At 61.4% G+C, this 56649-nt stretch carries 50 protein-coding genes and 1 tRNA gene (2 of these 51 cut by a window edge); 29 read left to right on the top strand and 22 right to left on the bottom strand.

Annotation, left to right across the window (positions count from 1 at the left end; all coding sequences use genetic code 11):
- Both AC1DYQ_RS08340 and AC1DYQ_RS08335 read left to right on the top strand, forming a co-directional pair.
- Positions 1-603, top strand: the final stretch of a protein-coding gene (locus AC1DYQ_RS08340) for a Y-family DNA polymerase (RefSeq protein WP_477686404.1). The gene continues 846 nt to the left of window position 1, outside the view; the window shows 603 of its 1449 coding nt (coding positions 847-1449); the start codon falls outside the window, past its left edge; it ends in the stop codon at positions 601-603.
- 7 nt (positions 604-610) lie between these two features.
- Positions 611-3814: an error-prone DNA polymerase gene (locus AC1DYQ_RS08335; RefSeq protein ID WP_477686403.1), complete on the top strand. Its 3204-nt coding sequence runs from the start codon at positions 611-613 to the stop codon at positions 3812-3814.
- A gap of 76 nt (positions 3815-3890) precedes the next feature.
- On the opposite strand, the gene AC1DYQ_RS08330 is transcribed toward AC1DYQ_RS08335, so the two are convergent.
- Positions 3891-4988, bottom strand: a complete 1098-nt coding sequence (locus AC1DYQ_RS08330; RefSeq protein WP_477686402.1) for an NAD(P)H-dependent flavin oxidoreductase — start codon at positions 4986-4988, stop codon at positions 3891-3893.
- The gene (gstA, locus tag AC1DYQ_RS08325) at positions 4985-5593 is read right to left on the bottom strand and encodes a glutathione transferase GstA (protein WP_477686401.1); all 609 of its coding nucleotides are present in this window, start codon (positions 5591-5593) and stop codon (positions 4985-4987) included. The genes AC1DYQ_RS08330 and gstA overlap by 4 nt, the downstream gene beginning before the upstream one ends.
- A 125-nt stretch (positions 5594-5718) precedes the next feature.
- Here gstA and AC1DYQ_RS08320 point away from each other — a divergent pair, with 125 nt between their 5' ends.
- Positions 5719-6630, top strand: coding sequence for a LysR family transcriptional regulator (locus tag AC1DYQ_RS08320; RefSeq protein WP_477686400.1), 912 nt, complete (start codon positions 5719-5721; stop codon positions 6628-6630).
- Between the two features lie 55 nt (positions 6631-6685).
- Here AC1DYQ_RS08320 and AC1DYQ_RS08315 read toward each other — a convergent pair whose 3' ends face one another.
- The 5 genes from AC1DYQ_RS08315 to argA all read right to left on the bottom strand — a co-directional run bounded on the left by AC1DYQ_RS08315 (position 6686) and on the right by argA (position 11349).
- Positions 6686-7165: a response regulator gene (locus tag AC1DYQ_RS08315; RefSeq protein ID WP_477686399.1), complete on the bottom strand. Its 480-nt coding sequence runs from the start codon at positions 7163-7165 to the stop codon at positions 6686-6688.
- The gene (locus AC1DYQ_RS08310; protein WP_477686398.1) at positions 7162-8868 is read right to left on the bottom strand and encodes a PAS domain-containing hybrid sensor histidine kinase/response regulator; all 1707 of its coding nucleotides are present in this window, start codon (positions 8866-8868) and stop codon (positions 7162-7164) included. Before AC1DYQ_RS08310 ends, AC1DYQ_RS08315 begins: the two co-directional genes overlap by 4 nt.
- Before the next feature lie 179 nt (positions 8869-9047).
- Positions 9048-9680 carry a LysE family translocator gene (locus AC1DYQ_RS08305; RefSeq protein ID WP_477686397.1) on the bottom strand — a complete coding sequence of 211 codons (633 nt, stop codon included), beginning with the start codon at positions 9678-9680 and terminating at the stop codon, positions 9048-9050.
- Entirely contained in the window at positions 9677-9925 is a 249-nt protein-coding gene (locus AC1DYQ_RS08300) for a DUF1272 domain-containing protein (protein ID WP_477686396.1), read from the bottom strand. Before AC1DYQ_RS08300 ends, AC1DYQ_RS08305 begins: the two co-directional genes overlap by 4 nt.
- A gap of 74 nt (positions 9926-9999) precedes the next feature.
- A complete protein-coding gene (argA, locus tag AC1DYQ_RS08295; protein WP_457282738.1) occupies positions 10000-11349 on the bottom strand; it encodes an amino-acid N-acetyltransferase in 1350 nt (449 codons plus the stop codon).
- Between the two features lie 237 nt (positions 11350-11586).
- Here argA and AC1DYQ_RS08290 point away from each other — a divergent pair, with 237 nt between their 5' ends.
- Together AC1DYQ_RS08290 and hrpA are read left to right on the top strand one after the other, a co-directional pair.
- Positions 11587-12807, top strand: a complete 1221-nt coding sequence (locus AC1DYQ_RS08290; protein ID WP_477686395.1) for a GGDEF domain-containing protein — start codon at positions 11587-11589, stop codon at positions 12805-12807.
- A 119-nt stretch (positions 12808-12926) separates the two neighbouring features.
- A complete protein-coding gene (gene hrpA / locus AC1DYQ_RS08285) occupies positions 12927-16826 on the top strand; it encodes an ATP-dependent RNA helicase HrpA (protein WP_477686394.1) in 3900 nt (1299 codons plus the stop codon).
- An 86-nt stretch (positions 16827-16912) separates the two neighbouring features.
- Here hrpA and AC1DYQ_RS08280 read toward each other — a convergent pair whose 3' ends face one another.
- The 6 genes from AC1DYQ_RS08280 to lptF form a co-directional block, all read right to left on the bottom strand.
- Complete coding sequence (locus tag AC1DYQ_RS08280) at positions 16913-17071, bottom strand: DUF3309 family protein (RefSeq protein ID WP_457282741.1); 159 nt, start codon at positions 17069-17071, stop codon at positions 16913-16915.
- A gap of 125 nt (positions 17072-17196) precedes the next feature.
- Positions 17197-18372, bottom strand: a complete 1176-nt coding sequence (locus tag AC1DYQ_RS08275; RefSeq protein WP_477686393.1) for a pyridoxal phosphate-dependent aminotransferase — start codon at positions 18370-18372, stop codon at positions 17197-17199.
- 119 nt (positions 18373-18491) lie between these two features.
- Positions 18492-19436, bottom strand: coding sequence for a CysB family HTH-type transcriptional regulator (locus tag AC1DYQ_RS08270; RefSeq protein ID WP_457282743.1), 945 nt, complete (start codon positions 19434-19436; stop codon positions 18492-18494).
- A 90-nt stretch (positions 19437-19526) separates the two neighbouring features.
- Positions 19527-19904: a sirohydrochlorin chelatase gene (locus tag AC1DYQ_RS08265; RefSeq protein ID WP_477686392.1), complete on the bottom strand. Its 378-nt coding sequence runs from the start codon at positions 19902-19904 to the stop codon at positions 19527-19529.
- Positions 19905-19919: 15 nt separating this feature from the next.
- Entirely contained in the window at positions 19920-21062 is a 1143-nt protein-coding gene (gene lptG, locus AC1DYQ_RS08260; protein ID WP_477686391.1) for an LPS export ABC transporter permease LptG, read from the bottom strand.
- Entirely contained in the window at positions 21059-22183 is a 1125-nt protein-coding gene (lptF, locus tag AC1DYQ_RS08255) for an LPS export ABC transporter permease LptF (RefSeq protein ID WP_477686390.1), read from the bottom strand. Before lptF ends, lptG begins: the two co-directional genes overlap by 4 nt.
- 69 nt (positions 22184-22252) lie before the next feature.
- On the opposite strand from lptF, the gene AC1DYQ_RS08250 reads away from it, so the two are divergent.
- The 4 genes from AC1DYQ_RS08250 (at position 22253) to AC1DYQ_RS08235 (ending at position 25946) form a co-directional block, all read left to right on the top strand.
- Entirely contained in the window at positions 22253-23812 is a 1560-nt protein-coding gene (locus AC1DYQ_RS08250; protein WP_477686389.1) for a leucyl aminopeptidase, read from the top strand.
- Positions 23809-24246: a DNA polymerase III subunit chi gene (locus AC1DYQ_RS08245; RefSeq protein ID WP_477686388.1), complete on the top strand. Its 438-nt coding sequence runs from the start codon at positions 23809-23811 to the stop codon at positions 24244-24246. Before AC1DYQ_RS08250 ends, AC1DYQ_RS08245 begins: the two co-directional genes overlap by 4 nt.
- Positions 24243-24593 carry a hypothetical protein gene (locus AC1DYQ_RS08240; protein WP_477686387.1) on the top strand — a complete coding sequence of 117 codons (351 nt, stop codon included), beginning with the start codon at positions 24243-24245 and terminating at the stop codon, positions 24591-24593. The genes AC1DYQ_RS08245 and AC1DYQ_RS08240 overlap by 4 nt, the downstream gene beginning before the upstream one ends.
- A 222-nt stretch (positions 24594-24815) precedes the next feature.
- Positions 24816-25946 carry a branched-chain amino acid ABC transporter substrate-binding protein gene (locus tag AC1DYQ_RS08235; RefSeq protein WP_457282750.1) on the top strand — a complete coding sequence of 377 codons (1131 nt, stop codon included), beginning with the start codon at positions 24816-24818 and terminating at the stop codon, positions 25944-25946.
- Positions 25947-26116: 170 nt separating this feature from the next.
- On the opposite strand, the gene AC1DYQ_RS08230 is transcribed toward AC1DYQ_RS08235, so the two are convergent.
- The 4 genes from AC1DYQ_RS08230 to AC1DYQ_RS08215 form a co-directional block, all read right to left on the bottom strand.
- A tRNA-Ser gene (locus AC1DYQ_RS08230) sits at positions 26117-26206 on the bottom strand.
- A 69-nt stretch (positions 26207-26275) separates the two neighbouring features.
- Entirely contained in the window at positions 26276-26650 is a 375-nt protein-coding gene (locus tag AC1DYQ_RS08225; protein ID WP_477686386.1) for a DUF2237 family protein, read from the bottom strand.
- Positions 26651-26674: 24 nt separating this feature from the next.
- Entirely contained in the window at positions 26675-27592 is a 918-nt protein-coding gene (locus tag AC1DYQ_RS08220) for an SPFH domain-containing protein (protein ID WP_477686385.1), read from the bottom strand.
- A 10-nt stretch (positions 27593-27602) separates the two neighbouring features.
- Positions 27603-28028, bottom strand: coding sequence for an NfeD family protein (locus AC1DYQ_RS08215; protein ID WP_477686384.1), 426 nt, complete (start codon positions 28026-28028; stop codon positions 27603-27605).
- Between the two features lie 199 nt (positions 28029-28227).
- On the opposite strand from AC1DYQ_RS08215, the gene AC1DYQ_RS08210 reads away from it, so the two are divergent.
- Together AC1DYQ_RS08210 and AC1DYQ_RS08205 are read left to right on the top strand one after the other, a co-directional pair.
- Positions 28228-30516: an Orn/Lys/Arg family decarboxylase gene (locus tag AC1DYQ_RS08210; RefSeq protein ID WP_477686383.1), complete on the top strand. Its 2289-nt coding sequence runs from the start codon at positions 28228-28230 to the stop codon at positions 30514-30516.
- A gap of 60 nt (positions 30517-30576) precedes the next feature.
- Positions 30577-31002, top strand: a complete 426-nt coding sequence (locus AC1DYQ_RS08205) for a DUF3592 domain-containing protein (RefSeq protein ID WP_477686382.1) — start codon at positions 30577-30579, stop codon at positions 31000-31002.
- A 148-nt stretch (positions 31003-31150) separates the two neighbouring features.
- Here AC1DYQ_RS08205 and AC1DYQ_RS08200 read toward each other — a convergent pair whose 3' ends face one another.
- Positions 31151-32080, bottom strand: coding sequence for a DNA ligase (locus AC1DYQ_RS08200; RefSeq protein WP_477686381.1), 930 nt, complete (start codon positions 32078-32080; stop codon positions 31151-31153).
- Positions 32081-32242: 162 nt separating this feature from the next.
- Between AC1DYQ_RS08200 and AC1DYQ_RS08195 the strand changes: the two genes are divergently transcribed.
- Positions 32243-32590: a GFA family protein gene (locus tag AC1DYQ_RS08195; RefSeq protein ID WP_477686617.1), complete on the top strand. Its 348-nt coding sequence runs from the start codon at positions 32243-32245 to the stop codon at positions 32588-32590.
- Between the two features lie 144 nt (positions 32591-32734).
- Positions 32735-33475, top strand: coding sequence for a GNAT family N-acetyltransferase (locus tag AC1DYQ_RS08190; protein ID WP_477686380.1), 741 nt, complete (start codon positions 32735-32737; stop codon positions 33473-33475).
- Positions 33476-33776: 301 nt separating this feature from the next.
- On the opposite strand, the gene fabI is transcribed toward AC1DYQ_RS08190, so the two are convergent.
- Positions 33777-34586, bottom strand: a complete 810-nt coding sequence (gene fabI / locus AC1DYQ_RS08185) for an enoyl-ACP reductase FabI (protein WP_477686379.1) — start codon at positions 34584-34586, stop codon at positions 33777-33779.
- Between the two features lie 96 nt (positions 34587-34682).
- Here fabI and AC1DYQ_RS08180 point away from each other — a divergent pair, with 96 nt between their 5' ends.
- The 12 genes from AC1DYQ_RS08180 to AC1DYQ_RS08125 all read left to right on the top strand — a co-directional run bounded on the left by AC1DYQ_RS08180 (position 34683) and on the right by AC1DYQ_RS08125 (position 51455).
- Positions 34683-36509: an extracellular solute-binding protein gene (locus AC1DYQ_RS08180; RefSeq protein WP_477686378.1), complete on the top strand. Its 1827-nt coding sequence runs from the start codon at positions 34683-34685 to the stop codon at positions 36507-36509.
- Positions 36510-36516: 7 nt separating this feature from the next.
- The gene (locus tag AC1DYQ_RS08175) at positions 36517-37551 is read left to right on the top strand and encodes a microcin C ABC transporter permease YejB (protein ID WP_477686377.1); all 1035 of its coding nucleotides are present in this window, start codon (positions 36517-36519) and stop codon (positions 37549-37551) included.
- Positions 37552-37553: 2 nt separating this feature from the next.
- Positions 37554-38621, top strand: a complete 1068-nt coding sequence (locus tag AC1DYQ_RS08170; RefSeq protein ID WP_477686376.1) for an ABC transporter permease — start codon at positions 37554-37556, stop codon at positions 38619-38621.
- On the top strand, positions 38618-40261 hold the full coding sequence (locus tag AC1DYQ_RS08165) for an ABC transporter ATP-binding protein (protein WP_477686375.1): 1644 nt from the start codon (positions 38618-38620) through the stop codon (positions 40259-40261). The genes AC1DYQ_RS08170 and AC1DYQ_RS08165 overlap by 4 nt, the downstream gene beginning before the upstream one ends.
- A 461-nt stretch (positions 40262-40722) precedes the next feature.
- The gene (gene rimP, locus AC1DYQ_RS08160) at positions 40723-41325 is read left to right on the top strand and encodes a ribosome maturation factor RimP (protein ID WP_457282763.1); all 603 of its coding nucleotides are present in this window, start codon (positions 40723-40725) and stop codon (positions 41323-41325) included.
- A 32-nt stretch (positions 41326-41357) separates the two neighbouring features.
- On the top strand, positions 41358-42884 hold the full coding sequence (nusA, locus tag AC1DYQ_RS08155; RefSeq protein WP_457282764.1) for a transcription termination factor NusA: 1527 nt from the start codon (positions 41358-41360) through the stop codon (positions 42882-42884).
- A gap of 27 nt (positions 42885-42911) precedes the next feature.
- Complete coding sequence (gene infB / locus AC1DYQ_RS08150; RefSeq protein WP_477686374.1) at positions 42912-45809, top strand: translation initiation factor IF-2; 2898 nt, start codon at positions 42912-42914, stop codon at positions 45807-45809.
- Positions 45810-45869: 60 nt separating this feature from the next.
- Positions 45870-46238, top strand: a complete 369-nt coding sequence (gene rbfA, locus AC1DYQ_RS08145) for a 30S ribosome-binding factor RbfA (RefSeq protein WP_457282766.1) — start codon at positions 45870-45872, stop codon at positions 46236-46238.
- 90 nt (positions 46239-46328) lie between these two features.
- The gene (truB, locus tag AC1DYQ_RS08140) at positions 46329-47384 is read left to right on the top strand and encodes a tRNA pseudouridine(55) synthase TruB (RefSeq protein WP_477686373.1); all 1056 of its coding nucleotides are present in this window, start codon (positions 46329-46331) and stop codon (positions 47382-47384) included.
- A 35-nt stretch (positions 47385-47419) separates the two neighbouring features.
- Entirely contained in the window at positions 47420-49246 is a 1827-nt protein-coding gene (gene typA, locus AC1DYQ_RS08135) for a translational GTPase TypA (protein WP_457282768.1), read from the top strand.
- Positions 49247-49467: 221 nt separating this feature from the next.
- A complete protein-coding gene (locus AC1DYQ_RS08130) occupies positions 49468-50343 on the top strand; it encodes a DMT family transporter (RefSeq protein ID WP_477686372.1) in 876 nt (291 codons plus the stop codon).
- On the top strand, positions 50340-51455 hold the full coding sequence (locus AC1DYQ_RS08125) for an enoyl-CoA hydratase/isomerase family protein (protein ID WP_477686371.1): 1116 nt from the start codon (positions 50340-50342) through the stop codon (positions 51453-51455). The genes AC1DYQ_RS08130 and AC1DYQ_RS08125 overlap by 4 nt, the downstream gene beginning before the upstream one ends.
- 9 nt (positions 51456-51464) lie before the next feature.
- Here AC1DYQ_RS08125 and AC1DYQ_RS08120 read toward each other — a convergent pair whose 3' ends face one another.
- Together AC1DYQ_RS08120 and smpB are read right to left on the bottom strand one after the other, a co-directional pair.
- Positions 51465-51839, bottom strand: coding sequence for a COG4315 family predicted lipoprotein (locus AC1DYQ_RS08120; protein WP_477686370.1), 375 nt, complete (start codon positions 51837-51839; stop codon positions 51465-51467).
- Between the two features lie 131 nt (positions 51840-51970).
- Entirely contained in the window at positions 51971-52504 is a 534-nt protein-coding gene (gene smpB, locus AC1DYQ_RS08115) for an SsrA-binding protein SmpB (RefSeq protein ID WP_477686369.1), read from the bottom strand.
- A 79-nt stretch (positions 52505-52583) separates the two neighbouring features.
- Between smpB and AC1DYQ_RS08110 the strand changes: the two genes are divergently transcribed.
- Positions 52584-53030 (top strand): type II toxin-antitoxin system RatA family toxin, encoded by a 447-nt coding sequence (locus AC1DYQ_RS08110; protein ID WP_457282773.1) that lies wholly within the window; start codon positions 52584-52586, stop codon positions 53028-53030.
- A complete protein-coding gene (locus AC1DYQ_RS08105) occupies positions 53017-53376 on the top strand; it encodes an RnfH family protein (RefSeq protein ID WP_477686368.1) in 360 nt (119 codons plus the stop codon). Before AC1DYQ_RS08110 ends, AC1DYQ_RS08105 begins: the two co-directional genes overlap by 14 nt.
- A 62-nt stretch (positions 53377-53438) precedes the next feature.
- Here AC1DYQ_RS08105 and AC1DYQ_RS08100 read toward each other — a convergent pair whose 3' ends face one another.
- Entirely contained in the window at positions 53439-53978 is a 540-nt protein-coding gene (locus AC1DYQ_RS08100; RefSeq protein WP_477686367.1) for a DUF4124 domain-containing protein, read from the bottom strand.
- Positions 53979-54144: 166 nt separating this feature from the next.
- On the opposite strand from AC1DYQ_RS08100, the gene guaB reads away from it, so the two are divergent.
- On the top strand, positions 54145-55614 hold the full coding sequence (gene guaB, locus AC1DYQ_RS08095) for an IMP dehydrogenase (RefSeq protein WP_477649390.1): 1470 nt from the start codon (positions 54145-54147) through the stop codon (positions 55612-55614).
- Between the two features lie 67 nt (positions 55615-55681).
- Positions 55682-56649, top strand: partial view of a glutamine-hydrolyzing GMP synthase gene (guaA, locus tag AC1DYQ_RS08090; RefSeq protein ID WP_477686366.1) — the 5' portion only. The gene runs 652 nt beyond the window's last position; the window shows 968 of its 1620 coding nt (coding positions 1-968); its start codon is at positions 55682-55684; its stop codon lies beyond the right edge, outside the window.

Below are 56649 nucleotides of genomic sequence, written 5' to 3'. Positions count from 1 at the left end.
GCCACCGAGCTGCTGGCCGACTCGGCAGCCGCCACCGGCAGCCTGCTGATGGAAGCGCGCCGGCAGGGCGACAGCGTGGTGGAACTGGTCGAGCGGCTCAGCGCCCGCCTGGGCGATGCCCATGTGCAAGCCTGGCAACCTTGCACTGACCACCGGCCCGAGCTGATGCAGCGCTGGGTGAGCGCCCGAAGTGCTATTAAATCAATAGCTGCTTGCGCACAGCCACCGGGCGCCAGAGGCATAAAACACTTGCAAAAAGACGCTTCCCCGGTTTTTCCGAAGGCCCGGGCTGAAGCCTTGTACCCGGCCTGGCTGCTGCCCGAGCCTTTGAGGCTGCAAGCTGCAGGCAACAGCCCGGTGTACCAGGGCAAGCTGACGCGCCTGGCCGGGCCGCAGCGGCTGGAGGCTGCCGAATGGTTGCTGGCTGACCGCGACAACCGCAGCGCTGAGCCGGGCCTGTGTGAAAAGCCGTGGGCGTTTCGCGACTACTACATCTACCGCAGCCAGCAGGGCGGCTTGCTGTGGGTTTACAGCGAAAGGCTGGGCTCCGCCGCCCAGGCCGGCCGGCAGCGCACCTGGTATTTGCACGGTTTTTTTGCCTGAGGCCCGCATGCCTGCCTACGCGCTTCCCGATTACGCCGAGCTGCACGCGCTGAGCAACTTCAGCTTCCAGCGCGGCGCCTCGCACGCGCAGGAGCTGGCCGAACGCGCTTCCGAGCTGGGCTACAAGGCGCTGGCCATCACCGACGAGTGTTCGGTGGCGGGGGTGGTCAGGGCGCATGAGGTGGCAAAGGAGATGGGCCTCAAGCTGCTGCCGGGCGCGGAATTTTTGGTGCAGGCGCCCGATGCCTTCAGGCTGGTGGTGTTGCCCCACAACGCCGTGGGCTGGGGCAACCTGTGCGAGTTCATCACCGAAGCCCGCAAAGCGGGCGACGTGGTGGAAAAAGGCAGCTACCGCGTCGCGTTGGGCGAGACGGATTTCTCCCGGCTGGGGGATTGCGAAATTTTGCTGGCGCCTTTGCATGAAGTGGGCGCGGGTGCTATCAATACAGAAGCGCTTTTCGCCCATTGCGCCTGGGCTGCAGGCCTTTTTGGCATCAATGCCTGGCTGGCGGTGGAGCTGCTGCAGGGCCTGGACGACGCGCTGCGCCTGCAGCAGCTGCAGGAAGTAGCCCGGCGCACCGGCATACGGCTGGTGGCGGCCGGCCATGTGCTGATGCACAAGCGCTCACGCAAGCCGCTGCACGATGTGATGACCGCCATCAAGCTGGGCAAACCGGTGCATGAATGCGGCTTTGCGCTGCAGCCGAATGCCGAAGCGCATTTGCGGCCGCGCATGCGCTTGGCCGAGATTTACCCCGCCAGTCTGTTGCGTGCCACGCTGGAAGTGGCTGCGCGGTGCAATTTCACTCTCGATGAGATTCGCAACCTGTACCGCTACCCGCAGGAAGACATGGTGCCGGCCGCCGAAACGCCTTCGCGGTGGCTGCGGCGGCTGACCTGGCAGGGCGCCCATACCCGCTACCCGCATCACATACCGCACAAGATCAGGCGGCAGCTGGGCTTTGAGCTGGCGCTGATCGAAGAGCTTGAATACGAGATGTTCTTCATCACCGTGCACGACATCGTGCGGTTTGCGAGAGAGAAGGAAATCCTTTGCCAGGGGCGTGGCTCGGCGGCCAATTCGGTGGTGTGTTTTTGCCTGGGCGTCACGGCCGTCAACCCGGCGGAAAGCAAGCTGTTGTTTGAGCGTTTTATCAGCCGCGAACGCAGTGAACCACCCGACATCGACGTGGACTTCGAACATGAACGGCGTGAAGAAGTCATCCAGTACATCTACGGCAAATACGGCCACGACCGCGCCGCCATTGCCGCCACCGTCATCAGCTACCGGCCGCGCAGCGCGATCCGCGATGTGGGCAAGGCGCTGGCAATGGCGCCTGAACTGATTGACCTGTTCGCCAAAGAGCATTTCTGGTTTGACGGCAGCGAGGTGCTGCAGGAGAAACTCAAGGAAGCCGGGCTGGAAGGCAGGGAAGGGCCGGTGCTGCAATGGTTTGACCTGTCGGCGCAGCTCATCGGCTTTCCGCGCCACCTGAGCCAGCACGTCGGCGGTTTTGTGCTCACCCAGGGCAAGCTCACGCGGCTGGTGCCGGTGCAGCCGGCCTCAATGGAAGACCGCCGCATCATCCAGTGGGACAAGGACGACCTGGAGGCCATGGGCCTGCTGAAAGTGGATGTGCTGGCGTTGGGCATGCTGTCAGCCATCCGGCGCTGCCTGGACCTGGTGAACCGGACACGGGGCAGTCAGCTGGAGATGCACCAGGTCGAGCCGGACGACACGCCCACCTACGACATGATTTGCGAAGCCGACACGGTGGGTGTTTTCCAGATTGAAAGCCGGGCCCAGATGTCCATGCTGCCGCGTTTGCAGCCGCGCAATTACTACGACCTGGTGGTGGAAGTCGCTATCGTGCGGCCGGGGCCCATCCAGGGCGGCATGGTGCACCCGTACCTGAAGGCACGCGATAAAAAGCGGCGGGGCGAAGACGTCGTGCCGGAATACCCGGCGCTGAACCCGGCCCTGGAACGCACGCTGGGCATCCCGATCTTCCAGGAGCAGGTGATGCAGATCGCGATGATCGCCGCTGACTTCACACCGGGGGAGGCCGACGATTTACGCCGCTCCATGGCGGCCTGGAAGCGCAAGGGCGGGGTTGACCGCTTTCATGGCCGCCTGGTCAATGCCATGGTCAAAAACGGCTACAGCGCCGAATTTTCAGAGCGCATCTTCAGTCAGATATTGGGCTTCGGCGACTACGGCTTTCCGGAAAGCCACGCCGCCAGCTTTGCCAAGCTGGTTTATGTGAGCTGTTGGCTCAAGCGCCACGAGCCGGCCTGCTTTCTGGCGGCCATGGTCAATTCGCAGCCCATGGGTTTTTACACGCCGTCCCAGCTGGTGCAAGACGCTGTCCGCCACCAGGTGGAGGTGCGCGCAGTGGACGTCATGCACAGTGAATGGGACTGCACGCTGGAGCCGCAGGGTGTGCTGCCTGCGGGGACGCAGCCGGCGGTGCGCCTGGGCCTGCGCCTGGTGGCTGGTTTGCGCGAAGAGGCCGCCATCCGTTTGGTGGAGGCGCGGGCACAAGCGCCTTTCATTTCGACGGAAGACCTGGTGTCGCGCGCCCAGCTGGGTACGCTCGAAATCAACGCGCTGGCCGCCGCCGATGCCCTGCTGCCGCTGGCGGGCCACCGGCGCCAGCAGGTCTGGGAAGCTTCAGCCATCAAACTGGCGCCGCGCCTGCTCAAATCGGTACCCACGCACGAAACGCCGCTGGCCTTGCCCGACACGCCCGAGGGCGAAAATATTTTGTTCGACTACCAGGCCACGGGCCTCACGCTGCGGCGCCACCCGGTGGCCTTGCTGCGGGAACGGCTGTCACGCAGGGGCCTGCTGAGCGCCAGCGAGCTTAATGCCTTGCCCGACGGCGAAGAGGTGGCCGGCTGCGGCATCGTCACCGTGCGCCAGCAGCCGCAAACCGCCAAGGGCACCATCTTCGTCACGCTGGAGGATGAAACCGGGCCGGTCAATGTGATCATCTGGAAATCGCTGCGCGAAGCGCAACGCGGCGAGGTGTTGCACGCCCGGCTGCTGGCGGTGTACGGTATATGGCAGCGTAGTGAAGAGCAGCGCAGTGAAGAACGCGGCAGCGCCAAAGGTTATGGCGCGGTGCGCAACCTGGTGGCGCACCGGCTGGAAGACCTCACGCCGTTGCTGGGGCGGCTGGGCACATCGAGCCGCGATTTTCATTGAGGCGACGGCACCTCAATCAGGCACCTTCAGTCAATCCATCGTCATGCGCGGTCATCAGACAAATCCTGCTTGAAGGTCAGACTGACCCGGCAACCCGCTTTAGCGCGTCGTCGGTTTGCTGCTGCAGCGCCACCATCAGCGAGCCGGCATCCCGGTGCTTGAGCAGCGGTGCGGCCTGGCCGGACCAGAGCGACATCAAGTCTGTTCTGCCTTGGGCAATAGCAGCCGGTTTCAACTGGCCGGTCAGCCAGTTCTGGACCGGGTAGGGCGCAATACCTCCCTCGTGCGCCTTCAACTCGTTCATGAAACGGTTTTCAATGCCGCGCGCCAGGCGCCCGCTGAAGGCGCGGGTGAGGGCGGTGTGCCTGGCGTCGGCGCTGAATAACTTTTCGCGGTGGATGTCGCTGGCGGATGACTCAACACACGCCAGAAAAGCCGTGCCAATCTGCACACCCTGGGCGCCCAGCGCCAGGGCTGCTGCAATGCCGCGCCCGTCGGCAATGCCGCCTGCCGCAATGACGGGGGCCTTGATCGCGTCGACCACCTGGGGGATCAGCGCCAGTGTGCCGGTGAGCGAATTTTCGGCCGGGCGCAGAAAGGACACGCGGTGCCCGCCAGCCTCAAAGCCGGTTGCCACCACCATGTCAACGCCGGCGCTGTCGAGCGCTATTGCCTCTTCAGGCGTTGTCGCGGCGCCCAGTGTCACGATATCAAGCGCCTTGCATTGGCGCAGGATCTCCGGCGACGGGATGCCGAATACAAAACTGAACACGGCGGGCCGGGCTGCCAGCAGGCCCTGCACCTGGTCTTCGTAGCGCGGACTGAAACGCTCCGGCCGGGTTGGCAGGGGTTCACCGAGCTCCTTGAAGTAGGGCGCGAGCAGCGCCAGGTGCTGCCCGAACTGTGCATCTGTGAGCGGCGGGTCCTCGCTCTTTTCATGCGGCACCCACAGGTTCAAGGCGAAAGGACGTTTTGTTTTGAGGCGTATGGCCTGCACCGTCTTTTCAATTTGGGTGCCTGTCAGGTGATGCACGCCAAATGAGCCCAGCCCACCGCTTTCGCAGACCGCCGCGGTCAGCGCCACCGAGGAAAGGCCGCCGCCGAAGGGACCTTGCACAATCGGCGCCGTCAAGCCCAGCCTTTGGGTCAGGGCTGTGGTTTTCCAGCGGATCATGCCAGCAGCCCTTCGGCCTTCAGGGCCTCGCGCACGGCGGGCCGGCCAGCCACGCGTGCCAGGAAGTCCTGCAGGTGCTTCAGGTCTGCCAGGTCCAGCGACACGTACTTGGCCCAGCCCGTCACCGCAAACAAATAAGCATCGGCCACGGTGAAGGACTGGCCGAGCAAATAGTCTTTGGATTGCAGCTGGGTGTTGACCCATTCGTATTTTTTGCGCAGAACGCTGGCCAGGGTTTTTTTGGCGCTGCTGTCCAGGTCCGGGTTGAACAATGGCGTGAAGGTTTTGTGCAGCTCCGAGGTGATGTAGTTCTGCCACTCCATCACGCGGTAGCGGTCCATGCTGCCGGCGGCCGGGAGCAGGTCGGCGCGGCCCGCCTTGTCGGCAAGGTATTGGGCAATGATGGGGCCTTCTGTCAGGCGCTCGCCGCTCTCGAGCTCCAGCAGCGGCACTGCACCCTTGGGGTTGATGGCGTAGTAGTCGGCCCCGTCTGCGGTGGTGTGGGTGCCTGTGTCAACTTTTTCAAGTTTGAACGCCTGCCGGGTTTCCTTCAGAACGATGTGGGGAGCCAGTGAGCAGGCGCCGGGAGAGAAAAACAGTTTCATGGGTTCCTTGGACTAGGTGGGTTGGGAAGGCCTCATGCTATTGATGATGTCTGGTGAGATAAATGGAGGTTGATTAACTTCATAAGTTACATGGTGTAATAGATAATCCACGGAAAATCAAAACCATGAGCCGTCAATTCGATGATCTTCAGCTGGGAAGCATTGAGCTTTTTTGCCTTGCGGCAGAGCTCAGCAGCTTCACGGCGGCGGCAACCAGTGCCGGCCTCACGCCCGCTGCCGTGAGCCGCTCGGTGTCGCGCCTGGAGGAAAGGCTGGGCGTGCGGCTCTTCACACGCACGACGCGGCATATACGGCTGACCGAAGCCGGCCGCGCTTATTTTGAGCAGGCGCGGCAGGCCCTGGGGCAGCTGGTGGAAGCCGAGCGCGAAGCCACGGGTCAGCAATTGGTGCCCGCCGGCGTGCTGCGTATCAGCCTGCCCACGCCTTACGGGCATTACCGCGTGCTGCCGCTGCTGCCGGCTTTTCGAGCCCTTTATCCAGCAGTGCAGGTCGAGGTCAACCTGAGCAACCGCAATGTCAACTTTGCCGACGAGGGCTACGACCTGGCCATACGCGGGCGCGCACAGCCCGACTCAGGCCTGGTCGCGCGCAAGCTGGAAGATGCGGCGCTGGTGGTGGTGGCTGCGCCCTCGTACCTGCAGCAGGCGGGAACCCCAACCTCGCTGGAGGCCTTGCAGCAGCATGACTGCATCCAGTTTTTGTTGCCCAGCAGCGGTCAGAAAATTCCATGGCTGTTCAGCGATGCAGGCAAGGAGCTGGAGGTGGCAACCAGCGGTGGATATTGCTGCTCAGAAGACTTGCTGGGCGGGGTGACGCTGGCCCGGCATGGCGCGGGCCTGCTGCAGACTTACCGTTTTATCGTCGAAGAAGACTTGCGCCAAGACCGGCTGCAAGAGGTGTTGCAGCCCTTTGCGGGGCGGTCACGGCCGTTTTCATTGCTATACCCGCACGGGCGGCACGTGCCCTTGCGGGTGCGCTTGTTCATCGACTTCCTGCTTGAAAAGCTCAAGCAGTAAATGCGGGCCGCAGACTAGAGGGATGGGCCTGGCCGCCTGGTCCAGCCAGACGCTATTAGCGGCTTCGCGCTTCGTCGGTTTCTGCGGTGCTCTGCTGCATGGCCAGCTCCAGCAGCTTGCTGTAGTTCTCCAGCTTTTTATACAGCAGGCGCACTTCCAGCGCATTGTGGATGCGCGTCTTGACTTCGACCAGGTCAAACGGTTTGCTGATGAAATCCTTGGCGCCGGCCTGCAAGGCGCGCAGCTTGTGGGCCGGCTCCGCTGTCAGCACGATGACAGAGAGGTATTTGTCATGCCTGTCTTCCTTGAGCGCCTCCATCACCTGGAAGCCGTCCATGCCGGGCATTTTCAGGTCGAGCAGGATCAGGTCGTAGCGGTGCTCTGCGTGCAGCGCGGCTACCTCCGGCGAATTCATGGTGGACCTGACCTGGGTATAGCCGGCGCCTGCCAGCAGCTGCTCGAGTAACTGCACATTGACGGGCTGGTCGTCCACCACCAGGATGCTGCCGTTCAGGATGTCGAATTCGGTGTTCATGCGGTTTTTTCCGGCACGGGGGCCTGCATGGACTTTGTTTTGGAAAATGCCAGCGCCAGGTCCAGGGTGTCCATGAACTCATTGATCCTGATGGGCTTGGTGAGGTAGCGAAAGAAGCCGGCTTCCATGCCTTTTTCAATGTCACGGGGTATGGCATTGGCGCTGAGCGCCACCACCGGAATGTGTGCAGTCAACGGATCGGCACACAGAATCTGTGCCGCCTTGATGCCGCTGATGCCCGGCAGGTTGATGTCCATCAGGATGATGTCCGGCTGCGAGGCTTTGGCCATCGCGATGCCGCTGATGCCGTCACGGGCCGACAGCAGCCGGATGTCGGAGCGGCGCGCGATGAGGTCTTCCACCAGCATCAGATTGGCAGGGTTGTCTTCTACGTACAGAAGTGTATGGGCACGTGGATCGGTAGCCACCTGGCTTTGCAGGATCGGTGCCAGGGCTGCCAGCGCTGTTCGCAATGCAATTTCGTCGGTCACGTCCATTTCAATCCAGAACACACTGCCTTTTCCGACAACGCTCTCGACGCCGATGACGCCACCCATCAGCTCGATCAGGCGTTTGGTCATCACCAGCCCAATGCCCGTACCTTGTTCGGTGGTGGCTTGCTGGCCCAGGCGGTTGAAGGGCTGGAAGAGCTGCTCGATCTTGGCAGGGCTCAGGCCTTCGCCCGTGTCTTCAATGCAGATGCGGATGCGCTTTTGAGGCAGATCCACGCAGTTGATCAAGACCGTTCCACTGCTGGTGTTGTACTTGATCGCGTTCGACAGCAGGTTGATCAGAACCTGTTTAAGCCGCGTGCGGTCGGCACTCACGAAGCAGGGCACAGGGAATTTCGGAAAGGTCACGGTAATGCCGCGTTTGCCGGCCTGTGACTCGATCAGGGTCTCGCATTCAAGCATGACCTCGGCCAGCGACACAGGTTCCAGCGACAGCGACAGCTTGCCGGACTCGATCAATGCCAGATCCAGGATTTCGTTGATGAGTTCCAGCAGGTACCAGCCGGCCTGGAGGATCTGGTCCACACTGCGTTTTTGCGAGGGCGTTGGCTGGGGCGTGCCGGATTCGATCAGCTGCGCAAATCCGAGGATGGCGCTGAGCGGTGTGCGCAGCTCGTGGCTCATGCTGGACAGGAAGTCCGATTTGGCGAGATTGGCCTTCTCGGCCACGGCCATCGCTTCCTTCAGGGCCACTTCGACCTGCTTGCGTACCGAGTTGTCGGTGCCGATCAGCAGGTAGCCGATGATGGTGCCGAAATCGTCGCGCAATGCGGTGATGGACACGATGGCCGGAAAGCGGCTGCCGTCTTTACAGATATAGGTCAGCTCGTAAATGTCTTCGATGCCGCGCGAGGCCTTGAATGCAAGTGCCTCGAAGCCGGGCGTGATGGTGGTGGCGAGCTCCAGGCTCAGCGCCTGGGCCCGGGCCATCACTTCCTGCGGATCATGGATGTCGCTGGGGTTGATCTTGTTGACGACTTCAGCCGCCATATAACCCAGCATGCGTTCGGCACCGACGTTGAAGAGCTGGATGATGCCTTTTTCGTCGGTTGCGATGATCGAGAAATTTTCGCTCGTCAGGATGGCCGTCTGCAATGCGCCTGTCTTGAGCAGTGCTTCCTGGCGCTTGACCTCTATGCCATCGGCTTTGGCAATGGCGTCAAGAACGCTCAGGCTGGTAATAGGTGACATGGGCCATGTTTCTGTAAAAGTAACGACGACCCTGCGAAGCGCCGGCTATGGGCGGCACTTCCAGGATCCTGGCCGGGAATGTGTGAAGTCTTTGGGAAGACTCCGGGAGTTTTGCAGGGAGGCTGTGAAAAGTCTGTTCGCCAGCGCACATAGCGGGGCCGTGCAGCCCGGGCACGTCCCTAGCTGTTCGCGCGCCGGTAGAACGCCAGCGAGCCCGCCAGCGCCAGCAGCGCGCCGCCGCAGGCGCGGTCTATCCAGCGTGTGGCCGAGGCCTTGAGCAGGCGTATGGCGCGTGCACCTATGAAGGCATAGCCGAACATGACGGAAAAATCGATGCCGGCGAATACCAGCGAAATGGCGAGGTATTGCGGTGCCTGGGCAGCAGCCGGGTCAATGAACTGCGGGAGCAGGGCTGAGCAAAAGAGATAACCCTTGGGGTTGGTCACCGCCACCAGGAAGGACTTCATGAAAATTGCGCGGCCGCCGTGCTGCGTGCCGGCATTGCCTTCGGCGGGAATCTCAAATCCGCCGCGCGAGCGCAGCAGGCGAATGCCAAGCCAGGCCAGGTAGACCGCGCCGGCCCACTTGAGCACCGAGAACCAGAACTCGGAGGCCGCCAGCAGCGCACCCAGACCCAATGCGACCGCGCCGACCAGTACAAAGTCTGACACCACGGCACCCAGCATGCCGGGCACGGAGCGGCGCACGCCGTAGCGTGAACCATTGGCCAGCGCGAGCAGGACGGTGGGGCCGGGCGTGGCGATGGCTACCAGCGCCACGATGGAAAAGAGCAGCAGGGTGGTGGTGTTCATGGTGCGGCTCCGCAACCCTGAGGTTTAAAAACACGCTCTTTCGAAGGTGGGTATTTGGCCAGCATGTGGGGCGGGCGGCGCGGCCGTGCGCTAAATTCACCGCCGCAGTTGGGGCAGACGCCTTTGAGCTTGGTGGTGACGCAGTCAACACAAAACGTGCATTCAAAGGTGCAGATGCGGGCATCGGGCGACTCGGCGGGCAGGTCGCGGTTGCAGCATTCGCAGTTGGGGCGGAGCTGGAGCATGCTGGGGTTTCCTGTGTAGATGGGATGGGAGGAGTCACCGGATGCTAAAGAAAAACCGTTCAAGGGGAAAGCCCCTAGGACAACTTCTTGACCAGCACCTGGCTCTTGCGGTCCCAGTTGTATTTGCGCTTGCGGCCTTCGGGCAACCAGTCCGGGTCTACCTGCACAAAACCGCGCTTGATGAACCAGTGCATGGTGCGGGTGGTCAGCACAAAGATGCTTTGCAGGCCGGCCGCGCGGGCGCGCTGCTCGATGCGTTTGAGGATTTTCTCACCGTCGCCCTGGCCCTGGCTTTGCGGCGAGACGGTGAGCGCCGCCATTTCTGCCGTTTTGGCTTCGGGGTAGGGGTAGAGCGCCGCGCAGGCAAAGATCACGCCGTCGTGTTCGATGATGCTGTAGTTGGCGGCGTCGCGCTCGATTTCGGTGCGGCTGCGTTTGACCAGCGTGCCGTCGTTTTCAAAAGGCTCGATCAGCTGCAGGATGCCGCCCACGTCGTCTTCCGTGGCTTCGCGAAGCTCTTCGAGCTTTTCATCGATCACCATGGTGCCGATGCCGTCGTGCACATAGATTTCCAGCAGCAGCGCACCGTCCACCGCAAAGGGTAGGATGTGGCTGCGTTCCACGCCGGCCTTGCAGGCCTTGACGCAGTGCTGCAGGTAAAACGCGGTGTCGGTGGGGCGTTCCCCGTTGGGCAGGGTGGCCAGCAGTTTTTCGGCGGCGGCCAGCGGCAGCTCGGTGTCGATGGGGTTGTCTTCGCTTTCGGGCTGGTCGTGGTGGATGCGTATGCCGGGAATTTCGCTCAGGAAAATCAGCTTGTCGGCCTGCATGGCGATGGCCACCGAAGTGGCGACTTCTTCCATGGTCAGGTTAAAGGCTTCGCCGGTGGGTGAGAAGCCAAAGGGCGAGAGCAGCACCATGGCGCCGAAATCCAGCACACGGCCGATGGCGGCGGTGTCCACCTTGCGCACCAGGCCCGAGTGCTTGAAGTCCACACCGTCGAGGATGCCGACCGGCCGCGCGGTGATGAAATTGCCCGAAATCACCCGTACCGTGGAGCCGGCCATGGGGGTGTTGGGCAGGCCCTGGCTGAAGGCGGCCTCAATCTCGTAGCGCAGCTGGCCGGCGGCTTCCTGGGCACAGTCGAGCGCGACTTCGTCCGTGATACGCATGCCGTGCGAATATTTGGCGGCGTGTCCCTTGGCCTTGAGCTGCTCGTTGACCTGCGGGCGAAAGCCGTGCACCAGCACGATCTTCACGCCCATGCTCTGGATCAGTGCCAGGTCCTGGGCGATGTGCTGGAGCTTGCCGGCCGCAATCGCTTCGCCGGCAATGCCTACGACGAACGTTTTACCGCGGTGGGTATGTATGTAGGGTGCGACCGAGCGGAACCAGGGCACAAAAGTGAAATTGAAGACGGCAGACATGGGCGCGCTTTCGGGATCGGTTGTGGCGGGTCAAGGGCAGCCGGGACGGCGCGAAAGAGGCAAGCGGTCTCCCTGGGCGCTGTTTCCCCGGTAAACGGAAAAAGTCCAGTGAGTGTAAGGGAGACACCGCCCGGCCTGAGGGATGCAAATGCCGGCTTTGGCGAGGGTGCGCTTTTTGCCGGCGTACTTCATTTGGGGGTTTGCTTAATGAGGGGCGGCGGGGTATGGTTAGGGTTCATGGACAAATACGCGATCGGGTTTTGGGGCTGCTATTTCGGGTCAGCCAGCCTGATGCTGGCCGGTTCGGCATTTGCCTATATCCGGTCCTTGCGGCGTATTGCCGTCAATGCGGCTGTCTCGGCAATCGCCTCGACTTTTTTTGTGGTGGCCTTCCTGGGCGGATTGCCCATCGAGAACGCCGATGTTCTGGACCGTTTCCTGGCCCATGTGGCCAGCGTGGTGTCTGCGCTGCTGGCTTACCTGCTGTTTTCCATCCTTGGCATCCTGCGCAATCCGGACTCGGCCAGGCGCGCCTTGACCTGGCTGGCGAGCCTGGCTCTTCTGAATATCGCGGTTGGCTGGGCATTGAGCCCGCGCCACGCCCTGGCACTGAGCCTGGCGGTGGCCTGTTTTCTGGGGCTGGTGGCAATGGCGCTCAGTCTTCGCAGTGCCGTTCGGGGGGACCTGCTTGCCTGGGTGGCTGTCTCGGGCGTCTCCTTCATGCTGGTGGCCATTGCCGGGTTGAGCTGGGTGGCGATGGACCGTGCCCACGTGCCGTGGCAGGTGCACGCGGTGACCGCTGTCGCCGGCACGTGTTACCTGGCCACCATGGCGGCTGTGCTGTGGATCCGTTATTCCTACCTGATCGAGCTGAACCGGGCCATGGCACATGGCCCCAGCTACGACCCGGTCACGCGCATGCGCTCCCACAGCGAAACCGGCAACATGCTGGAGGCAACCTTCAGGCGATACCGCGATGAGCCGGTGCCGTTGGGCGTGATTGTGGTGTCGGTCGCCAATCTTTATGTGCTGGAAAAGCTTTACGGCCACGCGGCTGTGAACCACGCGCTGTTTGTGTGCGCCGGCCGGCTGCGGCGCACCGTGCCCGCTGGTGTGGAAATGGGACGCCTCGAAGAGAACGGGTTTTTGCTGCTGATGCGCAATTGCCATGACAGCGGCCAGCTGATCCACCTGGCGCGCAGGGTTCAGTCGGCCCTGGCCAGGTCGGTAGTGCTCAACACCACGCTCGAAGGCGATCTGGTAGGGAACCAGCAGACGCGCTGGGTCGCTGAAGTCGGCCTTGGCGTGCTCAGGGTCTCCAAGTCCGACGCACGCGCCTCTTCGGCGGTGAGCACAGGGCGGGGCATGTCGCGCATAGCGCTCAGCTACCCAAGCCGCATTGCGTGGTTTGACGAGACCAGCGGGGAAGCCGTCGACCTGCCCGTGCTGGCGGCCTGATCGCGATGCCATAACCATAGCCGGTCCGCTGCGGGCTGGAACACCCGATAATTGAGCGCTCTGGCAGCGCTGCTGCCGCTTTTATCCTGCTCTGCTTGCCTTTTTCTTCGCTTCCATCCTTGTCTCCCCTCGCCATTACCTTTCCAGAGTCGCTGCCCGTTTCGGGCAAACGCGACGAAATCACCGCCGCCATGGCGGCCCATCAGGTCATCATCGTCTGTGGCGAGACCGGCTCGGGCAAGACCACGCAGTTGCCCAAGATTGCGCTGGCCATGGGGCGCGGCAAGCTCAACTACCCCGCCGGACAGGGCCGGCTCATCGGCCATACCCAGCCGCGCCGTATTGCCGCGTCCAGCGTGGCAAAGCGCATCGCGGAGGAGCTGAAGACGCCGCTGGGCGATGTGGTGGGCTACAAGGTGCGCTTCCAGGACCGGCTGAGCCGCGACGCCTCCGTCAAGCTGATGACCGACGGCATTTTGCTGGCCGAGACGCAGACCGACCCGCTGCTCAAGGCCTATGACACGATCATCATTGACGAGGCCCATGAGCGCAGCCTGAACATCGATTTTCTGCTGGGCTACCTGCGCCAGCTGCTGCCGCGCCGGCCCGATCTGAAAGTGGTGATTACCTCGGCGACGATTGATGCGCAGCGCTTCGCGGATTATTTCGCGTCCAGCAAAGGCCCTGCGCCGGTGATCATGGTGTCGGGCCGCATGTTTCCCGTCGAACAGCGCTACCGGCCGTTTGAGGAGTCGCGTGAGCATGACCTGAACGACGCGATTGCCGACGCCGTCGACGAACTCTGGCTGAGCCCGCACAGCGCGGGCGACATCCTGGTGTTTTTGCCCGGCGAGCGAGAAATTCGCGAGGCGGCCGACCACCTGCGCAAGCACCTGGCGCACCAGCCGCTGACGCGCAACGCCGAGGTGCTGCCGCTGTTTGCCCGCCTGAGCCAGGCCGAACAGGACCGCATTTTTGACGGCCACAGCGGCCGGCGCATCGTGCTGGCCACCAACGTGGCCGAAACCTCGCTGACTGTTCCGGGCATTCGCTACGTAGTTGATGCGGGCACGGCGCGCGTCAAGCGTTACAGCTTTCGCAACAAAGTTGAGCAGCTGATGGTGGAGCCGGTGTCGCAGGCTGCCGCCAACCAGCGTGCCGGCCGCTGCGGCCGCGTGGCCGACGGTATCTGCATACGACTGTATGACGAGAAGGACTTCCAGGGCCGCCAGCCTTTTACCGACCCTGAAATCCTGCGCAGTTCGCTGGCTTCGGTGATTTTGCGCATGAAGGCGCTGCACCTGGGCAATGTGGAAGAGTTTGCCTTCATCGAGCCACCGCAGCGCCGCGCGATTGCCGATGGCTACCAGTTGCTGGCCGAACTGGGCGCGGTGGACGAGGACAACGAGCTCACGCCCGTGGGGCGCACGCTGGCCAAGCTGCCGCTGGACCCGCGCGTGGGCCGCATGATTCTGGAAGCCAAGGACCGCAACGCGCTGGACGAGGTACTGGTGATTGCCAGTGCGCTCAGCGTGCAGGACGTGCGCGACCGCCCCATGGACAAACAGGCCCAGGCCGACCAGCAGCACGCCAAGTTCGATGACGAGAAGAGCGAGTTCAGCGGCTACCTGAAGCTGTGGAAATGGCTGGGCGATGCGCGGGGCGGCCACGGCACCGACCACAAACTCTCCAATCGCCAGTACGAGAACCTGCTGCGCGAGAACTACGTCAATATCCGCCGCGTGCGCGAGTGGCGCGACATCCATTCCCAGCTCCACACGGTCGTTGGAGAGCAGAAATGGGTGCTGAATGACAAGCCTGCCAGCTATGAGCAGTTGCACTTGTCCATGCTTTGCGGTCTGTTGGGCAACATCGGCTGCAAGAGCGACGAGGAAGACTGGTACCTGGGTGCGCGCGGGATCAAGTTCTACCGCCACCCGGGCGCACGCCTGAGCAAAAAGCCGGGCCGCTGGATTGTGGTGGCCGAGCTGGTGGAAACCACACGCCTTTTCGGCCGCGGCATTGCCAACATCGACCCGGCCTGGATAGAGCAGGTGGCCGGCCATTTGCTCAGCAAACAGCTGCTGGACCCGCACTGGGAGAAAAAGGCTGCGCAGGTGACAGCACTGGAGCGTGCCACGCTCTACGGCCTGGTGGTGTACAACGGCCGGCGCGTCAACTTCGGCCGTGTCGACCCGGTCACGGCGCGCGAAATTTTCATCCGCGAGGCGCTGGTGGCCGGCAACTGGGAGACCAAGCTGCCTTTCCTTGCGGCGAATCTGAAGCTGATCCAGCAGGTGCAGGACCTTGAGCACAAAGCCAGACGCCAGGACGTGCTGGTGGACGAGGAACTGATCTACGCTTTTTATGACCAGCAACTTCCGGCTGGCGTACACAGTGGTGCAAGTTGCGAACATTGGTACAAGGAGGAAGTCAAAAAGCAGCCGCAGCTCCTGCTCTTGACGCGCGAAGAATTGATGCGGCATGAGGCTGCGGGCATTACCACGCAGTCGTTTCCCAAGACACTGCGAATGGGTGGCGTGGATTGTTTGGTCACTTACCTGCACGAACCCGGCGACGCGCGCGATGGCGTGACGGTGGACGTGCCGCTGTTCGCACTGAACCAGGTCAACGAAGAGCGCTGCGAGTGGCTGGTGCCCGGCATGCTCAAGGACAAGGTGCAGGCGCTGATCAAGACACTGCATCAGCGCCCGCGCTCGCGGCTGGTGCCGTTGCCCGACACCGCTGCCCGCATGACGGAGCAGTTGCTGCAACCCGAGGTGTTCGGCAGCGGCTCGCTGACCGACGCGGTGCTCAAGCTGGTGCGCGACGCGACTTCGCTGGACGTCAAGCGCAATGACATGAAGCTGGATATGCTGCCGCCGCACCTGTTCATGAACTTCCGTGTGGTCGACGAACATGGCCGCCAGCTGGGTGCGGGCCGTAACCTGGGCGCACTCAAGGGCGAATTGGGCTCGCAGGCACGGGGTGCCTTCCAGGCGCTGGCGGGACTCAAAAACCTGGCAAAAGCACCCGAATCTGGTTCCGAAAAGCCCGTTTTTTCCGAAAATTCAGCATCAAATCGGCCTGCAGCCCAATCAGGACGAGCGCAAGCAGCTCCTGAAAAGATAGCGGCGAAAGCGCCGGAGCGCTACACCAGCTGGAGCTTTGGCGAGTTGCCGGAGCTGATGGAAATCCGCAAGGGCGCCCAGACGCTGATCGGGTTTCCGGCGCTCATTGATTTGGGCGACGCAGTGACGATCGAGGTTTTTGACGAACCCGACGTGGCGGCCGCGAAGCACCGCGCCGGCTTGCGCCGGCTGTTCTCCCTGCAAATCAAGGATGCGCTGAAGTACCTGGAAAAGAACCTGCCGGAGCTGCAGAAGATGGCCACCAGCTACATGCTGGTGGGCCGCGCCGCCGACAACTCCGGCGGCGGTACGCTGGAGGAATTGCGCGAGCAGATCATCGAAGTGGCGCTGGACCGCGCGTTTTTGCTGGACCCATTGCCGACGCACGAAGCCGAGTTCAAAAAACGCATCGACGATGGGCGAGGGCGCCTGACGCTGATTGCCAGCGAGGTGGCCCGGCTTGCAGCCGGCATCCTGACCGAATTCGCCGTGGCCCAACGCAAGATCAAGGACACCAAAAATGCCGCTGAAGCCGCGGCAGATGCCGCCCAGCAACTGCAGCGTCTGGTACCCAAACGCTTTCTGACGGCCACACCTTATGGGCAACTGCAGCACTTCTCACGCTACCTCAAGGCCATCACGTTGCGGCTGGAAAAATGGCGCGCCGACCCGGCACGTGATGCCGCGCGGATGGCCGAATTGCGGCCGCAGGAGCAGCGTTACTGGCGGCTCGTGGCTGAGCGAAAAGGCGCGGTGGATGCGCGCATGCAGGAATTCCGCTGGCTGCTGGAAGAGCTTCGTGTGAGCTTTTTTGCGCAGGAGCTGCGCACACCGCAGCCGGTCAGCGTTAAGCGACTAGACAAGGCTTGGCAGCAACTAAATAGTTGACTCAGGCTTGTGAGATGAGAGTGCAAAAAAATGGCCTTGCAACGCAAGGCCATTTTTCCTGGTGAATCACCAACGGAAGGTGCTGACTAGATGCGTCCCATCAGCAGCAGGATCACCAGGATCAGCACCACCAGGCCGACACCTCCGCTGGGCCCGTAACCCCAGCTGCGGCTGTGGCCCCAGGTAGGCAAAGCGCCGACCAGGATAAGAATAAGAACGATCAGCAGAATGAGGGATAGGGACATTTGAAGCACTCCTTGTTATGTGAAGTGATTCTTTCCCGATGCGGGGCGCAAACAAGCAGGATGAACGCCTGTCAAGCCGTCGGCAAATACTGACAGCCTTGGCTTACACGCGAGACCTGCCGCGCTTACAACTTGGCCAGGCGCTGCAGCGCCGTGTTCAATGTTTCGTCTTTTTTGGCAAAACAGAACCGCACCACACGCTGGTCAAAGCCATTGCCGTAAAACGCCGACAGGGGAATCGCCGCCACGCCGATTTCGGTGGTCAGCCACTTGCAGAACCCGGCTTCGTCCAGGTCGCTCACGCCGGAGATGTCCACGCACTGGAAGTAGCTGCCTTCGCTGGGCAACAGTTTGAAGCGGGTTTTGGCAAGGCCTTCGCGAAACAGGTCGCGCTTGCGCTGGTAGAAGGCCGGCAGGTCCAGGTAAGGCTGCGCATCGGCCATGTACGCGGCAAGCCCGTATTGCACAGGGGTATTCACGGTGAACACGTTGAACTGGTGCACCTTGCGGAACTCGGTGGTCAGTGCTGCGGGTGCGGCCACGTAGCCGACCTTCCAGCCGGTGACGTGGTAAGTCTTGCCGAAGCTGCTGACGATGAACGCACGCGCGGCAAGGCCCGGAAAACGTGCGGCGCTTTGATGGATGCGTCCCTGGGCCGCATCGAACACCATGTGCTCATAGACCTCGTCGCTGATCAGCAGGACGTCAGTGGGTGCCAGGATGTCCTGCAGCATGAGCATGTCGGCCTCGGTCCATACCGTGGCGCTCGGGTTGTGCGGCGAGTTGACGATGATCGCCCGTGTCCTGGATGTGATCGCTGCGGAAATTTTGTCGAAGTCGGGCCGGAAGGTACCGGGCGTGAGGGGAACGCGCACCACGACGCCACCGGCCAGCTCGATGTTGGGCACGTAGCTGTCGTAGCAGGGCTCCAGCACGATGACCTCGTCGCCGGGGTGAACGACAGCCAGGATGGCCGTGATGATGGCCTGCGTGGCGCCGGCGGTGATGGTGATCTCGCTGTTGGCGTCGTAGCGGTGGCCGTAAAGTTTGGCCACCTTGGCCGAAATGGCTTCGCGCAGCGCCGGAACGCCCGTCATGGGCGGGTACTGGTTCAGGCCTTTTGTCATCGCGTCGGTGACGGCATTGACCAGCTGCGGGTCACACTCAAAATCAGGAAAGCCCTGGCCCAGGTTGACAGCGCCTTTTTCAGCGGCCAGCGTGGACATCACCGTGAAGATCGTGGTGCCGACAGCGGGCAGCTTGGTTTTGAGCTTGGGGGTGCGTTCGAGGATGGTGGTCATGGCAAGGGCTAGATAAGGTGATTTTTCTTCATCAAGCAGTCAGCGCGGAACCGGCTTCGCCGGGCTGCAGCTGGCGCCCCCTTGAGGGGGAGGCGGGCGAAGCCCGCCACGGGGGGGAGTCAAACCTCATAGTCATTGACACGGCCGGCCATGGCCTTGGTGATCAGGGCGCGGTCCAGCTTGTCGCTGAGCAGTTCGGCGAATTTATAGACGAAATTGCGCAGGTAGGCGCTGCGCTTGAAGGCCACGCGGGCGACGTTGATACCGAACAGCGGGCCGGCCGCGATGGCGATCAGGTCGCTGTTGGTGCCGTCTTCCTTGATAGCCATTTCTGCGACGATGCCCACGCCCAGTCCCAGGCGCACATAAGTCTTGATGACGTCGGAGTCGATGGCTTCCAGCGCGATGCGCGGCTGCAGGCGCTTGGCGGCAAACGCCAGGTCGATCTTGGTACGGCCGGTGAAAGACGGGTGGTAAGTGATCAGCGGTTCTTGCGCCAGGTCTTCCAGCGTGATGTTGTCTTTTTTGGCCAACGGATGGTCGACAGGAATGACCAGCATGTGCTGCCATTCGTAGCAGGGCAGGGTCACCAAGTCTTCGTACTGCGTCAATGATTCGGTCGCAATGCCGATTTCGGCCACCTCATCAAGCACCATGCGCGCCACCTGGTCGGGCGAGCCCTGGTGCAGGCTGACATTGACTTTGGGAAAGGCTTCACGCAGCTTGGCGACGGGCTGCGGGAGCACATAACGGGCTTGCGTATGGGTGGTGGCAATGGAGAGGGTGCCGCTGTCCTGGGCAGAAAACTGCTCGCCAATGCGGCGCAGGTTACCGACCTCGCGCATGATGAGTTCAATGCTTTTGAGGACGTGTTCCCCGGGTTCCGTCACACGCTTGAGGCGTTTGCCGTGCCGTGCAAAGATTTCGACGCCCAGTTCCTCCTCAAGCTCGATGATGGCCTTGGATACGCCGGGCTGCGAGGTGTGCAGGGCCTTGGCGGTCTCTGTCAGGTTCAGGTTGCGCCGGATGGCCTCCTGGACGAAGCGGAATTGGTGAAGGTTCATATCGAATTGAGGCTAATTATTGATTTTATTATGCCTGTTTTATGCTAAAGAGGAGCCCAGCTGCCGTACCGATGCGCCATGCCTCCACGGCTATGACAAGGCAATGCTGGCCATAAGTGCGGTCAATTCGCGGTATTCCCCGGCTGCAGGCAAAAGCTCGACTTCTACGCCCGGATGCGCCAATCTGACGCGCTCGACCAGCAGCGGCAAGTCTTCCCGGGCGTGCTTGCCTATACCAAAGAAAAGCGGAAACACCCTTATATGGCGTGCGCCAGCAGCTATTAAATTTGTAGCAGATTCAGGCAACGAAGGAGGGCAAAGCTCCAGGTAGGCGCAACTGACAGGGGTGCCGGGCTCGCGGAGACGGACTTGCGCGGCAACCGCCTCAATGGGGTCGCGCCACTGCGGGTCGCGCGAGCCATGGGCAAGCAGGATAATGCCGCGCGGCGTATGGGCCAGGGGCGTCATGAACGGTAGCGTCCGTTAACGCCTGAGCACCAGCCAGCCAAACGCGCCCAGCGAGACGGCCATATAAAGCAGGCCTGGCGTGGCAGCCGCAAGCCAGGGCTGCCAGTTTCGCAGGTTGCCGATATAGCCGAACACGTTGTTGAGCAGGAAGAAGCTGATGCCGATCATCACACCGGCGAACACGTAGCCGGCAATGCCGCCGGAGCGAAAGTGAAGGTAGGCAAAAGGCAGCGCCAGAATCACCATCACCAGGCAGCTGAGCGGGTAAAAGACTTTTTTCCAGAACTCTATTTCATAGCGTTGCGCGGTCTGCCCATTGGCGTCCAGGTGACGGACGTAATTGAACAGGTCGATGGTGCCCATGCGCTCAGGCTTGAGCAGCGCCACCGACACCATTTCCGCGCTGATTTCGGTAGGCCAGCGAAAGCTCTTTAGCACCGCGCGGCTGACCTTGGCGCCGCCCGCGGGTTTGGCGGCGCTGCTGGCGCCGGCAGGAACATCAAACTCTGCGCGCGTGGCCTGGTTCAATTCCCAGGCATCGCCGGCGGTGAACGCTGCCAGCGGCGCCTGTGTGGTGGAGACGATCAATCCCTTGTTGTTGAACTCGAAAATCTGCACATTCTGCATTTCGTTGTCGGGGGTGAGCGCCCTCACATTGACCACAAAGGTGTTGTAGGCCTGCTTTTCCTTCAACCATGCACCGGTCTGGCCGATGGTGATCTTGTTCTGGTAGCGCGCCTTGAGCAGCTGCGCGGCCCGTTCGCTGGCAGGCGCCACATAGTCGCCCACGGCGAAACTGAACACCACGAACAGCGCCCCCAGGACCAGCAGCAACTTCAGAGCGCGCCAGGGGCCGAGTCCGCTGGTGCGCAGGATGGTGTATTCGGAGCTCTGTGCCAGCCGGGCCATCACAAAGATGGTGCCTATCAGTACGGAGATCGGCAGCAGCTCGTACAAATGATTGGGAATCAGCAGACCTACATATAGCAATGCATGCCTGATCTGGTAGACATCGGCTGCGTTGATGCCGCTGCTCTTGCCGAGATATTGCAGTTCATCGACCAGGTCAAAAAAGAAGAACAGGGCCAGAAAGCCGAGCGCCACCAGGGCGATGGCTGCGAGTACTTCACCGTAGATCAGGCGGCGTATGGTTTTCATGCGTGGCTTTCGCTGTCGCGTACAGCCAGCGGCGTACGGTTGATGCGCCGGGCGGGCCGCAGCGTCCAGTTGAACTGGCGCTTGGACAGCCAGGCCAGGGCCAGCAGCAGGACGCCGCCATGCAGCGCCAGCAGGAAGTTGCTGAAACTGATGAGGCCCACAAAAATCCAGCTTTGCCCGAGGTTGACCAGGTTGTTGTAGACCACAAACGTCAGCAGCACAAAAATCATGTTGCCGCTGCGCCCGCCGCGCGGGTTCACGCTGGCCAGGGCCACCGCCAGCACAACAAAGTTGATGGATGCCAGCGCCAGCCCCAGCCGCCATGCCAGCTCGCTGAGATTGCCGCGGGTCGGTGCCTTGACCAAGGAGCGGGTGGAAAGCAGTTTGGCTTCCGGTGCGTTTTCGGTCAGGGGGTTGTTATCACCGGTTTTGGTACCGTATTCTTCGAAGTCGCTGATTTTGAGCGCTGATTGCCCGATCACGTTTTCCAGTCGCTGGCCGTTTTCGAGCATGAGGAACTGCGCGTCACCTCTGGCCTCGATGCGGCCCGAGCGGGCCGTGGTGATGGAACTCTTGCCTTTTTCGGTCGCAGCGATAAAGACGTTGTTACTGGAGCGCTCGCCCGCCAGGTCGCGGTCGATGAAGAAAACCCGGTTGCCGCTGGAGGATTCCTGGAACTGGCCAGGGGCAATGCGGTCGAGGTCGCCGCGCTGCTCATACCGGCTTTGCATGTCTTTGGTTTGCTGGTTGGTCCAGGGCCAGACAAAAAGAGCCATCAGCGTGATGACCAGCAGGACGGGCCATGCAAAACGGAAAAGCGGCCGCAGAAAACCCGCCAGGCCCTGACCGCTGGTGAACCACACCACCATTTCGCTGTCGCGGTACATGCGCGACAAGGTACTGACCATCGCAATAAACAGCGACAGTGTGAGGATTGTCGGCAGGCGTCCCAGCGCCGAGTAGGCCATGAACAACATGACGTCCTGCGGATTGATGAAACCGCGCGATGCCTGGCCCAGGGTGCGGATCAGAACAATGGTCATCACGATGGTGACCAGGACCACCAGCGTGGCCCCAAAACTGCGCGCCAGCTCTTTGCGAATCGTGGATTGGAATAACATTGACTGAATATCTGCCTTGGCTTCGTTTTATTTTTGTTTTACTTTGGTTTATTTACCAGACCCTGAATTATGGACTTTGAACTCAAAACACTGACACCCATCCGTATTTGCAGCGAAAAAACCGATGCGCTGCTGATTCTCGTACCCCAGAATCCGGGCTCCGGCAATGACCCGCTTTCGGTGCTCGCATCGCTGGCGATCAAGTCGGGGGACTTTGAGGCCAAGCCGGGCAAGCTCCTGAGCACGTACCGCGCTCCCGGCATCACTGCCAGGCGGGTCGTACTGGCGGGCGTCGGGGATGCCAGTGCCAAAAATGTTCGTACCGCCGTCAGTGCCGGCCTGGGCGCCCTGAAGGCTGCGAACGTGCAGCACCTGACCATTTGCTTCGGTGCCGTGGGCCATCTGCGAGCTGAAGCCGTGCGCGCGGCCGTGGTCGCTTGCGGTGATGCTACCTATACCTACGCTACCACCAAGTCCAAAGCCGCCAAGACCGCAAAAGCCGGCCCCGGCAGGTTGCAGCGGGTGGTGGTTGCCGTGAATGACGCCGCAAGTGCCCAGATAGCGCGCCCCGGCATTGACAAGGGCGCAGCGCTGATCAAGGGCATTGAATTTGCCAAGGAGTGGGCGAACCGCCCGGCCAACCACGCGACACCGACGCTTCTTGCCGGCGCTGCCAGGGAACTGGGCAAGCTGCGCGGCATCAAGGTAGAAGTGCTGGGGCCCAAAGAGGTCGCCAAACTCGGCATGGGCTCCTTCATGGCCGTGGCGCAGGGTTCGGCCGAGCCGTTGCGCTTTATCGTGCTGCGCTATGAGGGGGCGGCCAAGGCCGAGGCGCCCGTCGTGCTCGTTGGCAAAGGCATCACCTTTGACACGGGCGGTATCTCCATCAAGCCCGCGGCCGAAATGGACGAGATGAAGTTCGACATGTGCGGTGCCGCCAGCGTTCTGGGCACCTTCCGGGCGCTGGCAGAGCTGCGGCCGGCGCTCAATGTGGTAGGCCTGATTCCGGCCTGCGAAAACATGCCGGGCAGCCGCGCCATCAAGCCCGGCGATGTGGTGACCAGCATGAGCGGGCAGACCATTGAGATTCTGAACACCGACGCCGAAGGGCGGCTGGTGCTCTGCGACGCATTGACCTACGCTGAGCGCTTCAAACCCCGGGCTGTGGTGGATATCGCGACGCTGACTGGTGCCTGCGTGATTGCCCTGGGCGGCGTGCGCAGCGGGCTTTTCTCCAGCGATGACACCTTGGCAGGGGCCTTGTCGGCGGCAGGCGAATCATCCCTGGACCTGTGCTGGAGGATGCCGCTGGATGACGAGTATGCGGAAGGGCTCAAGACCAATTTTGCAGATGTCGCCAATGTGGCGGGACGTGCCGCAGGTGCGGTGACCGCGGCCAAGTTCCTGCAGCGGTTTACGGCCAGTTTCCCGTGGGCGCACCTGGACATTGCCGGTACGGCCTGGAAAGGCGGAGCCGCCAAAGGTGCGACCGGCAGGCCGGTGCCGCTGCTGCTGGACTACCTGCTGGACCAGGTGGTGCCTGCCAGGGCAGGGACTTCGGCTCAAGCATCGGGCAAAAAAACCAAAACAGTCTCCAGGCGCAAACCCGCATCCAAAACCCGGGCATGACCGAAATCGCCTTTCACTTCAATGTGCCGGACAAGCTGGCCTATAGCTGCCGGTTACTTCGCAAGGCCTACCTGAGCGGCGCCAGCGTTGTGGTGACGGGGGACGCGGCGGTGCTGGCGGAACTGGACCAGTTGATCTGGAGTTTTTCACCTGCGGAATTTGTGCCGCATTGCCGTGCAGGCGCCCCCGAAAGTACATTGGCGGCAACGCCGGTGGTGCTGGCCGAGTCGCTCAAGGCTTGCCCGCATTACGGCGTGCTGGTCAATCTGGGACATGGCATCCCCGCCGACTTTGAACGCTTCGAACGTTTTATCGAAGTCGTGGCGCAGGCCGACGATGACCGTCTTGCAGCGCGAAGCCGGTGGAAGCACTACACCGACAGGGGCTATGCCATGAAACGCCATGACCTTGCGACGGCCGGGGAGGGCGCATGAGCCGTCCGCCCGCACCGCCGCGGTTTGTGCCGACGCTGACGGAAGTCGTGCGGCCCATGCCTGCGCCAATGCCGATGCCGGCTGCGCCGCCAGAAACGGCCAGGACTGGTTTGCCTGTGGCCCCACCCATCGCTTCTGCAGAGCTTCAGGAGCAGATGGTGCAACGCGTGCTGCAGCGGGTGAACCTGGTCCTTGAGCGGCGTTTGCGGGAGGTCGTAGGGCAACTTATCCTGGAGCACACGCAAACCCTGGTCCCACGTCTGCGCGAAGAAATTGAGGATGTTGTCCGTCAATCTGTGAGCCAGGCTTTGAAGCCCGAAGCGGCACCGCCAAACAGGGATGCATAGGATGCGCGAGCGGCTGTCTGCACAGATGCTTTTTCGCTGTGCCCAACCCTTGAAACACAAGTTCACATAAGGCAATCTGCTCCCCGGGTAAACCCCCTTATCGGAATTTAACCTAGGGACGTTGCTATGGTGCGGGCCCGGAAATTGCGTTATGTTCGGCCCCGTTGAGTAAAAAAATTGTTCTCAACCTTTAACGGTAATTTCCTAATCGGAGTGTTTTTTATGCAAATGAAATTAAAACTGACAGTAGTGGCTGCTCTCGCTGCAGTAGCGGGTTTTGCCTCTGCCCAAGACGCAGTGATCAAGATCGGTCACGTGGCGCCGCTGTCCGGCTCGCAAGCCCATTACGGCAAAGACAATGAAAACGGCGTGCGCATGGCCATCGAAGACCTGAACGCACAAAACGTGGTCATCGGCGGCAAGAAGGTCAAGTTTGAAATTGTTGCTGAAGATGACGCCGCTGATCCAAAACAGGGCACGGCTGCCGCACAAAAGCTGTGCGACTCCAAAGTCGCTGGCGTGGTCGGCCACCTGAATTCCGGAACCACCATTCCTGCCTCCAAGGTCTACAACGATTGCGGTATCCCCCACGTCACGGGCGCTGCAACCAACCCCAACCTGACCAAGCCAGGCTACAAAACCACCTACCGCATCATTGCCAATGACAACGCCCTGGGCGCTGGCCTGGCTTTCTATGCTGCCGACACGCTGAAGCTGAAGAAAGTCGCCATCATTGACGACCGTACCGCTTACGGCCAAGGCGTTGCTGAAGTGTTCAAGAAAACGGCCCTGGCAAAAGGCATGACCGTGGTTGACGAGCAGTTCACCACCGACAAGGCCACCGACTTCATGGCCATCCTGACCGCCATCAAGGCCAAAGCACCTGACGCGATCTTCTTCGGAGGCATGGACCCACAAGGCGGCCCAATGCTGCGCCAGATGGAACAACTCGGCATGGGTAACGTCAAGTACTTCGGCGGCGACGGCATCTGCACCGCAGAACTTGCCAAGCTGACCGCAGGCGCCAAGACCATCGGCAACGTGGTTTGTGCTGAAGGCGGCGCATCGCTGGCCAAAATGCCAGGCGGCGAAGCCTGGATGAAGCGCTACGAAGCCAAGTATCCGAAGCAGTTCCAGGTCTACAGCCCGTACACCTACGACGCTACCTTCGTTCTGGTCGACGCCATGAAACGCGCTGGATCCTGGGATCCAAAGGTTTACACCCCTGAGCTGATTAAAACCAACTTCAAGGGCGTGACCACCACGATCGCTTTTGAACCCAATGGCGAACTGAAGAACCCCGCCATCACCCTGTACGTCTACAAAGACGGCAAGAAGTCTGCCCTGAACTAATCGTTCACCGCAAGAAAAAAGCCACCGTAAGGTGGCTTTTTTTTGCCCGGAAAAACCCGGGAAGACCGGAAGTGAGGCGCCGAAAAGTGGAGTGGGCACAAAAAAGCCCAGCAAGCTGGGCTTTTAGGAGTTTTTGCCACCGTGTGGAAACTCACGGCGACGAGACTGTTTGGCGGAAGAGGCGGGATTCGAACCCGCGGTAGGTTTAACCCTACGCACGCTTTCCAGGCGTGTGACTTAAACCGCTCATCCACCCTTCCGCGAAGCCTTCGATTATAGCAGTGCTGCGAACAGACGGAGGCAGAAATTGCACCCGACGCGCAACAGGCTCAGTGGAGTGCGCCCTGGAACCGGTGCTTTTCCAGCTGGGCCAGGGAGACGAATTCCAGCGCCTTGCTGTGCGTCGACTCCAGCAAGACAGGCGGCGCAAAGCCGGCCTCCAGCGCTTCACGCCACCGGTTGGCACACAGGCACCAGCGGTCATTCGGCTGAAGGCCCGCAAAGCGGTACGCAGGCTGCGGTGTGGAAAGATCGTTGCCGCGGCTGGCGGAAAAAGCCAGAAATTCACGCGTGACGCGAACGCATATCAGGTGGGACCCTGCATCCGACTCATCCGTGTTGCAGCAACCGTCGCGAAAGTAGCCGGTCAGCGGGTCATAGGAGCAGGGCACCAAATCCGTGCCCAGTACGTTTTTTGCGCTCATGGTCTTGCCTGCGAAAACCTGTCGTTACGCCTTGTTGGCCTGCACCATTTTCATGGCCGAGCTGATGAGCGCACCGACTTCAGTCATGTTGCTGGGCACGACCAATGTCGTTTTGGCGTCCTTCGCCACCTTCGAGTAGGCCTCTACCGCCTGTTGCGCGACCTTGAGCTGCACGGCTTGTTCACCGCCAGGTTGGCGGATGGCGGCAGCCACCAGTTCAATGGCTTTGGCGTTGGCATCGGCCACAGCCATGATGGCGGCGGCTTCGCCCTGGGCGTTGTTGATGGCGGCCAGCTTTTCCCCTTCGGAGCGGGCAATGAATGCCTCGCGCTCACCGGTGGCAATATTGATCTGCTCCTGGCGGCGGCCTTCAGAGGCGGCGATCAGCGCGCGTTTTTCCCGCTCGGCGGTGATTTGCGACTGCATGGCGTGCAGGATTTCCTTGGGCGGCGTCAAGTCCTTGATCTCATAGCGCAGCACCTTCACACCCCAGTTCAGGGCGGCCTCGTCAATGGCGGCAACCACCTGCGCATTGATGATGTCGCGTTCTTCAAAGGTCTTGTCGAGTTCGAGCTTGCCGATCACGGAACGCAGGGAGGTCTGCGCCAGCTGCGTGACAGCCACGATGTAGTTGGATGAGCCGTAGCTGGCCCGCATCGGGTCGGTGACCTGGAAGTACAGGATGCCGTCGACCTGCAGCTGCGTGTTGTCGCGGGTAATACAAACCTGGCTGGGGACGTCGAGCGGGATTTCTTTCAGGCTGTGCTTGTAGGCGACGCGATCGACAAAGGGAATCAGCCAGTTCAGGCCGGGGGTCAATGTTCCCGCATATTTCCCCAGGCGCTCCTTCACCCAGGCGTTCTGCTGGGGTACGACCTTGATGGCGCGGATGACGAAGATCATCGCGACGATAAAAATGATCAGTGCTACATAAGACGACATGCTGACTCCCTCAGGTTTTTTCTACGATTAGTTTGCTGCCAATGACTTCCCGGATGCGGTGGGTTCCAGCGGAGGGCGTTCCGCCTTCCGCCTGAACCACAGCCCATTGCGCGCCGCGGTAGCGGACCTGCGCCGTGCCGTCCGCCTGCCAGGCGTCCACCTGCACGGTTTCGCCGACGTCCATGTTGACGTCCGGGTTGGTGCCTGCCGGCAATTCCCTGGGCCCGCGGCTGCGGACAAAATGGCAAATGCTCACGGTGGCCGAGCCCACGACGGCCGCTGCAATGAGCTGCATGGACGTCGAGGCGCCCATATGCGCGGCAATGGCAGCCGCTGCAATGCCCAAAGCCACCATCAGCAGGTAAAACGTTCCCGTGGCCAGCTCCACCGCCACTGCGGCCCCCGCCAGCAGCCACCAGATAGTCGATTCACTCATGCATCCTCCTTTTGTCGGTCATCCGCTACATTTTGGGGCAATTAGACCCCAAGACAAGCGTAGCGCAACAATATGTCCTTACACTTCGCTGCTTGGAAAAAGCTTCCTCTCACCGCCCGGGCTCAACCTGTCTATGCCCTTTGAGCGTTTCCCATGCCCTCCGACAGGTTCAGGGCGACCATGAACTCCAGCCCAAGCCATGAAATTCCGCTTTCCCATCGTCATCATTGACGAAGACTTCCGCTCCGAGAACACCTCCGGTCTGGGTATCCGTGCGCTGGCGCAAGCCATTGAAACTGAAGGCTTCGAAGTCCTGGGTGTGACCAGTTACGGCGACCTCTCGCAGTTCGCCCAGCAGCAAAGCCGGGCCAGCGCCTTCATTTTGTCGATTGATGACGAAGAGTTTTCACCAGGCCCCGACCTCGACCCGGCCGTGCTCAACCTGCGCACCTTTATTGAGGAAGTACGCCGCAAGAACCTGGATGTGCCGATTTACGTCTATGGCGAAACCAAGACCTCGCGCCACATCCCCAATGACATCCTGCGCGAACTGCACGGATTCATCCACATGTTCGAGGACACGCCCGAGTTCGTGGCGCGCCACATCCTGCGGGAGGCCAAGAGCTACCTGGAAGGCGTGCAGCCGCCGTTTTTCAAGGCACTGCTCGACTATGCCGAAGACGGTTCCTATTCATGGCACTGCCCGGGCCATTCGGGCGGTGTTGCTTTCCTGAAAAGTCCCGTGGGCCAGATGTTCCACCAGTTTTTTGGCGAGAACATGCTGCGCGCCGACGTCTGCAACGCGGTGGAAGAGCTCGGCCAGTTGCTGGACCACGATGGCGCCATTGGCGCCAGCGAGCGCAACGCCGCGCGCATCTTCAATGCCGACCACTGCTTCTTCGTGACCAACGGCACCTCCACCAGCAACAAGATGGTGTGGCACCACACAGTGGCGCCCGGTGACGTGGTGGTCGTTGACCGCAACTGCCACAAGTCCATCCTTCATTCCATCATCATGACGGGTGCGATTCCGGTGTTCCTGAAGCCGACGCGCAACCATTTCGGCATCATCGGGCCGATTCCACAGAGCGAGTTTGAACCGGAAGCCATCCGCGCCAAGATCGACGCCAACCCGCTGCTCAAGGGCGTGGACAGCAGCAAGGTCAAGCCGCGTGTGCTGACGCTGACGCAGTCCACCTACGACGGCGTGCTCTACAACACCGAAACCATCAAGGGCATGCTGGACGGCTACATCGACAACCTGCACTTTGACGAAGCCTGGCTGCCGCACGCAGCCTTCCACCCGTTCTACGGCAGCTATCACGCCATGGGCAAAAGCCGCATCCGGCCGAAGAATGCAGTGGTGTACGCCACGCAGTCCATCCATAAGCTGTTGGCAGGCATCAGCCAGGCCAGTCACGTGCTGGTGCAGGATTCGCAGAACACCAAACTCGACAGGCACCTCTTCAACGAGGCCTATCTGATGCACACGTCAACCTCGCCGCAATACAGCATCATCGCCAGCTGCGACGTGGCCGCCGCCATGATGGAGCCTCCCGGCGGCACGGCACTGGTTGAGGAAAGCATTGCCGAAGCGCTGGACTTCCGCCGTGCCATGCGCAAGATCGACGAGGAATACGGCACCGACTGGTGGTTCAAGGTCTGGGGGCCGGACAAGCTGGTCGAAGAGGGCATCGGCGAGTCGCAGGACTGGATCATCAAGGGTGAATCCCGCAGCGCCAAGACGGCCAAAAACGGCGCCAACAACTGGCACGGCTTCGGCCAGATGGCCACCGGCTTCAACATGCTGGACCCGATCAAGTCCACCATCGTCACGCCCGGCCTCGACCTGAACGGCAAGTTCGCCAAAACCGGCATCCCGGCCAGCATCGTGACCAAGTTCCTGGCCGAACACGGCGTGATTGTCGAAAAAACCGGCCTCTACAGCTTCTTCATCATGTTCACCATCGGCATCACCAAGGGCCGCTGGAACACGCTGCTGACGGCGCTGCAGCAGTTCAAGGACGACTACGACAAGAACCAGCCGATGTGGCGCATCCTGCCCGAGTTCTGCCAAAAGTACCCCAAGTACGAGCGCATGGGCCTGGCCGATTTGTGCCAGCACATCCACACGCTGTACGCCAAGTACGACATCGCTCGCCTGACCACAGAGGTCTATCTGAGCGACCTGGCACCCGCCATGAAACCCAGCGACGCCTATGCCCACATTGCCCACCGCACGACGGAACGGGTTGAAATCGACCACCTGGAAGGCCGCATCACCGTGGGCCTGGTTACGCCGTATCCGCCAGGCATTCCGCTTTTGATTCCGGGTGAGGTGTTCAACCGGAAAATCGTGGACTACCTGAAGTTCTCGCGCGAGTTCAACGCCCAGTGCCCAGGCTTTGAAACAGACATCCACGGTCTTGTGGAACAGGTGGATGCCAAGGGCAAGACGCGCTACTACGCGGACTGCGTCAAACGCTAGGCTGGAATAAACAGGTACTTTCGTTTGCTATAGTCCCTCCCATATTTACTGGGAGGCGGCATGTTCAAGACGATTCTCTTCGGGGTGCTCGGCGTCATCGTCGGCGCAGTGTTCCTGCGCGTGCAGGCCAGCGGGGACAGCGAGTTGCGGCTGCTCATGGCCAGCGGCAAGACGGCCGTGGTCGAGCCGATCAAGGAATACAAGAGCTTTTCCCAAAAGGGACACACCACCTACACGGCGGAACTCAAATTCCGCACCGACACCGGGCAAGCCATGACGATCAAGCGCTCGTTCCCTGAGGCCGTGCTGAAGGATTTCGCGGCGGGCAGGCCGGTAAACATCTACTACATGCCCGGCGACCCGAGCCAGGTGGGGTTCGCGCAGGAAGCCGGCGGATCGTCCTTCCTCAAGTGGGTTGGCTGGTTCTTCGTCATTGCCAGTCTGGGCTACACGGGTCTGGGCCTGCTGGCGAGCCAGAAAAAATAAAACCGCCTCCCCGGGGCGTTTGCTATTCTTTTTGCAGCTGGTGGCGCAAGACTGACAAGCACTACAGGCTATTTTCCTGTTGCATGCAGCGGGCGCGAGGCCAGCTCACGTTGGTCTCCGGCGGTGCGCCGATTTGCGGGCCCACCTTTTAAAGCAGCTGGTCTTCCCGTACCCGCATGAAGCTGGCAAACCGGGGAAGGCCGCTGTCGTTGAGCCCGCGAAACCGGTAGGTGACGGTGCTGCCCACAGGCGGTGGAGTCTGGCGCTGTTCATCGCTGAGCCCGGTTCCCAGCTTGAAGCGCCGCCCCGGCTTGCCGTCAGCGCCGGGCATTTCCACCAGCAGCGCGCCCAGCATGCCGGCGTACTTTCCCTTGCCGGGAACATGCGCCACCACGCGGGCTTCGGTGTCTTCATGGGTCTTGACCTTGAGCAGGTCGTCGTTGCGTGCGCCTTTGTAGAAAGACGTACCGCGGTGCAGCATCAGGCCTTCGCCGCCGCGCTTCACGGTGGTGGCCAGTAACGCCTGCAAGGCGGCGTGGCTTGCCACCTTCGATTGCGCCACGGCCTGCACCCAGGGCTGGTCGATGCGGCTCACCACGCCATTGAGGGCCGGGATGCGCTCGCTGAACGGGCCGCCTTGCGCGGGCAGGTCAAACACCATGAAGCGTATGGCCCGCCAGGCAGCGTCGTCCGGGGTTTGCTGGCGCACGGTAGACACCGCCCTGGCAAACTGGCCGCGGCCAGCCCACAGCTCGCCGTCCAGGGGTGTTTTGGGCCAGCCTGCGGTAAACCAGGCCGGCGCGGCGATGCGTTCACCCCCGCGCGTGAGCAGCTGTTCTCCGTCCCAGTAGCCGCGCACGCCGTCGAATTTTTCACTGACCCAATAATCCTGAAGGGGGACGCCGGGTTGGTACACCTTGGCGAGCATCAGCGGTGGCGCCTGCGCAACTGCGGACGCCGACAATGCAGGAAGTGCTGGCGCCAGCAAGCCTGCGGCCGCCAACAACCAGTGAAGCGTTTTGAGGCGAAAAAAGACCGTGTTGGCCCGCTCGCCGGAGCGGGTGATGTGCTGCCGCATGGGCCCTCCCTGTTTTTCTTGACTTATGACTGTATGAATGTACAGTTTATAGTTCAAATTTGCGTGGCGCAAGCGTTCTGATGGCGCCTGTGTTGCCCGCGCAACCCCGTCAACCATGAAGGCTGCAATGGCCATGAGAGGAATCAACTTATGACAGAAAAAATGACTTCCAGAGGGAGTTGCCATTGTGGAAAAGTCGCGTTTGAGGTCGACGGCCAGCCGAACAGCGCCCTGGCCTGCAACTGCTCCATCTGCCAGCGCAAAGGGTCGCTGCTGTGGTTTGTGCCGCATGACCAGCTTCGTTTGCTGACACCCGATGAAAATGCCAGCAACTATCAGTTCAACAAGCATGTGATCAGCCACCGTTTTTGTCCCACCTGTGGCATTCATCCCTATGGCGAAGGAACGGACCCTGCCGGCAATCGCATGGCAGCTATCAACGTCCGCTGCCTCGAGGGGATCGATCTGGACACCATCAAGGTGACGCATTTCGATGGGCGTTCTTCCTAGCCCGTCCTGGATACCCCCAGCTCCTGGGACGGACGCAATAATCTGCCACTTCGCCCGTACCCGTAGGGCCGGTATTTTCGGCCTGTACTCATTGCTGTTTGACTCCCTTGGGCCAGCCGGCCCCGGCATTCTTTTATCGACACCATGACTTCCACCGACATTGAACATATCGAGCGCGCCACTGTGGCGGCTGTATCACCCGAGGACCAGCTCGAAATCGGTGGCTGGTTGCTGCCCTTTGACAGCGGAACGGTCAGCCGGGCCAAAAGCGCCGTGCCCCTGCTGCATCAGCCTCCCGCCGACGGCGTGATCGATAGCATCGAAGGGCTGTACCGCGCGCGCGGGATGCGGGCAGTTTTCCGGCTGGCCAATGAGGCCTGTTTTGATGCCTTGCGCCGCGAACTGGGCGCGCGGGGTTACACATCGGGCAAGCCGGTGCTGGTTGAAGTGGCGCAGGTCAAGTCCATGCGTGGTGTGTCGGCGCAGGCACTCGCTGAAACTGCCGGTACGCCGGACGAGGCCTGGGCCGCGTTGTTCCTGGCCGAGGGTTTCGACCCCGTGGACGGCGCCAGCCGTGTCAGGTCGCTCGGCCGCGGGCGCGACTCTGTGTTTGCCAGCGTGCGCGAGGGCGGCAAGGCCATTGCCGCCGGCGCGGCGGCTTTCAGCCACGGATGGTCCAGCGTCCACGGGATGCGAACCGACCCGGCACACCGCGGCAAGGGGCTGGCAGGGCGGGTACTGGCCGCCATGGCCGAAGCGGCAATGCAGCGGGGCATTGAGCGCGCGTTCCTGCAGGTGGAAGAAGGCAATGCCGCTGCGCGGGCGCTTTACCGGCGGGCGGGTTTCCAAACCGTCTGGAGCTATGACTACTGGACGCAGGGTTGACGCCTGAACTTTGACGCGAAGTGCAGCAAGGCGCTATTATTTTTATAGCTGCTTGCGCTCGTCAGTATTGGCCTGTAGCCTATTTTGGCACTGTTTCGAGGCCCGGCCCAGCCAAATCCGGCTGTTTTGCTGCCTGACCCGGCTTTACGAGGGCCTGCAGAGTGCCTGCAGGCCTTATTTGATGCGTGCATTTGACCTACAGCCCAATAGGGGCGGGCGCAAGCAGCTATCTATTTTATAGCGAACGAATGCCGTCATCGTGGCAGCAACGCCCGGCATGCGAGCCGGGCGCAGGATGCTGTCAGGCTTCAGCTGCCGGCTCGGCGATGCCTCCCACCACATGGCTGAAGCCGCCGTCCACGTAGGTGATCTCGGCGCTCACGCCTGCGGCCAGGTCGCTCAGCAAAAAGGCGGCGACGTTGCCGACGTCTTCAATCGTCACGTTGCGGCGGATTGGCGAGGCTTCGGCCACCACGCTCAAAATTTTGCCGAAGCCCTTGATGCCGCTGGCAGCCAGGGTTTTGATAGGGCCGGCGCTGATGCCGTTGACGCGCATGCCCTTGGGGCCCAGCGATTCGGCCAGGTAGCGCACCGAGGCTTCCAGGCTGGCTTTGGCCAGGCCCATGGTGTTGTAGTTGGGCACGGTGCGCACGGCGCCCAGGTAGGTCAGCGTGAGCAGGGCCGAGTTTTTATTCAGGTAGGGCAGGGCAGCCTTGGCCATGGCGGGGAAGCTATAGGCGCTGATGTCGTGGGCGATCCTGAAGCCCTCGCGCGACAGGCCTTCCAGGAAGTCGCCGGCGATCGCCTCGCGCGGTGCAAAGCCGATGCTGTGCACAAAGCCGTCGAAGGTCGGCCAGGTTTTGGAGAGGTCGGCAAACATCTTGTCGATCTGCGCGTCGTCGCCCACGTCGCAGTCAAAAATCAGCTTGGAGTCAAAGTCGGCGGCAAACTCGGTGATGCGGTCCTTGAAGCGCTCGCCGACATAGCCGAAAGCCAGCTCGGCGCCCTGGGCATGGCAGGCCTTGGCGATGCCGTAGGCGATGGACCGGTTCGAGAGGACCCCCGTGATCAACAGTTTTTTGCCAGTGAGGAATCCGGTGTTCGTGGCCATGCAGGTGCTCCAGTAGGTAGTTGGCGGGAGAGAGGGCAAGGGGCGCAGTGTCTGCGCGCCGGAATCTTGCCAGCTTAAGTAGTGCAGAATTGTCGCATGCGGGATTTTCCTTTTTGGCGGTTGCTGGTGGCGTTGCTTGCGGCCGCCCTTGCGCCGCTGTCGCACGCCGCCCATGCTTACGCCCAGTTTGGCGACATCAAATACCCGCCGGGCTTCAGCAACTTCAGTTACGTCAACCCGAATGCGCCCAAGGGCGGCGAAATCCGCATGGTGCCGCCCACGCGGCCGACCAACTTCGACAAGTTCAATCCCTTCACCCTGCGCGGCACCGCGCCCTACAACATCGGCGGCCTGCTGCTGGAAAGCCTGCTGACGGGCAATTCTGAAGAGCCCACCACGGCCTACGGCTTGCTGGCCGAAGATGTCGAGGTGGCGGTGGACAAGCTTTCGGCGACCTTCCGCCTCAACGAAAAAGCGCGGTTCCACAATGGCAAGCCGGTGCTGGCCGCCGACGTGGTGCATTCCTTCAAGACGCTGATCAGCAAGGAAGCCGCGCCGCAGTTCAAGACCATTTACGCCGAGGTCAAGGACGCCGTGGCCGTCTCCGAACGGGTGGTGCGCTTTGACTTTGCCACGCCGAATCCCGAGCTGCCGCTGGTGGTGGGCGGCATGGCGGTCTTCAGCCGCGACTGGGGCGTGGCTGACGGCAAGCGCAAGCCCTTTGACCAGATCGTGTCCGAACCGCCCATTGGCTCTGGCCCATACAAGCTGGCTTCGCTGGCCATGGGCCGCGACATCACCTACGTGCGCGACCCGAAATACTGGGCGGTTGATCTGCCTACACGCAAGGGATTCTTCAATTTTGACCGTGTCACCTACAAGATTTACCTGGACGAAACCTCCAGGTTTGAAGGCCTGAAGGCGGGTGAATTCGACTTCCTGCGCGAATTCACCTCGCGCAACTGGGCAAGGCAGTACACCGGCAAGCAGTTCACTTCCGGCGAATTGGTCAAGCGGGCCTTTGAAAACAGGAACCCCGGTGATTTCCAGGGCTACATCTTCAACCTGCGCAGGCCGCAGTTCCAGGACATCCGGGTGCGCAAGGCCATCGGCCTGGCGATGGATTTCGAGTGGATGAACCGCCAGCTGTTTTACGGCATCTACAAACGGGTGAACGGCTATTTCCCGAACAGCGAATTCCACGCCGAAGGCCCGCCCAAGCCCGACGAGCTGGCCCTGCTGGAACCGCTGCGCAGCAAACTCCGGCCCGAGGTTTTTGGTGAAGTTCCGGTGTCGCCCAGCACCGCCCCGCCGGGAAGCCTGCGCGAAAACCTGCGCCAGGCCCAGGCCCTGCTGAAAGAAGCCGGCTGGACCTATCGCGACGGCGCCCTGCGCAATGCCAAGGGCGAGGCCTTCGTCATGGAGTTTCTCAATGACCAGCCGGGGTTGATCCGCATCGTCGGGCCTTTCCAGAAGGCGCTGGAAAAGCTCGGCATCACCATGACTTACCGGGTCGTGGATTTCTCCCTGTCCAAGCAGAAGATGGATGCCTTTGACTTTGACATCACCACGGCCCGCTTGCCCGGCAGCACCGCCCCTGGCGGCGAATTGCTGGACCGTTGGGGTTCTGCCGCGGCCAAAACGCCGGGCTCGTCCAACATCTGGGGCATTGCCGACCCGGCCGTCGATGCACTGCTGCAAAAAGTGGTCACCGCCAAAACCCGGCCCGAACTGGGCGCAGCCGTGCGCGCGCTGGACAGGGTGCTCACCCACGGTTATTACTCGGTGCCGCAATACTACGGTGACGCTTTCCTCATCGGCTACCGGCCGCGTCCGCTTGTGCTGCCGGCGACCATTCCGCCGTATTACGAGGCAGACACCTGGGCCATGAGCACCTGGTGGGCCTCGGAAAGCAACAAATAGGCGAACGATGGCCAGCTACATCCTCAAGCGCTTGTTGCTGATGATCCCGACCCTGCTCGGTATCCTGCTGGTCACGTTTGCGATGGTGCAGTTTGTGCCGGGCGGGCCAGTCGAGCAAATGGTGGCCCAGTTGCAGGGGCGTGATTCGGGCGGTGAACGCGCCGCCACGTCTGGCGCTGGCTACCGTGGGCGGCAAGGTGTGGACGCCCAGCGCATTGCAGAGATCAAGGTGCTTTACGGCTTTGACAAACCGGTGCACGAGCGCTTCTTCCAGATGCTGGGCCAATTTGCCCGCTTTGACCTGGGCAAAAGCTTTTACCAGCACAAAGATGTCTGGCAGCTGGTGAAAGAGAAGCTGCCGGTCTCCATCAGCCTGGGGCTGTGGACGTTTTTCATCAGCTACCTGATCGCCGTGCCATTGGGCGTGGCCAAGGCGGTGAGGGCGGGCAGCCGGTTTGACTTTGTCACGACGCTGATCGTTTTGGTGGGCTATGCCATTCCGGGTTTTGTGCTGGGCGTTGCATTGCTGGTGGTCTTTGGCGGGCAATTGCAGTGGTTTCCGCTGCGCGGGCTGACGTCGAGCAACTGGGAAAGCCTGAGTTGGGGCGCAAAAATCGTCGACTATCTCTGGCACATCACCCTGCCGGTGATTGCCATGGTGCTGGGCAGCTTTGCGGTGACGGCCGCGCTCACCAAGAATTCCTTCCTGGAGGAAATACGCAAGCAATACGTGCTGACGGCCCGGGCCAAAGGCCTGAGCGAACGGCAGGTGCTATGGAAGCATGTGTTTCGCAATGCACTGATTCCCATCATCACCGGCTTTCCTGCGGCTTTTATCGGCGCCTTTTTTACCGGCTCCCTGCTCATTGAAACCCTGTTTTCCCTCGACGGCCTGGGCCTGCTGAGCTACGAAAGCGTGATCCGGCGGGACTATCCGGTCGTCCTGGGCACCCTTTACTTCTTCACGCTGATCGGCCTGGTGACCAAGCTGGTCAGCGACCTTTGTTATGTGTGGGTTGACCCCCGAGTGAAATTCGATTGAGCATGAGCAGTCCAGCACCGTCCCTTGCCCCCTCCGTCGCGCCGCAGTCGGTGTCGCCTTCGCGCCGGGCCTGGCGGCGTTTTCGCCGCAACCGGCTCGGTTACTGGAGCTTGCTGGTATTTACCGTGCTGGTAATTCTGAGCCTGTTCGCTGAGGTGCTGTCCAACGACAAGCCGCTGGTGGTGAGCTTTAACGGGCAGTATTACTTTCCGCTGGCGAAAGACTATCCCGAAAAGACTTTTGGGGGAGATTTTGAAACCCCGACCGACTACCTGGATCCTTTCATCCGCGACAAGCTGAACGAGGGCAGAAACTGGGCTATCTACCCGCCTAATCCGTATGGCCCACGCACCATCAACTACTTTGCCAAGGCGCCCAATCCCTCCGCCCCCTCGCGAGACAACCTCTTTGGCACCGACGACCGTGGGCGCGATCTGCTGGCCCAGCTGATTTACGGTTTTCGGTTGAGCGTTCTTTTCGGACTGGCCCTTACCGTGATCGGGGTAGTGGTGGGTGTCATCACCGGCGCCATCCAGGGCTATGTAGGTGGCAAGACCGATTTGACGATGCAGCGCCTTATTGAGATATGGGCCTCCATGCCAGAGCTCTACCTTTTGATCATCTTCAGCGCCGTGTTTGCGCCCAGTGTGGCGTTGCTGCTGTTGCTGCTCAGCCTTTTCGGCTGGATGGGCTTGTCGGATTACGTACGGGCTGAATTCCTGCGCAACCGGCAGATGGACTATGTGCGCGCGGCCCGGGCGCTGGGCGTAGGCAATGTGCAGATCATGTGGCGCCACATCCTGCCCAACAGCCTGACACCGGTGGTGACGTTTTTGCCGTTCCGCATGAGTGCGGCCATCCTGGCGCTGACCTCGCTCGACTTTCTGGGCCTTGGTGTGCCGCCGGGAACGCCCTCGCTGGGCGAATTGCTCAACCAGGGCAAGGCCAACATCGACGCCTGGTGGATATCCATTTCCACGTTTGCCGTGCTGGTGATCACCTTGCTGCTGCTGACCCTGATGGGCGATGCGTTGCGCGATGCGCTGGACCCCCGGAAGGTGGATGCATGACCGCGCCTTTGCTCAAGGTCGAAGGCCTCACGGTCTCATTCGGCGGCAAGGAAGTCGTCCACGGCATCGATTTTTCCATCGCACCCGGCGAAAAGCTTGCGCTGGTGGGCGAATCCGGTTCGGGCAAGACTGTGACGGCGCTGAGCCTGCTACGGCTGGCGCAAAACGCCGTGGTCGGTGGCAAGGCTGTTTTTACCGGCATCGATGCGGCAGAGCGGACCGCCAGCGGTGCGCCGCCCAGGGCGCCCGTGGATTTGCTGTCCTTGCCGGAACAGTCCTTGCGGGGGATTCGCGGCCGTGACATCGCCATGATCTTTCAGGAGCCCATGACGGCGCTGAACCCCCTGTTCAGCGTGGGCAACCAGATTGCAGAAGTTCTTCAGCTAAAACAGGGTTTGACCCCCGCAGAATGTGCGCGAGCAGCTATCAAATTGCTAGCAGATACGGGTATCACCGAACCCGAAAGGCGGGCCAACTCCTTTCCGCACCAGCTTTCGGGCGGCCAGCGGCAGCGGGCCATGATTGCGATGGCGCTGGCCTGCCAGCCCAGGCTGCTGCTGGCCGACGAACCCACCACGGCGCTGGACGTCACCCTGCGCGGCCAGATCCTGGACCTGCTCGGTGAGCTGCAGCAGCGCAACGGCATGGCGGTGCTGATGATCACCCACGACCTGAACCTCGTGCGCAAGTTTGCCGACCGCGTGGCGGTGATGGAAAACGGCCACATCGTGGAGCAGGGTGCGGTGGCGGAAGTTTTTGCCCGGCCGCAGCACCCCTATACCCGCAAGCTGATCGATAGCAGGCCGCAGCGGGACGGACTGGCGATCGATACCAGCGCAGACCCGGGCGCGGCACCCGTCATGCGGGCAGAGCACCTGCGCGTGGCCTATCCGGTGCCCATTCCCGGCATACGGGGCTGGTTCAGGCATGCCGAATTTGTAGCGGTCAAAGACGCCAGCTTTCATATCCCCCCGGGCAAAACGCTGGGCGTGATCGGTGAATCGGGATCCGGAAAATCCACCCTGGCGCTGGCCAGCCTCGGCTTGCTGCCCTTTTCGGGGCAGCTGCAGGCGGCCGGCCAGGCCTGGAGCCGGGATGCGGCACGCAACAAGGCCATCCGCCGCGCCGTTCAGGTCGTGTTCCAGGACCCGTTTTCTTCACTGTCACCGCGTATGACTGTTGAAGCCATTGTGGAAGAGGGCCTGACGGTGCACGAGCCCAAACTGGCCCCAGCCGGGCGGCGGGAACGGGCGCTGCAGGCGCTGGCCGATGTCGGTATGACCGAGGCCCAGTTTCCGGGTTTGCTGCAGCGCTATCCGCACGAATTTTCAGGCGGGCAGCGCCAGCGCCTGGCGATTGCGCGCGCGCTGATCGTCAACCCCAGCCTGCTGGTGCTGGATGAGCCCACCAGCGCGCTGGACGTGACCATCCAGAAACAGGTGCTGGGACTGCTGCAAAGATTGCAGCGCGAACGTGGCTTGAGTTATTTGCTGATCACGCACGACGTCGACGTGATCCGTGCCATGGCCCATGACGTCATGGTGATGAAGGACGGCGATGTGCTGGAGTCAGGCTCACTGAGCGAAGTGCTGGATACACCTCAGCATCCCTATACGCGGGTTCTGGTCACAGCGGCTTGAACATTGTGCGTCTCCACGGACCGCGGAGATCAAGAAAAAAATCTTCATGAATTACTTTAATTAAATTAAAAATCTATATGATTTAATTGGTTTTTATGGATTTATAAATCTTTTACAGGGGAGCGTGAGCAGAAGGTGTCATTTAGACATTCACGCAGCGATGCATCCGTTTTTCACGCTGCGTCTTTCTAGCGGAGACGCCGGAATGGTTAACCGAAAAAATGTGCCCTAGCCTGCTCATCAGGCCTGGTTCCAATGAGCAGGGCGGACGTCGTAATCAGAAGGATTTACATCGACGGTTCAGGCGTTCTCTAGCGTGTCAGGCATGGAAATTGTTTGCATCAAAGGGCGCAGCACGTTACAATAAGAGCTTCACGACCAAATGGGCGGGTTTTCACCGCCCATTTTTTTTGGGCGTTTGTTTTTGAACATACGGATTTAGAGCGGGTTTAAGAGACTGAATGGCATTGCAAGAGACGATTGAGCAAACTGTGACGGGGCTGGGCTACGAGCTGGTCGAGATCGAACGCACCGGCGGTGGTTTGCTGCGCGTCACGATCGACATGCCTTACGTCAAGGGTGCCGAACAGTTCATCAATGCCGAGGACTGCGAAAAAGTCACCCGCCAGCTCCAGTTTGTCCTGGAAGTCGAAGGCGCCGAATATGCGCGGCTGGAAGTCAGTTCTCCCGGCATCGACAGGCCCTTGCGCAACGAAAAAGATTTTGAGCGTTTTGCCGGTGAGTTGATCGACATCACGCTCAAGGCTCCCATTGGTGTGGCTGCCAGCGCCGGTTCAACCGTCGCGGCCAGCCGCAAGAAGTTTCGCGGCACGCTGGAGCGCGTCGTGGCCGCGGACGGCGTTGCCGGCTGGCAGATCGTGTGGAGCGATGAGCCGGCCGTCAAACCCGGCCAGAAGGTCAGTAAGAAGAAGGTTCCCGCACCGCTGCAGGCGTTGGGTTTTACCCTCGATGAGATTCAACAGGCGCGCCTCGCGCCCGTGGTTGATTTCAAGGGGCGTAAACCCAAAATAACGCCTGGTGCCGAGCCCTCCGCAGAGAATTAATTTCAAGAAATGAAGAAAGGCAGGCTTGTGAAATGAATCGCGAACTGTTGATGTTGGTTGATGCCATCTCGCGTGAAAAGAATGTGGAACGTGACGTCGTTTTTGGCGCCGTCGAGCTCGCGCTCGCCTCGGCCACCAAGAAGGTCTACGAAGGCGAAGTGGACATCCGCGTAGCCGTCGACCGTGACAGCGGCAATTACGAAACCTTCCGCCGCTGGCTGGTGGTGCCTGACGAAGCCGGCCTGCAGAACCCTGAAGCCGAAGAGCTGGTCAGCGACGCACGCGACGAAATCGCCGACATCGAAGAAGGCGACTACATCGAAAAGCCGGTGGAAAGCCTGCCGATCGGCCGCATTGGCGCGCAAGCGGCCAAGCAGGTCATCCTGCAGAAAATCCGCGACGCCGAGCGCGAAATGCTGCTCAACGACTTCATGTCGCGCGGCGACAAGATTTTTGTCGGCACCGTCAAGCGCATGGACAAGGGCGACATCATTGTCGAATCCGGCCGTGTGGAAGGCCGCCTGCGCCGTTCCGACATGATCCCGAAGGAAAACCTGCGTTCCGGCGACCGCGTCCGCGCCATGATCATGGAAGTGGACACGACCCTGCGCGGCGCGCCCATCATCCTCTCGCGCACGGCGCCCGAGTACATGATCGAGCTGTTCCGCCAGGAAGTCCCTGAAATCGAACAAGGCTTGCTGGAGATCAAATCCTGCGCCCGTGACCCCGGCTCCCGCGCCAAGATCGCCGTGCTGTCGCACGACAAGCGTGTCGACCCGATCGGCACCTGCGTCGGCGTTCGCGGCACCCGCGTCAACGGCGTGACCAACGAGCTCGCCGGCGAGCGCGTGGACATCGTGCTGTGGAGCGAAGACCCGGCCCAGTTCGTGATCGGCGCGCTGGCCCCGGCCAACGTGTCGTCCATCGTGGTCGACGAAGAGCGTCACGCCATGGATGTCGTCGTCGACGAAGAAAACCTGGCGATTTCGATCGGCCGCGGCGGCCAGAACGTGCGCCTTGCCGCCGAGCTGACCGGCTGGAAGATCAACATCATGACGGCCGATGAGTCTGCGCAAAAGCAGGCCACCGAGACCGATTCCAGCCGCAAGCTGTTCATGGAAAAGCTCGACGTGGACGAGGAAATCGCCGACATCCTGATCTCCGAAGGCTTCACCAGTCTCGAAGAAGTGGCTTATGTGCCGCTGCAGGAAATGCTGGAGATCGAGTCCTTCGACGAAGACACCGTCAATGAGCTGCGTACGCGCGCCAAAGACGCGCTCTTGACGATGGAAATCGCCAAGGAAGAAAATGCCGAAGGCGTGTCGCAGAACCTGCGCGACGTCGAAGGCCTCACGCCAGAGCTGATCGCCAAACTGACAGAAGCGGGCATCCATACCCGCGACGACCTGGCCGATCTGGCCGTGGACGAACTTACCGATATCACCGGCCAGTCTTCGGACGAAGCCAAAGCCCTGATCATGACCGCACGCGCCCATTGGTTTACCGATGAACCCGCTGCCGCTGACACCCCTGCACCTGCAGCGGCCCAAGAGCAATGATCATGGAGGCCAGCAGGAAAAAAACATATGTCCAGTACCACTACCGTCGCTGAATTCGCAGCTGAACTCAATAAATCTCCCGCCACCCTGATCGAGCAATTGACCAGCGCGGGTGTCGCCAAGGCGCAAGCCAGCGACCCCTTGTCCGAAGCGGACAAGCAGAAGCTTCTCGGCTATCTGCAGGCCAGCCATGGCACCGTCACGGCCGAGCGCAAGAAGATCACCCTGGTGAAAAAATCCACCAGCGAGATCAAGCAGGCCGATGCCACCGGCAAGGCACGCACCATCCAGGTGGAAGTGCGTAAAAAACGTACCTTTATCAAGCGTGACGACGGCTCCGACCAGCCTGCGGAAGAAGTGCAGCCTGAAGTGGCCGCCCCTCCGGCACCTCCCGTCATCGACGATGCCGAACTGATTCGCCGCGAAGAAGAAGCCAGCCGCCACGCAGAACTGCTGCGCCGCCAGGAGCAGGAGCTCGCTGAAAAACGCCGTCTTCGCGAAGAGCAGGACGCCAAGGATGCTGCGCGCGAGCAGGAGCGCCTGGCCGCCGAGCAAACCGCCCAGGCGGCTGCTGCAGCCGCCGAGGCTGTGGTCAAGAAAGCCAAGCCAGCCGGAAAAGCCAAGGAAGCCGCGCCAGTAACAGCTGAAGCCACCAAGGCCGCTGAAACCGCCGCGGCCGTACAGGCCACGAAGGCTGCCGATGCCGCGGCTGCCGCTGCTACTGCCAAGGCCAAAGCCACCGCCGAATTCCAGGCCGACGCCGCCAAGGCGCAAGAGCTCCAGGACCGCCGTCGCAAGGCCGAAGCCGAAGCTGCCGGCATTCGCGCCATGATGTCCGCGCCCAAGCGCGTTCTGGTGCCCCACGTCGACCCCAAAGCCGCCATCAAGGGCACGCTGCACAAGCCGGCCGGCGCGCCGGGTGCCGCGGCCAAACCGGGTGCACCGGCTACTGCGGGCGCCCCTGGTGCCGCTGGCAAGAAGGAAGTCAAGTCGGAGAACCTGTCTTCGACATGGAAGGACGACGCCGCCAAGAAGAAGGGCATTCCAAGCCGTGGCGCACCCGTTGTGCCCGGCCGTGGCAATTTCCGTGGCGGCCCGCGTGGCCGCCGCAATGACCGTGAAGTACGTCCGGAATCCACCTTCGTGGCGCCGACCGAATTCAAGGTCATTGAAGTGCACGTGCCTGAAACGATCACCGTGGCCGAACTCGCGCACAAGATGAGCGTGAAGTCATCGGAAGTAATCAAGCACCTGATGAAGCTTGGCCAGATGGTCACCATCAACCAGCCGCTGGACCAGGACACCGCCATGATTGTGGTGGAAGAAATGGGCCACAAGGCTGTGACGGCTTCGCTGGACGACCCGGAAGCCTTTGCCGACGAAGACGTGCAAGGCCAGCAGGCCGAGTTGTTGCCGCGTGCGCCGGTTGTGACGGTCATGGGTCACGTTGACCATGGCAAGACCTCTCTGCTCGATTACATCCGCCGCGCCAAAGTGGCCTCCGGCGAAGCGGGCGGCATCACCCAGCACATCGGTGCCTACCATGTGGAAACCCCGCGCGGCATGGTGTCCTTCCTGGATACCCCGGGCCACGAGGCGTTTACCGCCATGCGTGCCCGCGGCGCCCAGGCGACCGACATCGTGATTCTGGTGGTGGCGGCCGATGACGGCGTGATGCCGCAGACCAAGGAAGCCATCAAGCATGCCAAGGCGGCCGGTGTTCCCATCGTGGTGGCGATCAACAAGATCGACAAGCCTGGTATCAACATGGAGCGCGTCAAGGGCGAGCTGGTCACCGAAGAAGTGATTCCCGAAGAATTCGGCGGCGACGTTCCTTTTGTCGGCGTCTCTGCCCATACCGGCGCCGGTGTCGATGCCTTGCTCGAACAGGTGCTGCTGCAGGCCGAAGTGCTTGAACTCAAGGCGCCGGTGGATGCACTGGCCAAGGGCCTGGTGATCGAAGCCCGCCTCGACAAGGGCCGTGGCCCCGTGGCGACCGTGCTGATTCAGGCGGGAACCCTGAAAGCCGGCGACGTGGTGCTGGCCGGTTCAACCTATGGCCGCGTGCGCGCCATGCTGGACGAAAACGGCAAGCCGATCAAAACGGCAGGCCCGTCGATTCCAGTGGAAATTCAGGGCTTGACGGAAGTGCCGCAGGCTGGTGATGAATTCATGGTCATGCTCGACGAGCGTCGTGCCCGTGAAATCTCTACCTACCGCGCCGGCAAGTTCCGCAATACCAAGCTGGCCAAGCAACAGGCCGCCAAGCTGGAGAACATGTTCTCCGATATCGGCGCCGGCGAAGTCAAGATGTTGCCCATCATCATCAAGGCTGATGTGCAAGGCTCGCAGGAAGCGCTGGCCCAGTCGCTGCTGAAGCTTTCGACCGAAGAGGTCAAGGTCCAGCTCGTGTACTCCGGTGTCGGCGGTATTTCCGAATCCGACGTCAACCTGGCGATCGCCTCCAAGGCCGTGGTGATCGGGTTCAACACCCGTGCCGATGCCCAGGCCCGCAAGCAGGCCGAAAACAACGGCGTGGACATTCGCTACTACAACATCATTTATGACGCTGTGGACGAACTTCGCGCCGCGATGTCGGGCATGCTGACGCCGGACAAGAAGGAAGAAGTCATCGGCAATGCCGAGATTCGCCAGGTGTTCAAGGTCAGCAAGATCGGCTCGATCGCCGGCTGTATGGTCACCGCCGGGGTGGTTCGCCGCACCGCGCGCCTGCGCCTTCTGCGCGAAAACGTGGTCGTCTTCACGGGCGAACTCGACTCGCTCAAGCGCTTCAAGGACGACGCCAAGGAAGTCAAGGAAGGCTTCGAGTGCGGTTTGAACATCAAGAACTACAACGACATCCAGGTTGGCGACATCCTGGAGTTCTTTGAAATCAGGGAAGTGGCGCGGACACTGGAAGTCTGATCCCGGTCGGCTGGCAGCCCCTGGCTGCCAGCCTTTCCGCAGACCCCACCATTTTTTGACATGCGTAAAAAATCATCCACCCCGAATCGCGGTTTTCGCGTCGCCGATCAGATCCAGCGCGATCTGACGGAGCTGATCGCGCGCGAACTCAAAGACCCCCGGGTCGGGATGGTGACCGTGCAGGCCGTCGAGGTGACGGCCGACTATGCGCATGCGAAAGTGTTTTTCAGTGTGCTTGTCGGTGACCCGAAAGAGTGCGAAGAAGCGCTCAACCAGGCCGCCGGTTTCCTGCGCAACGGCCTGTTCAAGCGGCTGATGACGCACACCGTGCCGACGCTGCATTTCCACTTTGACCGCACGACCGAACGTGCGGCCGATATGAACGCCTTGATTGCCAAGGCGGTTTCTTCCCGCGCACAAGACGACTGAGTTCGCGCCGTTCCCCTTGATGACAGGTTCAGGGACAACGGTGCCAACGACGCGCCCGGGCCAGCCCGTGCGTTGAACCTGTCGGAATTTATGACGCAAATCTCTTCTCATCGCCAGAAAATCCAGCGACGTCCCGTGCACGGCGTGCTGCTGCTCGACAAGCCGCTGGGCCTGTCGAGCAATCAGGCCTTGCAGAAGGCCAAATGGCTGCTGCGCGCCGACAAGGCCGGCCACACCGGCACGCTGGACCCGCTGGCTACCGGCGTGTTGCCGTTGTGTTTTGGCGCTGCCACCAAGTTCAGCCAGATCCAGCTCGACGCTGACAAGACGTATGAAGCGGTGCTGCTGCTGGGCCAGAAAACCACCACGGCCGATGCCGAAGGCGACGTCATTGAAACGCGCCCCGTGCCCGAGATCACACCGGCCTTGCTGGAGTCGCTGACGGAACGTTTCACCGGCCCGCAAGTACAGGTTCCGCCCATGTACTCGGCTCTCAAAAAAGACGGCAAGGCGTTATACGAATACGCCCGCAAGGGGCAAGAGGTGGAGCGGGAAGCGCGCCATATCACCATTTTCAAGCTGAATATGGCTCTAGCCCATGACAACCGGGCGCAAGCAGCTATCAAAATCATAGTGACCTGCAGCAAGGGCACGTACATCCGCACGCTCGGTGAAGACATTGGCGAAGCCATTGGCTGCGGCGCGCACCTGGGTTCGCTCAGGCGGCTGGAGACCGGCGGCTACACGGCGCAGCAGTGCGTGACCTTGCCTGCCCTGGAAGCCATGACCGAGCCCGAGCGCGAAGCCTGCCTGCTGCCGGCGCAGTCGCTGGTGTCGGCGTACCCGTCTGTCACATTGGACGCCGACAATGCAGGGCGGTTTTTAAGTGGTTTGCGCCGCCGGGGTGAACCCGGGCAGTGGGGCGCCGACGCGCCGCTGGTGCAGGTCTATGGCACCGAGCCGCCGGCGTTCCTGGGCTCGGCCCATGTCACGGCCGACGAATTGATTCCGCAGCGTTTGCTGAGCCCGATTGAAATACAGGACATTTTGCAAGCCGCCTCCAAGGCCACCGTGCCGGCTGAACGCTCCACACCCGATTTCGCTGCCGCGCCCACAGGCGTTGCGGCTTCTTCTTTCCAACATTAACCCCGTACCGTTTCGAGTCTTCCTGAAAGCCAACCATGAGCCATAACCAAATCCGCAATATCGCCATCATCGCCCACGTTGACCATGGCAAAACCACCATGGTTGACCAGCTGCTGCGTCAGTCCGGCACCTTCGCCGAGCACGAAAAGGTGGTCGACACCGTGATGGACAACAACGCCATCGAAAAAGAACGCGGCATCACCATCCTGGCCAAGAACTGCGCCGTGACCTGGGAAGGCACGCACATCAACATCGTCGACACCCCGGGCCACGCTGACTTCGGCGGTGAAGTGGAACGCGCGCTGTCCATGGTCGACGGCGTGGTGCTGCTGATCGACGCGCAGGAAGGCCCCATGCCCCAGACGCGTTTCGTGACGAAGAAAGCCCTGGCACTCGGTCTCAAGCCCATCGTGGTGGTCAACAAGGTCGACAAGCCGGGTGCCAATCCCGACAAGGTCATCAACGCCGCTTTCGACCTGTTCGACAAGCTGGGCGCCACCGACGAGCAGCTCGATTTCCCCGTGGTGTATGCCTCCGGCATCAACGGCTGGTCGTCACTCGAAGAAGGCCCGCCGAACGAGCAGTGGGGGCCCGACATGTCGGCGCTCTTCAACACCATCCTCAAGCACGTGCCTGCGCAAAAGGGCGACCCCGCTGCGCCGCTGCAGCTGCAGATTTCCGCTCTCGACTTCTCGACCTTCGTCGGCCGCATCGGCGTTGGCCGCATCAGCCAGGGCACGATCAGGCCCATGATGGACGTGGTCGTCATGGAGGGCCCGGACGGCAAGGCAGTCAAGGGCCGTGTCAACCAGGTGCTGACATTCCAGGGCCTCGAACGCGTGCAGGCCACGGAAGCCGGCCCGGGCGAGATCGTGCTGATCAATGGCCTGACCGACATCGGTATCGGCGTGACGATCACCGATCCGACCAACCCGGCACCGCTGCCCATGCTCAAGGTCGATGAACCGACCTTGACCATGAACTTCTGCGTCAACACCAGCCCACTGGCTGGCCGCGAAGGCAAGTACGTCACCAGCCGCCAGATCTGGGACCGCCTGCAAAAAGAACTGCAGCACAACGTGGCCCTGCGCGTCAGCGAAACCGACGAAGAAGGCATCTTTGAAGTCATGGGCCGCGGCGAGCTGCACCTGACCATCCTGCTGGAGAACATGCGCCGCGAAGGCTTCGAAATGGCGGTGTCCAAGCCGCGCGTCGTGATGAAGGACGTCAACGGTGAAAAGCACGAGCCTATCGAGCTGGTCACGGCCGACATCGAAGACCAGCACCAGGGCGGCGTGATGCAGGCACTGGGCGAGCGCAAGGGCGAGCTGGTGAACATGGAGCCGGACGGCAGAGGCCGCGTGCGCCTTGAGTACCGCATCCCGGCGCGTGGCCTGATCGGTTTTACCAACGAGTTCCTGAACCTGACGCGTGGTTCCGGCCTGATCTCCAACATCTTCGACAGCTACGAAGCGCACAAGGGCGAAATCGGCGGCCGTAAAAACGGCGTGCTGATCTCGATGGACGACGGTGAAATCTTCACCTACGCCCTGGGCAAGCTGGACGACCGCGGCCGCATGTTTGTGCGCGCCAATGACCCGGTGTATGAAGGCATGATCGTCGGCATCCACAGCCGTGACAACGACCTGGTGGTGAACGCTACACGTACCAAGCAGTTGACCAACTTCCGCGTCAGCGGCAAGGAAGACGCGATCAAGATCACGCCGCCTATCGAACTCACGCTCGAATACGGCGTTGAGTTCATCGAGGACGATGAGCTGGTTGAAATCACGCCCAAGTCGGTTCGCCTGCGCAAGCGCCACCTCAAAGAGAGCGATCGCAAGCGCGCAGGCAGGTCTTAAAGAGCCCCCACGCTTTTCACTTCGTGTAATGCGCTGCCCCCCGAGGGGGCCGCTGCGCCTGCGGCCCGGCAAAGCCGGTTCCGCGGCCCCTGCTGGTATGAGACAGAGACTCGCCGGGCAGCGGGGTGGATCGCTTGAAACCAGGCCGCTGTGTGTGCAAGCTCCAGCGGCCTTTTTAACTTTTTTGTGTTCGCATAGCTGCCTGAATTGATTACAAGCCTATGAAACTCACGCATTCCAAAGCTGTCGTCTTGATGATCTTCGTGACCATGATGTGGTCGATTGCGGGCGTGGTCACGCGCCATCTGGAGTCGGCGCGCAGTTTTGAAGTCACGTTCTGGCGCAGCTTTTTCACAGTGGTCTCTTTGCTGGTGATCTTGCCGCTGTGGCAAGGCAGGGCGGTGTTCACCAAAATCCGCAACGGTGGCTCGGCGCTCTGGATTTCCGGTTTCTGCTGGAGCGTGATGTTCACGGCTTTCATGGTGGCGCTGACGCTCACCACGGTGGCCAATGTGCTGGTGACGATGGCGGTGAGCCCTTTCATCACGGCTTTGCTGGCGCGCGCGTTTATCGGCCACCGCATTCCCGGTCGCACCTGGCTGGCCATTGCCATGGCGGGCGCCGGTATTGCGTGGATGTACGGCGGGCAGATGGACCTTTCCAGCCACCTGGGCGGAACACTGGTCGCCCTGATGGTGCCGCTGGCGAGCGCCAGCAACTGGACCGTGGTGCAGCACAGCCGTGCCCACGGCAAGAACATCGACCTGGTGCCTGCCGTGCTGGTGGGGGCGGTGATCTCATCGTTGGCTACCTTGCCCTTGTCGTTCCCGTTTTCCGCCACGCCACATGACGTCGGCCTGCTGGCCTTGCTGGGTCTGGTTCAGTTGGCCATCCCGTGCGTGCTGTCGGTGATGTGTGCCGGCGTTCTCAAGGCGCCGGAAGTCGCCCTGCTGGCGCTGCTGGAAGTGATTTTTGGTATTTTGCTGGCCTGGTTTGGCGCGGGTGAAGTACCTGGCGCGAGTGTGCTGACCGGCGGCGCGCTGGTGATAGGTGCGCTGGTGGTCAATGAACTGGTTGGATGGAGGCAGCGGGCATGAATACCGTTAGCAGAAACGATGTGCTGGTCGAGCGGCGCGGCAGTGCCGGGCTCATTACCCTGAACCGTCCCAAGGCGCTCAATGCGTTGTCGCTGGCCATGATCCGGGACCTGTCCGCCGCCCTGCTGGCCTGGCGTGACGACCCTGAGGTTCATCTGGTGGCGATACGCGGCACCAACAAGAAAGGCCAGCCCGGCACGCCCGAGAGCTTCTTCGGCGGTTTTTGCGCGGGCGGCGACATCCGCTTTTTCCACCAGGCGGTGTTCGCGGGCGATTCCGCGCTGGAGGACTTCTTCACCGAGGAATACGCGCTCAACCACTTGATCCACAACTATCCCAAGCCGTACATTGCCTTCATGGACGGCGTGGTGATGGGCGGCGGTATGGGAATCAGCCAGGGTGCCAAGGTGCGCATCGTCACCGAGCACACCAAAATGGCCATGCCGGAAACCAACATCGGCCTGTTTCCGGACGTCGGCGGCGGCTACTTCCTGAGCCGCTGCCCAGGCCACGCCGGCGAGTACCTGGCACTCACGGGTGACGTGATCGGTGCGGATGAAGCCATCGGCTACGGCCTGGCGGACGTCAAGCTGGACGCAGCCCGCCTGCCGGCACTTTGGGACGCCCTGGGCGGCCGGGCTTTCGCTTCAGCTGCTGAGGCAGAGCAGTGGGTTGCTACTGAATTGATAGCTGGTGGCACCCGTCCTGTTTCGGCTACCGGCCATTTTGATGCCTATTTTTCGCTGGCACGGGTCAAACACATCGTGGATGCGCTGGAGGCTTCAACCGACCCCTGGGCGCTGAAGACGGCCGCCACCCTGCGCAAGCGTTCACCGTTGATGCTGCATGTGACGCTGGAGCAGATCCGCCGCGCCCGCACCATGACACTGGCCGATGACCTGCGCATGGAGCGTGACATGGTGTACCAGTGCTTTCACCTGCGTCCCGGCGCAGCCAGCGAAACCGTCGAAGGCATACGTGCGCTGGCCGTTGACAAGGACTACAAGCCGCAGTGGATGCCCGCGCGCATCGAAGACGTGAAGCCCGGTATGGCCGATGCTTTTTTTGTCAGCCCCTGGACGGCGGACGAACACCCGCTGCGCGAGCTCTGAGTCGTTTGCTCAGGGACGGGCGACGCGCCAGGTATTCATGACGTTGTCGCCGGTCTTGTCCCCGGGCTTGGCGTCCTTGACCCAGTAGTACAGCGGCTTGCCCTTCACCGCCCACTGCCGGCTGCCATCATCACGGGTGATGATGGTGTAGTCGCCCAGCGGCTGAGCCGTCGCGGTGGGCACCAGGGGCGGCCAGTTGGCCGCGCATTGGCCATTACAGACCGACTTGCCGCTACCGGCGGTGTCGCGGTCGAAGGTGTAAAGCGTCATGCCGTTGGGCCCGACCAGCACGCCATCGGTGACGGTGGCGGGATGTTTTGATGTCGTGGAAGCGCAGCCGCCCAGCAGGGCGGCGGTCAACAAGGCGGTCGTCAGGAATTTCATGGAAAAGCTCCGGTGAATAACAGCGGATGGCTGCACAAGCATAAACACCGGCAGACCCGGGCTTACTCGAAACATACTTCCACGATTTCCGGAGAAGGGCAAGCGGCGGACGCCGCGTTTTGCAATAAGCCCTAGCGGTTGCGCGACTTCATCGCGCGCTCAACCTCGCGCTTTCCTTCACGGTCCTTGATGGTGTCGCGCTTGTCGTGCTCGCCCTTGCCTTTGGCCAGGCCGATCTCGCATTTCACCTTGCCGGCTTTCCAGTGCATGTTCAGCGGCACCAGGGTGAAACCTTTTTGCTCGACCTTGCCGATCAGGCGGCGGATTTCTTCCTTGTGCATCAGGAGTTTCTTGGTGCGCACCGAGTCGGGACGCACATGGGTAGACGCCGTGCCCAGCGGGTTGATCTGGCAGCCGATGATGAAGAGTTCCCCGTTGCGAATAACGACATAGCCGTCGGTAAGCTGGACCTTGCCTTCGCGCAGGGACTTCACTTCCCAGCCTTCGAGCACCATGCCTGCCTCAAAGCGCTCTTCAATCTGGTAATTGAAAAGGGCCTTTTTATTGTCGGCAATGCGTACGGCCGCCGCCGCTGCCTTGGGTGAAAGATTGGCAGAGGGCGTTGCGGCCGGTTTTTTGGAGGAGGATGCTTCTTTGGTGGCCATGGATAAAAGGTAAGGGCGAAATCTGAAAAGTACAGTGCCCGCGAAGTGGCTAATACAATTGCGCCCAGCCCTCGATTGTATGAAAACCGTTCACAAGTCCGTTTTAATCTGGTACAGCGCCGCCGAAATGTTTGGGCTGGTCACTGATGTCGCAAGGTATCCCGAGTTTCTCCCATGGTGTGACCAGGCCGCTGTGCTGGAGGAAGACGCGCGCGGCATGACAGCGAAGGTCGGCATCTCGTTGGCCGGACTGACGCAAAGCTTTACTACCCGCAACACACACGAAAAAAACCGGAAAGTCAGCCTGAAACTGGTCGACGGCCCGTTTTCAAAGCTCGACGGCCACTGGGATTTCACGCCCGTCGGCAAGGCCGATGAAAGAGCCTGCAAGGTGGACTTCACGCTGCGTTATGACTTTGACAATGCCGCGCTGGCGGCACTGGTCGGTCCCGTTTTCGAAAAAATAGCGGGAAGCCTGGTGGATGCGTTTGTCAAAAGGGCTGAAGACGTCTATGGCGAAGCCTGAGGGCGGCGCTCCGCTCAAAGTCACCCTGGTCTATTCAGCGGCGCCGCGGCAGGTTCGCGAGTGGGTGCTGGAGCTGTCAGCGGGCACAACAGTGGCGCAGGCGCTTGCTGCGGCCGGGGTTTTTGATGAATTCCCGGAGTTGCAGCAGGGTAGCCGCCCGGTCGTCGGTATCTGGGGCCGTAAAACCACCCTGGGGCATGCGCTGCATGACCATGACAGGGTTGAGGTCTACCGCGGTCTTCGGGTGGATCCCAAGGTTGCACGGCGCGAACGTTTCAGCCGGCAGGGAGCCAAAAGCGCCGGGCTGTTCGCCAAAGTGCGGCCCGGAGCCAAAGCGGGCTATTAAAAAAGAAGGCCAGAAGGCGGGATGCAGCAAACCGGCCTGAGCTGGCGAGGCGCCTGCTACTGCTATTTGCTGCAGCTTGCGTCTGCGATACCTTGGGCGCGTTTGGATTCTTCCGCACGCTTTGCGTCATCCATGACCTCGCGGTCACCCTTGGCATTGGTCGTTCCAATCCGCACGCCCGATTGCAGGGTGCTCAAATACCGTTTGGCGCGATCGCACGCATCAGCCCTGATTTTGGCCTGCTTTTCTTCTTCGGCTTTTTTCTTGGCGGCTTCTTCGCTATCGGCCTGCTTTTTCTTGGCTTCAAGCTCGGTGTCCTTACCAGACAGTTTGGGCGCACTGGCTTTACCGGCCGGTGCAGACGATGCCGGGGCAGCCGGATCGGCTGCACTGGGGGCGGGATCAGCGGCTGCTGCCGTTCGCGCCATGCCACCCGGCCGCTTCAGGATGTTTTTTTCCAGAATGTCGGCGGGCGGCGAACGGTCGCTATAGACCTTGCGGCCGTCTTTGTCGATCCACTGCCATTGGGCGAACGCGGTCAGCGCAAATGACCCGCAGGCGAGCGCCAGCAGGAGGGGGCGAAAAACGGATTTGAAGTGCATTTCACCAGTGTAGCGCCGTGCCGTCCGGTTTTCTTGCGGCTGACGGGTAAAGCGGCTTTTTTACAACCACTTGGCACGCAGGGGCGAAGGCCGTGAAGGGCTGCTAGGGGTAAGTACCGACGGCGTGTGGCGACAAGGGTACAATCGTGTTTTTGGAGCCATCCCTATGCGCCTACTCGGCAAAGCGCTCACCTTCGACGACGTATTGTTGGTGCCAGCGTTCTCCCAGGTCCTGCCCAAGGACACTTCACTTTCCACCCAGTTCTCCCGAAATATCCGCCTGAATCTGCCGCTTGTGTCAGCAGCCATGGACACGGTCACCGAAGCCCGGCTGGCCATTGCCATTGCGCAGGAAGGCGGCATCGGCATTGTTCACAAAAACCTGACGCCACAGCAGCAGGCAGCCGAGGTTGCAAAGGTCAAGCGTTACGAAAGCGGCGTGCTGCGCGACCCGGTGGTCATCACCCCCACGCATACTGTGCGCCAGGTCATGGCGCTCAGCGAGCAACTCGGCATTTCCGGCTTTCCCGTGATTGATGGGGGCAAGGTCGTCGGCATCGTCACCGGGCGCGACATGCGCTTCGAATCCCGCATGGATGTGCCGGTCAGCACCATCATGACGCCGCGCGAGCGCCTGATCACCATTTCTGAAACCGCTTCATTGGCCGACGCCAAGGCCTTGTTGAACAAACACCGCCTCGAACGTGTGCTGCTGATCAACGACGATTTCGAGCTCAAGGGCCTGATCACCGTCAAGGACATCACCAAACAGACCACCTTTCCGAATGCCGCGCGTGACTTGCACGGCAAGCTGCGTGTGGGTGCGGCTGTCGGGGTGGGCGAGGGCACCGAAGAGCGCGTCGAAGCGCTGGTCAAAGCCGGCGTCGACGCTATTGTGGTGGACACCGCCCACGGCCACAGCAAAGGCGTGCTCGACCGGGTCCGCTGGGTCAAGCAGAACTATCCCCAGGTCGACGTGATTGGCGGCAACATCGCCACGGGCGCCGCGGCGCTGGCACTGGTTGAGGCCGGCGCCGACGGCGTCAAGGTCGGCATCGGCCCCGGCAGCATCTGCACCACCCGCATCGTTGCGGGCGTGGGCGTGCCGCAGATCATGGCCATCGACAACGTCGCCACGGCTTTGCGCGGCACCGGCGTTCCGTTGATCGGCGACGGCGGCATCCGCTACAGCGGCGACATCGCCAAAGCGATTGCCGCCGGAGCCAACACGGTGATGATGGGCGGCATGTTCGCCGGCACCGAAGAAGCACCCGGTGAAGTGATCCTGTTCCAGGGCCGCAGCTACAAGAGCTACCGCGGCATGGGCAGCATTGGCGCCATGCAGCAGGGCAGCGCAGACCGTTATTTCCAGGAGTCCAGCACCGGCAACCCGAACGCCGACAAGCTGGTCCCCGAAGGCATTGAAGGCCGCGTCCCCTACAAAGGCTCCATGGTCGCCATCGTGTTCCAGATGGCTGGCGGCCTGCGGGCCAGCATGGGCTACTGCGGCTGCCCCACCATCGAGGACATGCGTGACAAGGCCGAGTTCGTGGAAATTACTTCTGCCGGCATCCGTGAAAGCCATGTCCACGACGTGCAGATCACGAAAGAAGCACCCAACTACCGCGCTGATTGAGTTTGACCCAGCCGGCCAGGGCGTCTTGAAAGACGCCCTTTCTTTTTTTGCCTTGAAGAAGCCCCTCATGCAACACCAGAAAATCCTCATTCTCGATTTCGGCTCCCAGGTCACCCAGCTGATCGCCCGCCGCGTGCGTGACGCCCATGTGTTCTGCGAAGTCCATCCCTGTGACGTCAGCGACGAATGGGTCCGCGAATACGCCAAAGACGGCACGCTCAAGGGCGTCATCCTGTCCGGCAGCCATGCCAGCATCTACGAAGAAACCACCGACAAGGCGCCGCAAGCGGTGTTTGAACTGGGTCTTCCCGTGCTGGGCATCTGCTACGGCATGCAGGCCATGGCGCACCAGTTGGGCGGCAAGGTCGAAGGCGGCCACAAGCGCGAATTCGGCTCCGCCGACGTGCGCGCCCGCGGCCACACGGCGCTGCTCAAAGACATCGCCGACTACACCACGCCCGAAGGGCAGGGCATGCTCGACGTCTGGATGAGCCACGGCGACAAGGTCACCGAAATGCCGCCGGGCTTCAAGCTCATGGCCTCGACCGATTCCTGCCCCATCGCTGGCATGGCCGATGAAGACCGCCGTTTTTACGCGGTGCAGTTCCACCCCGAAGTCACGCACACCAAGCAGGGCAACACCATCCTCAAGCGCTTCGTGCTCGATATTTGCGGCACCCGCCAGGACTGGGTCATGGGTGACTACATCAGCGAAGCAGTCGAAAAAATCCGCGCGCAGGTGGGTGACGAGGAAGTCATCCTGGGTCTGTCCGGTGGTGTTGACTCTTCAGTGGCTGCGGCGCTGATCCACCGCGCCATCGGCGACCAGCTGACCTGCGTGTTCGTCGATCACGGCCTGCTTCGCCTGAACGAGGGCGACATGGTCATGGAGATGTTTGTCGGCAAGCTGCACGCCAATGTGATCCGCGTGGACGCAGCCGACCAGTTCCTCGGCCACCTGGCAGGCGTCAGCGAACCCGAAGCCAAGCGCAAGATCATCGGCCGCGAGTTCGTTGAGGTGTTCAAGGCAGAAGC

Source organism: Polaromonas sp. P1_F4, from assembly GCF_056405675.1.
This window is presented reverse-complemented; position numbering and strand designations above follow the sequence as displayed.

Bases quoted from the DNA above. Each gene is read 5' to 3' on its own strand.
- AC1DYQ_RS08335 (WP_477686403.1), top strand. From the start codon at position 611: ATGCCTGCCTACGCGCTTCCCGATTACGCCGAGCTGCACGCGCTGAGC.
- AC1DYQ_RS08330 (WP_477686402.1), bottom strand. From the start codon at position 4,988: ATGATCCGCTGGAAAACCACAGCCCTGACCCAAAGGCTGGGCTTGACG.
- gstA (WP_477686401.1), bottom strand. From the start codon at position 5,593: ATGAAACTGTTTTTCTCTCCCGGCGCCTGCTCACTGGCTCCCCACATC.
- AC1DYQ_RS08320 (WP_477686400.1), top strand. From the start codon at position 5,719: ATGAGCCGTCAATTCGATGATCTTCAGCTGGGAAGCATTGAGCTTTTT.
- AC1DYQ_RS08315 (WP_477686399.1), bottom strand. From the start codon at position 7,165: ATGAACACCGAATTCGACATCCTGAACGGCAGCATCCTGGTGGTGGAC.
- AC1DYQ_RS08310 (WP_477686398.1), bottom strand. From the start codon at position 8,868: ATGTCACCTATTACCAGCCTGAGCGTTCTTGACGCCATTGCCAAAGCC.
- AC1DYQ_RS08305 (WP_477686397.1), bottom strand. From the start codon at position 9,680: ATGAACACCACCACCCTGCTGCTCTTTTCCATCGTGGCGCTGGTAGCC.
- AC1DYQ_RS08300 (WP_477686396.1), bottom strand. From the start codon at position 9,925: ATGCTCCAGCTCCGCCCCAACTGCGAATGCTGCAACCGCGACCTGCCC.
- argA (WP_457282738.1), bottom strand. From the start codon at position 11,349: ATGTCTGCCGTCTTCAATTTCACTTTTGTGCCCTGGTTCCGCTCGGTC.
- AC1DYQ_RS08290 (WP_477686395.1), top strand. From the start codon at position 11,587: ATGGACAAATACGCGATCGGGTTTTGGGGCTGCTATTTCGGGTCAGCC.
- AC1DYQ_RS08280 (WP_457282741.1), bottom strand. From the start codon at position 17,071: ATGTCCCTATCCCTCATTCTGCTGATCGTTCTTATTCTTATCCTGGTC.
- AC1DYQ_RS08275 (WP_477686393.1), bottom strand. From the start codon at position 18,372: ATGACCACCATCCTCGAACGCACCCCCAAGCTCAAAACCAAGCTGCCC.
- AC1DYQ_RS08270 (WP_457282743.1), bottom strand. From the start codon at position 19,436: ATGAACCTTCACCAATTCCGCTTCGTCCAGGAGGCCATCCGGCGCAAC.
- AC1DYQ_RS08265 (WP_477686392.1), bottom strand. From the start codon at position 19,904: ATGACGCCCCTGGCCCATACGCCGCGCGGCATTATCCTGCTTGCCCAT.
- lptG (WP_477686391.1), bottom strand. From the start codon at position 21,062: ATGAAAACCATACGCCGCCTGATCTACGGTGAAGTACTCGCAGCCATC.
- lptF (WP_477686390.1), bottom strand. From the start codon at position 22,183: ATGTTATTCCAATCCACGATTCGCAAAGAGCTGGCGCGCAGTTTTGGG.
- AC1DYQ_RS08250 (WP_477686389.1), top strand. From the start codon at position 22,253: ATGGACTTTGAACTCAAAACACTGACACCCATCCGTATTTGCAGCGAA.
- AC1DYQ_RS08245 (WP_477686388.1), top strand. From the start codon at position 23,809: ATGACCGAAATCGCCTTTCACTTCAATGTGCCGGACAAGCTGGCCTAT.
- AC1DYQ_RS08240 (WP_477686387.1), top strand. From the start codon at position 24,243: ATGAGCCGTCCGCCCGCACCGCCGCGGTTTGTGCCGACGCTGACGGAA.
- AC1DYQ_RS08235 (WP_457282750.1), top strand. From the start codon at position 24,816: ATGCAAATGAAATTAAAACTGACAGTAGTGGCTGCTCTCGCTGCAGTA.
- AC1DYQ_RS08225 (WP_477686386.1), bottom strand. From the start codon at position 26,650: ATGAGCGCAAAAAACGTACTGGGCACGGATTTGGTGCCCTGCTCCTAT.
- AC1DYQ_RS08220 (WP_477686385.1), bottom strand. From the start codon at position 27,592: ATGTCGTCTTATGTAGCACTGATCATTTTTATCGTCGCGATGATCTTC.
- AC1DYQ_RS08215 (WP_477686384.1), bottom strand. From the start codon at position 28,028: ATGAGTGAATCGACTATCTGGTGGCTGCTGGCGGGGGCCGCAGTGGCG.
- AC1DYQ_RS08210 (WP_477686383.1), top strand. From the start codon at position 28,228: ATGAAATTCCGCTTTCCCATCGTCATCATTGACGAAGACTTCCGCTCC.
- AC1DYQ_RS08205 (WP_477686382.1), top strand. From the start codon at position 30,577: ATGTTCAAGACGATTCTCTTCGGGGTGCTCGGCGTCATCGTCGGCGCA.
- AC1DYQ_RS08200 (WP_477686381.1), bottom strand. From the start codon at position 32,080: ATGCGGCAGCACATCACCCGCTCCGGCGAGCGGGCCAACACGGTCTTT.
- AC1DYQ_RS08195 (WP_477686617.1), top strand. From the start codon at position 32,243: ATGACTTCCAGAGGGAGTTGCCATTGTGGAAAAGTCGCGTTTGAGGTC.
- AC1DYQ_RS08190 (WP_477686380.1), top strand. From the start codon at position 32,735: ATGACTTCCACCGACATTGAACATATCGAGCGCGCCACTGTGGCGGCT.
- fabI (WP_477686379.1), bottom strand. From the start codon at position 34,586: ATGGCCACGAACACCGGATTCCTCACTGGCAAAAAACTGTTGATCACG.
- AC1DYQ_RS08180 (WP_477686378.1), top strand. From the start codon at position 34,683: ATGCGGGATTTTCCTTTTTGGCGGTTGCTGGTGGCGTTGCTTGCGGCC.
- AC1DYQ_RS08175 (WP_477686377.1), top strand. From the start codon at position 36,517: ATGGCCAGCTACATCCTCAAGCGCTTGTTGCTGATGATCCCGACCCTG.
- AC1DYQ_RS08170 (WP_477686376.1), top strand. From the start codon at position 37,554: ATGAGCAGTCCAGCACCGTCCCTTGCCCCCTCCGTCGCGCCGCAGTCG.
- AC1DYQ_RS08165 (WP_477686375.1), top strand. From the start codon at position 38,618: ATGACCGCGCCTTTGCTCAAGGTCGAAGGCCTCACGGTCTCATTCGGC.
- rimP (WP_457282763.1), top strand. From the start codon at position 40,723: ATGGCATTGCAAGAGACGATTGAGCAAACTGTGACGGGGCTGGGCTAC.
- nusA (WP_457282764.1), top strand. From the start codon at position 41,358: ATGAATCGCGAACTGTTGATGTTGGTTGATGCCATCTCGCGTGAAAAG.
- infB (WP_477686374.1), top strand. From the start codon at position 42,912: ATGTCCAGTACCACTACCGTCGCTGAATTCGCAGCTGAACTCAATAAA.
- rbfA (WP_457282766.1), top strand. From the start codon at position 45,870: ATGCGTAAAAAATCATCCACCCCGAATCGCGGTTTTCGCGTCGCCGAT.
- truB (WP_477686373.1), top strand. From the start codon at position 46,329: ATGACGCAAATCTCTTCTCATCGCCAGAAAATCCAGCGACGTCCCGTG.
- typA (WP_457282768.1), top strand. From the start codon at position 47,420: ATGAGCCATAACCAAATCCGCAATATCGCCATCATCGCCCACGTTGAC.
- AC1DYQ_RS08130 (WP_477686372.1), top strand. From the start codon at position 49,468: ATGAAACTCACGCATTCCAAAGCTGTCGTCTTGATGATCTTCGTGACC.
- AC1DYQ_RS08125 (WP_477686371.1), top strand. From the start codon at position 50,340: ATGAATACCGTTAGCAGAAACGATGTGCTGGTCGAGCGGCGCGGCAGT.
- AC1DYQ_RS08120 (WP_477686370.1), bottom strand. From the start codon at position 51,839: ATGAAATTCCTGACGACCGCCTTGTTGACCGCCGCCCTGCTGGGCGGC.
- smpB (WP_477686369.1), bottom strand. From the start codon at position 52,504: ATGGCCACCAAAGAAGCATCCTCCTCCAAAAAACCGGCCGCAACGCCC.
- AC1DYQ_RS08110 (WP_457282773.1), top strand. From the start codon at position 52,584: ATGAAAACCGTTCACAAGTCCGTTTTAATCTGGTACAGCGCCGCCGAA.
- AC1DYQ_RS08105 (WP_477686368.1), top strand. From the start codon at position 53,017: ATGGCGAAGCCTGAGGGCGGCGCTCCGCTCAAAGTCACCCTGGTCTAT.
- AC1DYQ_RS08100 (WP_477686367.1), bottom strand. From the start codon at position 53,978: ATGCACTTCAAATCCGTTTTTCGCCCCCTCCTGCTGGCGCTCGCCTGC.
- guaB (WP_477649390.1), top strand. From the start codon at position 54,145: ATGCGCCTACTCGGCAAAGCGCTCACCTTCGACGACGTATTGTTGGTG.